The organism is Metapseudomonas resinovorans DSM 21078 (assembly GCF_000423545.1).
Classification (GTDB): Bacteria; Pseudomonadota; Gammaproteobacteria; order Pseudomonadales; family Pseudomonadaceae; genus Metapseudomonas; species Metapseudomonas resinovorans.
Map to the genome: position 1 here is coordinate 223,499 of NZ_AUIE01000005.1, position 57,106 is coordinate 280,604.

General features: G+C 64.6%; 47 protein-coding genes and 1 pseudogene (1 of these 48 only partly in view). 25 read left to right on the forward strand and 23 right to left on the reverse strand.

The window, feature by feature from the left end:
* Nucleotides 1-238 carry the final stretch of a bifunctional phosphoserine phosphatase/homoserine phosphotransferase ThrH gene (gene thrH / locus G559_RS0105725; protein ID WP_028627325.1) on the forward strand. The gene continues 380 nt to the left of window position 1, outside the view, so the window shows 238 of its 618 coding nt (coding positions 381-618); its start codon lies off the left edge, out of view; its stop codon occupies nucleotides 236-238.
* Between the two features lie 125 nt (nucleotides 239-363).
* On the opposite strand, the gene pabB is transcribed toward thrH, so the two are convergent.
* A complete protein-coding gene (pabB, locus tag G559_RS0105730; RefSeq protein WP_028627326.1) occupies nucleotides 364-1,713 on the reverse strand; it encodes an aminodeoxychorismate synthase component I in 1,350 nt (449 codons plus the stop codon).
* A gap of 164 nt (nucleotides 1,714-1,877) precedes the next feature.
* On the opposite strand from pabB, the gene G559_RS0105735 reads away from it, so the two are divergent.
* The 9 genes from G559_RS0105735 (at nucleotide 1,878) to G559_RS0105775 (ending at nucleotide 14,383) form a co-directional block, all read left to right on the forward strand.
* Nucleotides 1,878-4,592: a LuxR C-terminal-related transcriptional regulator gene (locus G559_RS0105735; protein WP_028627327.1), complete on the forward strand. Its 2,715-nt coding sequence runs from the start codon at nucleotides 1,878-1,880 to the stop codon at nucleotides 4,590-4,592.
* Nucleotides 4,589-7,300, forward strand: a complete 2,712-nt coding sequence (locus G559_RS0105740; RefSeq protein ID WP_028627328.1) for a helix-turn-helix transcriptional regulator — start codon at nucleotides 4,589-4,591, stop codon at nucleotides 7,298-7,300. The genes G559_RS0105735 and G559_RS0105740 overlap by 4 nt, the downstream gene beginning before the upstream one ends.
* Before the next feature lie 228 nt (nucleotides 7,301-7,528).
* Complete coding sequence (locus tag G559_RS0105745) at nucleotides 7,529-7,978, forward strand: DUF6160 family protein (RefSeq protein ID WP_028627329.1); 450 nt, start codon at nucleotides 7,529-7,531, stop codon at nucleotides 7,976-7,978.
* 86 nt (nucleotides 7,979-8,064) lie between these two features.
* Nucleotides 8,065-8,826, forward strand: a complete 762-nt coding sequence (locus G559_RS0105750) for a C39 family peptidase (protein ID WP_028627330.1) — start codon at nucleotides 8,065-8,067, stop codon at nucleotides 8,824-8,826.
* Between the two features lie 37 nt (nucleotides 8,827-8,863).
* A complete protein-coding gene (locus G559_RS0105755) occupies nucleotides 8,864-9,868 on the forward strand; it encodes a transporter family protein (RefSeq protein WP_028627331.1) in 1,005 nt (334 codons plus the stop codon).
* Between the two features lie 24 nt (nucleotides 9,869-9,892).
* Nucleotides 9,893-11,479 carry an outer membrane protein transport protein gene (locus tag G559_RS0105760; protein WP_036996965.1) on the forward strand — a complete coding sequence of 529 codons (1,587 nt, stop codon included), beginning with the start codon at nucleotides 9,893-9,895 and terminating at the stop codon, nucleotides 11,477-11,479.
* Entirely contained in the window at nucleotides 11,479-12,636 is a 1,158-nt protein-coding gene (locus tag G559_RS0105765; RefSeq protein ID WP_028627333.1) for a MalM family protein, read from the forward strand. Before G559_RS0105760 ends, G559_RS0105765 begins: the two co-directional genes overlap by 1 nt.
* 181 nt (nucleotides 12,637-12,817) lie before the next feature.
* The gene (locus G559_RS0105770; RefSeq protein WP_028627334.1) at nucleotides 12,818-13,567 is read left to right on the forward strand and encodes a class I SAM-dependent methyltransferase; all 750 of its coding nucleotides are present in this window, start codon (nucleotides 12,818-12,820) and stop codon (nucleotides 13,565-13,567) included.
* Between the two features lie 105 nt (nucleotides 13,568-13,672).
* On the forward strand, nucleotides 13,673-14,383 hold the full coding sequence (locus tag G559_RS0105775; protein ID WP_028627335.1) for a lipoate--protein ligase family protein: 711 nt from the start codon (nucleotides 13,673-13,675) through the stop codon (nucleotides 14,381-14,383).
* 468 nt (nucleotides 14,384-14,851) lie between these two features.
* On the opposite strand, the gene G559_RS0105780 is transcribed toward G559_RS0105775, so the two are convergent.
* The 12 genes from G559_RS0105780 to G559_RS0105835 form a co-directional block, all read right to left on the reverse strand.
* Nucleotides 14,852-16,081 (reverse strand): DUF3422 domain-containing protein, encoded by a 1,230-nt coding sequence (locus tag G559_RS0105780; protein WP_028627336.1) that lies wholly within the window; start codon nucleotides 16,079-16,081, stop codon nucleotides 14,852-14,854.
* Between the two features lie 181 nt (nucleotides 16,082-16,262).
* A complete protein-coding gene (locus G559_RS0105785; protein WP_028627337.1) occupies nucleotides 16,263-18,407 on the reverse strand; it encodes a methyl-accepting chemotaxis protein in 2,145 nt (714 codons plus the stop codon).
* Between the two features lie 47 nt (nucleotides 18,408-18,454).
* A complete protein-coding gene (locus G559_RS0105790) occupies nucleotides 18,455-19,780 on the reverse strand; it encodes an alginate export family protein (protein ID WP_028627338.1) in 1,326 nt (441 codons plus the stop codon).
* A 468-nt stretch (nucleotides 19,781-20,248) separates the two neighbouring features.
* Entirely contained in the window at nucleotides 20,249-22,300 is a 2,052-nt protein-coding gene (paaZ, locus tag G559_RS0105795; protein ID WP_028627339.1) for a phenylacetic acid degradation bifunctional protein PaaZ, read from the reverse strand.
* Between the two features lie 40 nt (nucleotides 22,301-22,340).
* Nucleotides 22,341-23,987, reverse strand: a complete 1,647-nt coding sequence (locus G559_RS0105800) for a cation acetate symporter (RefSeq protein ID WP_028627340.1) — start codon at nucleotides 23,985-23,987, stop codon at nucleotides 22,341-22,343.
* A complete protein-coding gene (locus G559_RS0105805; protein ID WP_028627341.1) occupies nucleotides 23,984-24,292 on the reverse strand; it encodes a DUF485 domain-containing protein in 309 nt (102 codons plus the stop codon). The genes G559_RS0105800 and G559_RS0105805 overlap by 4 nt, the downstream gene beginning before the upstream one ends.
* 191 nt (nucleotides 24,293-24,483) lie before the next feature.
* Nucleotides 24,484-25,560, reverse strand: coding sequence for a 1,2-phenylacetyl-CoA epoxidase subunit PaaE (gene paaE / locus G559_RS0105810; protein ID WP_028627342.1), 1,077 nt, complete (start codon nucleotides 25,558-25,560; stop codon nucleotides 24,484-24,486).
* 26 nt (nucleotides 25,561-25,586) lie between these two features.
* A complete protein-coding gene (gene paaD, locus G559_RS0105815; protein ID WP_028627343.1) occupies nucleotides 25,587-26,120 on the reverse strand; it encodes a 1,2-phenylacetyl-CoA epoxidase subunit PaaD in 534 nt (177 codons plus the stop codon).
* Nucleotides 26,107-26,868 (reverse strand): 1,2-phenylacetyl-CoA epoxidase subunit PaaC, encoded by a 762-nt coding sequence (paaC, locus tag G559_RS0105820; protein WP_028627344.1) that lies wholly within the window; start codon nucleotides 26,866-26,868, stop codon nucleotides 26,107-26,109. The genes paaD and paaC overlap by 14 nt, the downstream gene beginning before the upstream one ends.
* Before the next feature lie 10 nt (nucleotides 26,869-26,878).
* Entirely contained in the window at nucleotides 26,879-27,160 is a 282-nt protein-coding gene (paaB, locus tag G559_RS0105825) for a 1,2-phenylacetyl-CoA epoxidase subunit PaaB (protein ID WP_016493150.1), read from the reverse strand.
* 27 nt (nucleotides 27,161-27,187) lie between these two features.
* Nucleotides 27,188-28,180 carry a 1,2-phenylacetyl-CoA epoxidase subunit PaaA gene (paaA, locus tag G559_RS0105830; RefSeq protein ID WP_028627345.1) on the reverse strand — a complete coding sequence of 331 codons (993 nt, stop codon included), beginning with the start codon at nucleotides 28,178-28,180 and terminating at the stop codon, nucleotides 27,188-27,190.
* 1,075 nt (nucleotides 28,181-29,255) lie between these two features.
* Entirely contained in the window at nucleotides 29,256-29,609 is a 354-nt protein-coding gene (locus tag G559_RS0105835) for a DUF1428 domain-containing protein (RefSeq protein WP_028627346.1), read from the reverse strand.
* A 228-nt stretch (nucleotides 29,610-29,837) separates the two neighbouring features.
* Here G559_RS0105835 and G559_RS0105840 point away from each other — a divergent pair, with 228 nt between their 5' ends.
* Both G559_RS0105840 and G559_RS0105845 read left to right on the forward strand, forming a co-directional pair.
* Complete coding sequence (locus G559_RS0105840) at nucleotides 29,838-30,230, forward strand: VOC family protein (RefSeq protein ID WP_028627347.1); 393 nt, start codon at nucleotides 29,838-29,840, stop codon at nucleotides 30,228-30,230.
* An 87-nt stretch (nucleotides 30,231-30,317) separates the two neighbouring features.
* Nucleotides 30,318-30,827, forward strand: coding sequence for an AAA family ATPase (locus tag G559_RS0105845; protein WP_028627348.1), 510 nt, complete (start codon nucleotides 30,318-30,320; stop codon nucleotides 30,825-30,827).
* A 59-nt stretch (nucleotides 30,828-30,886) separates the two neighbouring features.
* Here the strand turns inward: G559_RS0105845 and paaK are convergent, their stop codons facing one another.
* The 6 genes from paaK to paaF all read right to left on the reverse strand — a co-directional run bounded on the left by paaK (nucleotide 30,887) and on the right by paaF (nucleotide 37,068).
* Nucleotides 30,887-32,197 (reverse strand): phenylacetate--CoA ligase PaaK, encoded by a 1,311-nt coding sequence (gene paaK / locus G559_RS0105850; RefSeq protein ID WP_028627349.1) that lies wholly within the window; start codon nucleotides 32,195-32,197, stop codon nucleotides 30,887-30,889.
* A gap of 100 nt (nucleotides 32,198-32,297) precedes the next feature.
* Nucleotides 32,298-33,503, reverse strand: coding sequence for a 3-oxoadipyl-CoA thiolase (gene pcaF, locus G559_RS0105855; RefSeq protein ID WP_028627350.1), 1,206 nt, complete (start codon nucleotides 33,501-33,503; stop codon nucleotides 32,298-32,300).
* Nucleotides 33,496-33,945, reverse strand: a complete 450-nt coding sequence (gene paaI, locus G559_RS0105860) for a hydroxyphenylacetyl-CoA thioesterase PaaI (RefSeq protein ID WP_028627351.1) — start codon at nucleotides 33,943-33,945, stop codon at nucleotides 33,496-33,498. The genes pcaF and paaI overlap by 8 nt, the downstream gene beginning before the upstream one ends.
* Complete coding sequence (paaH, locus tag G559_RS0105865; RefSeq protein WP_028627352.1) at nucleotides 33,938-35,455, reverse strand: 3-hydroxyacyl-CoA dehydrogenase PaaH; 1,518 nt, start codon at nucleotides 35,453-35,455, stop codon at nucleotides 33,938-33,940. The genes paaI and paaH overlap by 8 nt, the downstream gene beginning before the upstream one ends.
* A gap of 4 nt (nucleotides 35,456-35,459) precedes the next feature.
* Nucleotides 35,460-36,251, reverse strand: coding sequence for a 2-(1,2-epoxy-1,2-dihydrophenyl)acetyl-CoA isomerase PaaG (gene paaG / locus G559_RS0105870; protein ID WP_028627353.1), 792 nt, complete (start codon nucleotides 36,249-36,251; stop codon nucleotides 35,460-35,462).
* Between the two features lie 43 nt (nucleotides 36,252-36,294).
* Nucleotides 36,295-37,068, reverse strand: a complete 774-nt coding sequence (paaF, locus tag G559_RS0105875; RefSeq protein WP_028627354.1) for a 2,3-dehydroadipyl-CoA hydratase PaaF — start codon at nucleotides 37,066-37,068, stop codon at nucleotides 36,295-36,297.
* A gap of 406 nt (nucleotides 37,069-37,474) precedes the next feature.
* Between paaF and paaN the strand changes: the two genes are divergently transcribed.
* The 7 genes and pseudogenes from paaN (at nucleotide 37,475) to G559_RS0105920 (ending at nucleotide 45,412) form a co-directional block, all read left to right on the forward strand.
* Nucleotides 37,475-39,157: a phenylacetic acid degradation protein PaaN gene (gene paaN / locus G559_RS0105885; RefSeq protein WP_028627355.1), complete on the forward strand. Its 1,683-nt coding sequence runs from the start codon at nucleotides 37,475-37,477 to the stop codon at nucleotides 39,155-39,157.
* Nucleotides 39,158-39,173: 16 nt separating this feature from the next.
* Entirely contained in the window at nucleotides 39,174-39,773 is a 600-nt protein-coding gene (gene paaY / locus G559_RS0105890; RefSeq protein WP_028627356.1) for a phenylacetic acid degradation protein PaaY, read from the forward strand.
* Nucleotides 39,774-39,864: 91 nt separating this feature from the next.
* Entirely contained in the window at nucleotides 39,865-40,788 is a 924-nt protein-coding gene (paaX, locus tag G559_RS0105895) for a phenylacetic acid degradation operon negative regulatory protein PaaX (protein WP_028627357.1), read from the forward strand.
* A 94-nt stretch (nucleotides 40,789-40,882) separates the two neighbouring features.
* Nucleotides 40,883-41,803: a transcriptional regulator FeaR gene (gene feaR, locus G559_RS0105900; RefSeq protein ID WP_028627358.1), complete on the forward strand. Its 921-nt coding sequence runs from the start codon at nucleotides 40,883-40,885 to the stop codon at nucleotides 41,801-41,803.
* 381 nt (nucleotides 41,804-42,184) lie between these two features.
* Nucleotides 42,185-42,280, forward strand: a pseudogene (locus G559_RS31215) (c-type cytochrome); the annotation flags it as partial.
* Between the two features lie 44 nt (nucleotides 42,281-42,324).
* Complete coding sequence (locus G559_RS0105915) at nucleotides 42,325-43,815, forward strand: aldehyde dehydrogenase family protein (protein WP_028627361.1); 1,491 nt, start codon at nucleotides 42,325-42,327, stop codon at nucleotides 43,813-43,815.
* 223 nt (nucleotides 43,816-44,038) lie between these two features.
* A complete protein-coding gene (locus tag G559_RS0105920) occupies nucleotides 44,039-45,412 on the forward strand; it encodes a glutamine synthetase family protein (RefSeq protein WP_028627362.1) in 1,374 nt (457 codons plus the stop codon).
* A 33-nt stretch (nucleotides 45,413-45,445) separates the two neighbouring features.
* Here G559_RS0105920 and G559_RS0105925 read toward each other — a convergent pair whose 3' ends face one another.
* Both G559_RS0105925 and G559_RS0105930 read right to left on the reverse strand, forming a co-directional pair.
* A complete protein-coding gene (locus G559_RS0105925; protein WP_028627363.1) occupies nucleotides 45,446-45,793 on the reverse strand; it encodes a hypothetical protein in 348 nt (115 codons plus the stop codon).
* Nucleotides 45,794-46,115: 322 nt separating this feature from the next.
* Nucleotides 46,116-47,609 carry an aldehyde dehydrogenase family protein gene (locus G559_RS0105930; protein ID WP_028627364.1) on the reverse strand — a complete coding sequence of 498 codons (1,494 nt, stop codon included), beginning with the start codon at nucleotides 47,607-47,609 and terminating at the stop codon, nucleotides 46,116-46,118.
* A gap of 455 nt (nucleotides 47,610-48,064) precedes the next feature.
* Here G559_RS0105930 and peaA point away from each other — a divergent pair, with 455 nt between their 5' ends.
* From peaA to G559_RS0105965, 6 genes are all read left to right on the forward strand, one after another.
* Nucleotides 48,065-49,582 carry a quinohemoprotein amine dehydrogenase subunit alpha gene (gene peaA, locus G559_RS0105940; protein WP_245586473.1) on the forward strand — a complete coding sequence of 506 codons (1,518 nt, stop codon included), beginning with the start codon at nucleotides 48,065-48,067 and terminating at the stop codon, nucleotides 49,580-49,582.
* Nucleotides 49,583-49,655: 73 nt separating this feature from the next.
* The gene (gene peaB / locus G559_RS0105945) at nucleotides 49,656-51,086 is read left to right on the forward strand and encodes a quinohemoprotein amine dehydrogenase maturation protein (RefSeq protein ID WP_028627366.1); all 1,431 of its coding nucleotides are present in this window, start codon (nucleotides 49,656-49,658) and stop codon (nucleotides 51,084-51,086) included.
* A gap of 1 nt (nucleotide 51,087) precedes the next feature.
* Nucleotides 51,088-51,411 carry a quinohemoprotein amine dehydrogenase subunit gamma gene (qhpC, locus tag G559_RS0105950; RefSeq protein WP_028627367.1) on the forward strand — a complete coding sequence of 108 codons (324 nt, stop codon included), beginning with the start codon at nucleotides 51,088-51,090 and terminating at the stop codon, nucleotides 51,409-51,411.
* 29 nt (nucleotides 51,412-51,440) lie between these two features.
* Nucleotides 51,441-52,565 (forward strand): quinohemoprotein amine dehydrogenase subunit beta, encoded by a 1,125-nt coding sequence (gene peaD, locus G559_RS0105955; RefSeq protein ID WP_028627368.1) that lies wholly within the window; start codon nucleotides 51,441-51,443, stop codon nucleotides 52,563-52,565.
* Nucleotides 52,566-52,868: 303 nt separating this feature from the next.
* Nucleotides 52,869-54,569 (forward strand): AMP-binding protein, encoded by a 1,701-nt coding sequence (locus G559_RS0105960; protein WP_028627369.1) that lies wholly within the window; start codon nucleotides 52,869-52,871, stop codon nucleotides 54,567-54,569.
* A gap of 99 nt (nucleotides 54,570-54,668) precedes the next feature.
* Nucleotides 54,669-55,697: an AraC family transcriptional regulator gene (locus G559_RS0105965; RefSeq protein WP_028627370.1), complete on the forward strand. Its 1,029-nt coding sequence runs from the start codon at nucleotides 54,669-54,671 to the stop codon at nucleotides 55,695-55,697.
* A 114-nt stretch (nucleotides 55,698-55,811) separates the two neighbouring features.
* Here the strand turns inward: G559_RS0105965 and G559_RS0105970 are convergent, their stop codons facing one another.
* The gene (locus tag G559_RS0105970) at nucleotides 55,812-56,333 is read right to left on the reverse strand and encodes a gluconokinase (RefSeq protein WP_028627371.1); all 522 of its coding nucleotides are present in this window, start codon (nucleotides 56,331-56,333) and stop codon (nucleotides 55,812-55,814) included.
* Nucleotides 56,334-56,489: 156 nt separating this feature from the next.
* Nucleotides 56,490-56,834 (reverse strand): BRO-N domain-containing protein, encoded by a 345-nt coding sequence (locus G559_RS0105975; protein WP_028627372.1) that lies wholly within the window; start codon nucleotides 56,832-56,834, stop codon nucleotides 56,490-56,492.
* Between the last annotated feature and the right edge of the window lie 272 nt (nucleotides 56,835-57,106).

Here is a 57,106-nt window from a genome sequence, read left to right on the forward strand (position 1 = left end):
GCGCCAGAAAGACCCCAAGCGTCAGTCCGTACTCGCTTTCAAGAGCCTTTACTACCGTGTGATCGCCGCCGGCGACTCGTACAACGACACCACCATGCTCAGCGAAGCCCATGCCGGCATCCTGTTCCATGCCCCGGAAAACGTGATCCGCGAATTCCCGCAGTTCCCGGCGGTGCACACCTACGAAGACCTCAAGCGTGAGTTCATCAAGGCCTCCAGCCGCCAGCTGAGCCTCTGATTCCCCCGCCCATGAAAAAGCCCGCGAAAGCGGGCTTATTCGTTTTTGCTCCCCGCTCCCATTGGGAGAGGGGCCGGGGGTGAGGGGCTGTCTACTGGCTCGGTGTCGATCCGGCCCCCCAATTTTTACTCGCCCAACCCCTCCAGTGTCTGCATCAGCACCTTCACCTTGGTGATGGATTCCCGGTACTCCTCCTGCCAGTCGGAGTCGGCAACGATACCGCCGCCGCCCCAGCAACTGGCCTGGCCGTCCTTCACCAGCACGGTGCGGATGGCGATGGAACTGTCCAGTTCGCCGCGAACATCCAGGTAGAGCAAGGAGCCGCAGTAGATCGAGCGGCGGGTGGGCTCCAGCTCGTCGATGATCTGCATGGCGCGGATCTTCGGTGCGCCGGTGATGGAGCCGCCGGGGAAGCTGCCGGTGATCAGGTCCAGCGCATCCTTGCCTGCTGCCAGGCGGCCTGTGATGGCGCTGACCAGGTGATGCACGTTGGGATAGCTCTCCAGGGCGAACAGCTCTGGCACTCGCACCGAGCCGATGGCGCAGCTGCGCCCCAGGTCGTTGCGCAGCAGGTCGACGATCATCAGGTTCTCGGCGCGGTCCTTGTGGCTGGCCAGCAGTTCCGCTGCCTGGGCGCGGTCTTCTTCCGGCGTACGGCCGCGCGGCCGGGTGCCCTTGATCGGGCGGGTTTCCACCTGGCCCTGGCTGACCTTGATGAAGCGTTCCGGCGACAGGCTGAGGATCGCCCCGCCATCGTTCAGTGCCTGGTAGCCGGCGAAGGGGGTAGGGCAGGCGGCACGCAGGGCCTGGTACGCGGTCCAGGGATCCCCTTCACAGGGTGCCTGGAAGCGCTGGGTGAAGTTCACCTGGTAGCAGTCGCCGGCCTGGATGTAGGCCTGCACCCGTTCGATCGCGTTGTGGTACTGACCTTCCTCCAGGTTGGCGCGAAAAGGCGCGCGCAGGCGGAAGGGGCCGGAAGGTGCCTGGCAAGGCTCGCTGAACAGGGCGACCAGTCGTGCGCGCTCGGCCTCTGCCAGGCTCGGATGGAACACCAGTTGGCTGGTGCGCAGCTGGTGGTCGCTGATCAGTGCCCAGCCGTAGAGGCCGAGCTGGGCGTCCGGCAACTGGAGGTCGTCGATGGCCTGGTCCGGCAGTTGCTCCACGCGGCGGCCGAAGTCATAGGCCAGGTAGCCGATCAGTCCGCCGACGAACGGTAAGTCGATCCCCGCCGGCAGGCTGGCCTCACCCAGGCCGTCTAGAGCCCTCCGCAGGCGCCGGGCGAAGTCGTTGGCCGATTCGCCCGGTACCGCTGCAAATGCTGCCAATGGCCAAGCGCTGAATAGGTCATAGCGTCCACGCTCGGCGACTGGACGGCCAGCGTCCAGCAGCACGGCACCAGGCGCCTGACGGACCAGGGCGAAGCGTTCGCACGGAGATTCGTGATAGGGAAGAGCGTGTAATTGGCAGTCGGGCATAGGGCGACGCAGGCTAAGTGCAGGAGCGGATTCTAGTCTGCCTCTAGTGTCGATCCTAGAGCCTTTTCCGACGTTTACGTAGGAAAAGCATTCTGATACTTATGTACCAATCCCACGGGCATGTACGCCCGTTCCACAATGATAACGATACAGGGATTCAGGCAGTGGACGCAGTTCTCAACCCCGCAGCCGGTAGCCGCCAGCGCTCCAAGCTCGTCACACCCCAGGCATCCGCCGATTATCTGCCAAGACCCCAGGTCCAGGCGGCCTTGGCCGCTCATCCCCATGCTCGCCTCATGCTGTTCTCGGCGCCTGCCGGGTTCGGCAAGACCACCGCGCTTGCGGCCCTTGCCGAACAGCGCCGAGCCGCGGGCAGCGCCGTGGCCTGGTTCTCCCTGGAGGCCGAAGACGACGACCCCGCACGCTTCTTCCAGCAACTGATCAAGACCCTCGGCGAAGCCGTTCCCGGCATCGGGGACTACGCCCGGGGCTACCTGCAGAACACCATGCAGGTACCGGTAAACGCCGTGCTGGAAAGCCTGCTGGTCGATCTTGCCCGGCACACCGGGCCGCTCCTGCTGGTGCTGGATGATTTGCACCTGCTGAAAGACCCCGAACTCTTCTCCGCGCTCGGTCGTCTCGTGCGCCTGGCCCCTGCGAGCTTCACGCTGGCCGTAGGCAGTCGCTCCTTGCCACCGCTCAACCTGGCCACCTTGCGGGCCAAGGGCTGGCTGCTGGAGATCGGCCTCGACGAGCTGCGCCTGTCTGCCGACGAAACCCGCGACTACCTGGCCCGCTCCGGACTGCAAGTGGATGATGCCCTGGTGGCGGCGCTGCACAGCCATACCGAAGGGTGGGCGATAGGTGTCCAGCTGGCGAGCCTCTGGCTCCGTCACCAGCCCCAGGCGGCCGAGCAGATGGAGCGCCTGGGCAGTGACCAGGCCACCGTCGGCCAATACTTGCTGGCCAGCGTATTCGAACATCTGCCCGTCGAGCTGCAGGACGCCTTGCTGGCCTTGGGTGTTGCCAGCCAGCTCAGTGGCGACCTCGCCAACGCCCTGACCGGCCGCCACGATGGTCAGGCCCTGCTGGAACGGCTGGAGACCATGCAACTGTTCCTGCTGCCGCTGGACCGCGAGCGCCAGTGGTACCGCTTCCACCACCTGTTCGCCGACTTCCTGCGTAGCCGTCTCAAGGCCCGTGACCCCGAGCGCCTGAAGCAGCTGCATTTCAATGCCAGCCTCTGGTTCACCAACCACCACATGCAGAACCTCGCCATCGAGCACGCCAGCCTGGCCGAAGATCCGGAAATGCTCGCAGCCCTGGTGGATGGGTGCGGCCTGGAACTGATCAACCGGGGCCAACTGAACAAGATCTACCGCTGGCGGCAGAAGGTGCCGGACGACATCGCCGAGCGTTATCCGACCCTGGTGCTGGCGGACGTCTGGAATCGCGCCACCGAAATGGCGCTGCCGGAAGCCAACCAGATGCTCGACGAGCTGCTGGCTCGCTGGGGCGGCGCCCGCGCCGAAACCCAGCTCAGCGACAAGTACCTGGCGACCTTGGCCGTGAAGGCCGCTCTCGCCTTGCAGAAGGATGACCTCGAGCTCTGCGTGACCATCGCCCGCCGGGTCGAGGCCCAGCTCGGGCGCAACCAGGCCTTCCTTGAAGTGGCCATCCTGGTGATCGGCGCCATGGCCCTGGTGATCCTCGCCCAGCCGGAACAGGCGCGTCGTCTGCTGGCCCTGGCGCAGCAGCGCAATCACTTTCTCGAAGGCCGCTACCTGGACATGCAACTGGCCAACGTGGAAATCCTCCTCGCCCTGGAGCAGGGCCAGGTGAAGCAGGCGCAGATGCTCTTCGATCAGATGCGCGCCCAGGTCGTGCCGCATCTGGGCGAGAAGTCCCGCGCCATGGCCCTGCCGGTCATCGTCGAATCCCTGATCGCCTACCAGCAGGGGCGTATTGACGGTCTGGAGGAACGCCTCGGCGCCGCACTGACGCATATCGACGTCATTCGCCCGATCGACATCTACGCCCAGGGCATGCTCTTCCTGGCGCGCATCCAGCGCATGCAGGACAAGCCCAAGGAGGCCCAGGCCACCCTGGTGCTCATGCAGAACCTCGCCGCCCGCAACCAGTCCTGGCGTTTTTATGCGCGGGCGGTGGCCGACGAAATTTCGTTGATGCTGCAGGAGCCGGGTACCGATCGCATCAAGCGTGCCGAGCAACGCTTCAAGGGCGTGGACTGGAACAAGCTTGCCGGGGGGGGCAGCCAGCACGGCGCCAACTCGGCGCTCTGGGTGCAGGGGTTGATTCGTGTGCGCCTGCAGCAGGCTCGCGGTCACTTCAGCGAAGCCCTGCACGAAATCACCCAGTTGCGCGGCAAGCTCCAACCCAATTGGCATGGCTTGCAGCGCCTGCGCCTGGACCTGCTGGCCGCCCTCAGCTACCAGCGCCTGGGCTACCAGGAACGCTCCCAGAGCCTGCTGGTGCAATGCCTGCTGAGTGCCGAGCGCGAAGGCGTGCGCAGCCTGTTCATCGAAGAGGGCGAGGCCATTCGCCAGCTGCTGCAGCAGTTGGAGTCGGCGGAGCGTCAGCCCGCGCTGCAAGGCTTCATCCGCGACCTCCTGGCGTCCTGGCCTGGCAACGACGCTCGCAAGTCCCTGGATGTGCTCGAAGAGGGGCTCACCGACCGCGAGCGCGAAGTGGTCTGCCTCGCCGCCAAGGGCATGTCCAACGAAGAGATCGGTCAGCAACTGGCCCTGGCGCTGGGGACCGTCAAATGGCACCTGCACAACATCTACGAAAAGCTCAAGGTGCGTAACCGGACCCAGGCGATCCGGCGCGCCCGCGAGCTGGGGCTGCTCGAATCATGACCGACCTCTGCCTGTCACGCCCGCACCAGATCCCCTTGCTGCGCACCAAGCTGTTTCCCGCCGATGCCAGCGGTCGCCCGGTGCTGCCACGTCGTGCCCTGATCGAGCGCCTACAAGCGGCGCGCAGTCGTCGCGTGCTGGTGCTCAGCGCCCCGGCTGGCTTCGGCAAGAGCACCGTGCTCAGCCTGTTCCGCCAGCACCTGCAGGCTGACGGCGCGCACGTCGCCTGGCTGTCCTGCGATGAGGCCGACAGCGAACCCCAGCGTTTGCTGCAATACCTGGTTGCGGCGGTGGATGCGGCCTTGCCCGGCTTTGGCGGTAACACCGACGGGCTGCTGCAGGGTGATGTGAACTGGCCTATCGAAGCGGTGATCGACGCCTTCGTCGGCGATCTCAAACGCATCGACGGCGACCTCTACCTGATGCTCGATGACTTTCATCGCATCCGTCATGTCGCCCTGGACCAGGGCGCCCGCTACCTGATCGAGAACCTGCCGGCCAACGTCCACTTGGTCAGCAGTACCCGCTTTACGCCGCGCCTGTTGTTCAGCGAGGCAGAGTCCCTGTTGCTCAAGGCGGAAGACCTGCGCCTGACCTTCGAAGAGACCGAAGCCTACTTCCGCGAAGTGCGCCAGCTACCGTTGTCGAGTAATGAAGTGCGCCTGCTCCACACCCGTACCGAGGGCTGGATCACCGCGCTGCACCTGGCCAGCCTGGCGCTCGCCCGACATCCGGATCGCGCAGCGTTCCTTGCCAGCCTGAGCGGCACCGAGCGCAATATCGCCGACTACCTGGCCGAAGATGTGCTCGACAGCCTGCCGCAACCCTTGCAGCAGTTCCTCGATCAGACCTCCGTGCTGGATGAGTTCTGCGCCGACCTCTGCAACGCCCTGACCGGTCGCCGCGATGGGCTCGACATGCTGATGCGGCTGCAGCGCGAGCAGCTCTTCATCATCCCCCTGGACGAGCAGGGCGAGTGGTTCCGTTACCATCATCTGTTCGCCGAATTCCTCCAGGGACGGCTGGCGCGCCAGACCGATCCGGCGACCCTGCTGCACGCCGCGGCACGCTGGTGCGAAGGGCACGACCTGCCGGATCGCTCCATCAAGTACGCCTTGCGCGGCCGCGACTTCGCGTTCGCCGCTGAGCTGCTGGAGCGCCAGGGCGCGCGACTGATCGCCGGCAACCGGGTCTACGGGATTCTCTCCATGCTCAAGGGCGTGCCCGCCGAGGTCATCCGCGAACATCCGGTGTTCCAGATCTTCTACGCCTGGCAACTGGCCTTCGAGCAGCGCTTCGCCGAGTCCGAGGCGCTGATCGAGGAAGTCAGCACGCGCCTGCTTCAAGGGCGCGGCAAGGTCATTCACTTCGGCCTTGGCGAATTGCTGGCTGCGTCCCAGGTGCTCAAGGCCCTGGTCATGCTCTACCAGGACAAGCTGGAGGCCTGCCTCAAGGTTGCTCGCCAGTGGCTCGCCATGGTGCCGGACAACCAGCCGGTGTTCCGCGCCAGCCTGGCCTGCGTGCAGGCGGCGGCCTATGCGCTGATGGGTGAGTTCGGTGAGGCCGCGAAGGCCATCGCCGTTGCCCGCGACAACCTGAAGCTGGTGGACAGCGAATACCTGCACGTCATGACCAGCCTGATCGAAGCGCTGATCTGCAAGGAAAGCGGCGAACTGGAGCGCGGCCGCGCCATCGCCGAAACCGCGCGGGCACGTGTGGAGCGGGTGTTCGGTCGGCGCAGCCGGGTGGGTGGGCCGTTGGCCCTGGCCTATGCCGACCTGCTGTACGAACAGGACCGCCAGGCGGCGATACTCGCCGAGCTGCCGCTCGCCACCACCTGGCGCGACGTGGCGACACCGGTGGAACTGATCAGCCGGGGCCAGTTGGTGATGGCGCGGGCACGCTTCTTCGCCGGTGAGGCGGAGCAGGCCCTGGTCCAGCTCGACGAATGGCTGGCTGGGCTGCAGGGCGCGGGCTACGAACGGGTCTTTGCCCACGGCATGGCCTGCAAGGTCCAGTTCCTGCTCTGGCTGCGGCGGCCCAATGAAGCCGAGCGCATCTGCCTGCAATTGCAGCAGCACCTGGCGGTGTTGCCGCTGGCGCGCTACTCCGACGCCCATACGGCACTGGCCCTGACTGAAGCACGCCTGGCCCTGACCGAGCGTCGTCCCGAGCGGGCCCAGGCCAGCCTGGAAAATTGCCTGGCGCGGCAACAGGACGAGCACCAGCGGGACCGTCGTCTGCGACTGTCGCTGTTACTTTCTGTGGCGTATTGGCGCAAAGGTAACAGCGAAAAAGCCTTCGCCCTGTTCCAGAGCACCTTGGAAGAAGCCTGGAACCGCGGCTACCGCCGGCTGTTCCAGGATGACGCGCTCTGGCTGCTGCCGCTCTGGGATGCCTGGCGCGCCGCCGAGCCCAAGCGCGCCGGCGCCTGGCAGGGTGTGGCCGAGAGCTTGCGCGAGCAATGCCGCCGGCTCTCCGTCGACCCTGAAACTTTCGATGAAAATCAAGATGTTAGCCATCGCGAGCGGGAGATCCTGCGCTATGTCGCGGCCGGTCTTTCCAACCGCGACATCGCCCAGGCCGTGCATTTGTCGGAGGCCACCATCAAGTGGCACCTGCACAACCTGTTCGCCAAACTCGGGGTGCGTAGCCGCACCCAGGCGGTATTGAAAGGCAAGAGTCTGGGCCTCCTGAGCGAGGCCTGAGGTGGAAGCCCCGTCGCCCTCCATCCCTTGGATGGGCTGGCAGCGGGGGAGGGGCTCAGTAGTTTTGTTCCCAGGTCGAGAAGCACGGTGCTTCACGAATCCACGCCGGATGCGCCTAGGGAAGCAGTGTCCGGCCTGGAGATCGGCGTGAGCCGGTCCAACTGCCGATGACAGGAGTCGACGGCAGGCCCTGGGGCAACCCACCTGTGAACTTTGGAGATAAAAAGAATGAAAAGCTTCAAACAACTGGCTCTGGCCGCTGCTGTACTTGCTGCTCCGTTCATGGCCCAGGCCGACCTCAAGGCCATGGATGATTCCGCGCTGTCCGGTGTGACCGGTCAGGACGGCATCAGCATCTCCGGTAGCTTCAACGGCAGCATCGGCAGCATTGTCTACTCCGACTCCGAGACTGTCGGCAGCACCACCACCACCGGTTCGCTACGCCTGGAAACCGTGTCCTTCACCGGCTTCGACATCCTCGACAGCGACCCGCTGAAGATCGACGTCATTGACGGCGGCGCCAGCGGCGACAAGCTGCAGATCAGCCTGCCGTCCATCACGGGTCAGCTCGAAGTCGGTGCCATCCGTGTCGGCGACTCCAGCGCCGCCAGCATCGGCTCCCTGGCCGTCAACAACATGAACATGTCCGGCTCCACCATCAAGGTCTGGGGTCACTGATAGCGTTCAGCCGGTAATCCGGAGAGCCTCGCCGGCCTGGTCCGGCGGGGACTTTCCCCGAGAGAAGTCGAGTAGTCGGAACGGCAATGATCGAAATCCTGGTTGGCAGTTTGCTCGGTCTGTTTGGCTTCACCCAGTCGGTGGACACCAAGCCGCAACCACAAGGTTCGGTGAACATCAGTCAACCGCTGTCGCCCAACGGCCCCTACCGCGAGACGGCAGTGGTGGAGCCGATGAGCCAGTTGCAGTTCCGCAACGTCATCCGCCAGGCCTACGACTACAGCTGCGGTTCCGCCGCGCTGACCAGCCTGCTGGACTATTACCTGGGCCGGAACCTGGAAGAACGCCAGGTGATGGAAGGCCTGCTGCGCTACGGCGAAGCCGACAAGATCGTCGAGCGTCGTGGCTTTTCACTGCTGGACATGAAGCGCTTCGTCAGCGCCCTGGGCTACAAGAGTGGCGGCTTCCGTGCCGAGTTCGCCGACCTCGACGACCTGGAGCATCCGGCCATCGTTCCCATCCACTACGGTGGCTTCAAGCATTTCGTGGTGGTGCGCGACGTCTACAACGACCACGTGTTCGTCGCTGACCCCGCACTCGGCAACATCAGCTTCACCCGTGCCCGTTTCGAGGAAATCTGGGACCAGAACGTCCTCTTCGTGATCTTCCCCTCGGGCAATGAACCACAGAACGCCATGGCCCTCACCGAGCGTGACCTGCGCCTGGTGGACGACCGCATCGTCAGCCTGTTGGCGTTCCAGGAATTTCCGCAGATCACCAAGTTCACCCAGAACGAAATCGACGAACTGGGTTCGGGGGGCGATATCCGCTACATCCGCCGCAAGTGACACCCGCTCATAACAAGAAAGACCTGGGGATAGCACCATGGGACCAAGGGAATACGCATGGCTGGCCATGCTGGTGCTCTGTACCAGTCTGCCGCTGCACGCCGAGGAATCCTCGGTGGACGATGCGCGTGATGCGCTGAGCAAGAAGGACGACGACGCCGACAGCGCCAAGGCGCTGGAGGAGGTCTTCCAGGCGTCCGAGAAGAGCTACACGCTGCTGAAGAAAGGCGAGCGCACGCTCACCTACGGTTTCGACTATTCGCTGGTGCGCGATGTCCGGGTCGAAACCTTCCGTACCGGCGCCAACGTCTACAGCGTGCTCAGCGAGAGTGAGGCCCAGCACACCTTCACCAACGCCTTCACCTTCGACTACGGGGTGTGGGACAACCTGACCTTCAGCGTGCGCCTGCCCTTCGTCGCCAAGTACGACACCGAGCGCGACCTGAACGTCTACAGCCTCGGCGACATCTCCGCGTCCCTGCGCTGGCAACCCTGGGCGGCGACGCGCGGCCGGCCGGTCAGCACGCTTTTCGCCACCCTCGGCCTGCCGACGGGCGAGAGCCCCTACGACATCAACTCCGACAACGACCTGTCCACCGGCAATGGCTACTACAGCCTTGGCGTGGGCGCCAATATGTCCTACGTGATCGACCCGGTCGTGCTGTTCGGCTCGGTCGGGTACACCTACAACATGCCGGTGCACGACATCCACCAGATGCGCGGCGGGCGCATCCTGGAAGACGTGGAACCGGGCGACACCCTCAACTTCAGCATGGGCTTCGCCTATGCGCTGTCCTATGACGTGTCCCTGGCCACTTCCTACCAGATGGCCTACACGACAAAGCCGACCTACAAGTTCCAGACCGCCAACCTGGAGGGCACCGAACAGACCAGCTCGATCATGAACTTCTCCCTCGGCCTGCGAACGTCGCCGGACTACATCGTCAACGTCAACGCTGGCTTCGGCATGACCGAGGACTCACCGGACGTCCTCCTGGGGTTATCCGTTCCCCTCGACATCAAAGGCCTCAAGGCCCAGTAACCGGCGAGAGCGCACCTCATGAGCATGCATCTTTCGCCGCTTGCGCGGGCGATCGCCGGGGTCGGTCTGTGCTGGGCGGGCATCGCCCAGGCGCAACTGGCCAACGACCTGACCATCGGCAACCCCAAGGCGATGGCCATGGCCAACGCCGTTACCGCCGATTCGTCCGGTATCGACGCCGTGCACTACAACCCGGCCGCCCTGACCAAGCTCAAGGGCCGCCAGACCACGGTGAAGTTCCTCACCGGGGTGATGGACATCCGCGCCAAGTTCGAAGCGCCCGAGGACTACGGCTTCCTCGGCTACGACGACGACCCGGTCGCCAACTCCAGCAGCCGCACCCTGACCCCGGCCATGTACCTGCCCGGCATGGGCGGCATGACCGAAGTGCCCGTGCTGTTCGCGCCGCTGGCGGGCTTGTCGATCAACCCACCGGGTTCCAAGTTCACCTTCGCCACCAACGTCTACGCGCCCATGGCCCTGGGCTACTCGCGGGATTCCGACAGCGATCCGGCGCGTTACCAGGGCCGAGAGGTGGCCTTGCAACGCATCACCTACTTCTCGCCTTCGGTGGGCTACCAGGTGAATGACGAACTGGCGGTCGGACTGTCCGTCGGTTTCTCCCATCAGGCGATGGCCCTCAACCAGGACTTCCGCAACCCGGGCTTCCTTACCGGCCTGACCCGGCTGTTCAACGAGTTCCTCTGCCTGCCGGGAATGGGGGAGGTGGTGTCGGGGATCATCAACGTCTGTGGTGGCAAGATCGGGCCTTTCGATACCCTCGCCAACATGGACCTGGACCTGCAGCAGTCGCTGTCGCCCACCTGGAACATCGGCGTCCTCTGGGAGCCCACCGACTGGTTCGCCTGGGGGGCCACCTACCAGAGCGAGGCGCGCATGCACCTGCAGGGCAAGTACCGGGTCGACTACAGCAAGGACTGGCAAGGCTTCTGGTCCGGCATGCAGTCGTCGCTCTTCGGACAGGTACTGAGCCCGCTGTTCCCTTATGGCAACGTCGATGAGGAAATCGGCAACGCGTCGCTGGACATGACCTACCCGGACAACTTCTCCACCGGGATCAAGCTCGTGCCCTTCGACCGCTGGCAGTTCAACCTCGACCTGAAGTGGAGCGGCTACAGCGACTGGAACGAGTTCGAGATCGAGTTCGACCGCGAGCTGGACCTGCTACGCATCGCCAAGAACTTCGGCGGCGGCAACGCCACCAGCCACAGCATCATCCTCGACCGCGGCTACCGCGATACCTGGAGCTGGGCGCTCGGCGTGCAGTACCAGTGGACCGACAGGTTGGCCGTGCGCGCAGGCTACGAATGGCGCCCGTCGGCGATTCCCGACGACAAGGCGGATGTGCTCGCGCCCATCGGGGATGCCCATCTCTATGGCCTGGGCCTGGGGTACCGCTGGGACAAGGACACCAACATCGACATCGGCTTCAACTACTTCACCACCCAGCAAAGCACCAAAGCCAACACCAGTTGCAGCCTCAACTGCACCGGCATCGACAACCTGGTGTACAACCCCTATGCCGGGCAGAACGTCGAGACGTCCGTAAAGGCATACATCCTGGCCCTGACCTACCAGACGACCTTCTGATGAAAGCGCCCATCCTGTTTCTCGCCCTGACCCTCATCGGTACCGCACAGGCCAGCAGCGGCCGCTACCTGACCTGGATCGATGACCAGGGCCGGGTGCACAACACCTTCGTCGACAGCCGCTACAGCGACCAGCAGCGCCAGGCGGCCAAACGCATCGCCCAGAGTGATCAGGCGCGCCTCAAGGATGCCGATGGCACGGTCTGGCCCGGCAGTGCCAAGGCCGGCGAGAGCAAGCGGCGTTACTTCACCTGGGTGGATGCCAGCGGCAACCTGCAGAACAGCTTCTACGCAGCCGGGCAGGTGGAGGCGGGGGAACGCAACTTCGTCCTGCCCAACGGCCAGCGTTCGGAGGAGTACGTCGATTCCGACGTGCTCGAAGGCCGCGGCTACTCCCGACCGGAACAGGGGCCGGCCTATTTCACCTGGGTCGACGAACAGGGCCGCACCCACAACTCGCCGGTGCCGGCACGGGGCAGGGCGAGCGCGGATGACGAGGAACGGCCCGGCCCCATCGCCTACACCGAAGCACGCGAAATGGCGTTCAAGCGCAAGGCCGCGTTGCTGCCGTCCCTCGACGGTCAACCCACCGCCGCCATGAAAGCCTTGCTGGAAGGCAGCGAAGAGCAGGGCGAAGCGCTGTACCAGAGCCTGGTGGACCGCTGCTGCGGCCAACTGCCGGATGACGCCTTCACCGAAGTCTCGGTCGAAGAGCCGCGCTACGAAGAATTGAACAATCTCTCGCCCAGCTTCGAGTTCCCCATGGGGCGCAGCTACTACAGCGGCCACAAGCTGCCGCGCTCACAGCACAGCTATGGCCTGCGCATCCGCAGTTTCGCCAACCGCCAGGTCGTTTATCCGTCCCTGCTGTTCCTCGACGAAGCCAAGCGCCCGACCCGTCTGGTGAGCGACGCCGTCTACCAGCTCCACGGCGAAACCTGGTACCGCTACGCCTTCATCGAAGGCACCGTGCAAGTGCGCGCCAACCAGGGTGAGCGTTACGTGCTGCTGCTCACCACCGAGGAGGACCGCAGTCTGCAGACCCTGGACAACAAACCCTTCAAACGCCCCCTGCAGGACCTCGCCTTGAGCGAGTCGGGCATGCAGGTACACGAACACAGCGACCAGGGTTCGTTCGAGCTGGCCATCGTGAAGTAAGGACACGGACGGCCCCCTCTCCCTTTGGGAGAGGGCTGGGGTGAGGGCGGGTGGGAAATGCCAGGTGCCAAGGCCGATCTTCGGCCTCCTTGGCGAATGAATTGGCCCCTACAAGGCCAGCCCTACGGCTTCACCCGCGCTATGCTGGCAGCCCCCAGCGACCCGAACCGGATCTTCTGCCATGTCCGAAACCAGCGCGCTCTTCACCCGCAATTCCGACGCCTACCGCGCCAATCGTCCCACCTACGATCCCACCCTGATTGCCTGGCTCAGCCAACAGGCGCCCGACCTGTCCCTGGCCTGGGACTGCGGTTGCGGCACCGGCCAGGCCACGCAGGGCCTTGCCCGGCACTTCCAGCGTGTGGTGGGAACCGATATCAGCGCATCGCAACTGACCAGGGCCGAGCCGGCAGCCAATATCGACTACCGCTGCGAGCCGGCCGAGCAGACGTCGCTGGCCGACGCCAGTGTGTCGCTGACCCTGGTGGCCCAGGCGCTGCACTGGTTCGACCTGGAGCGCTTCTATGCGGAAGTACGACGCGTCAGCAAACCGAGTGGGCTGCTGGCGGTGATCTCCTACAACCTCACGCAGATCACCCCCGAGGTGGATGCGCTGGTCAGCCACCTCTACCACGATATTCTCGGCAGCTACTGGGCCGAGGAGCGCAAGCATGTGGAGCAGGGCTACCGCACCCTGCCATTCCCCTTCGAACGCATCGAAGTCCCGCCGTTTACCCTGGATGCCGAGTGGGACCTGACGCGTCTGCTGGGCTACCTGGAAAGCTGGTCGGCCCTGGCGACCTACCAGGCCGCCCACGGCAGCAACCCCCTCGACCCCTTGCGGGAACGCTTCCAGCAGGCCTGGGGCGACCCGGCCAGCACCCGCCGGGTGAGCTGGCCGTTGGTGGTGAATCTGGGACGGGTGAACTGAAGAGATCGTTGAGGTGAGTTCATCAACGGTAGCAACCCAAGAACGGAATATCGGTTTGGCGCTGCAAGACGTCGGCGGTGGCAAGCCGTTTGAGCAGGAGCACTCATGCACCAGGTTTCACGATTTGCGGTAACCGCAGGACTGGACGCCGAACGCCAGTTGCTGGAGCGCATCCAGCAAGGCGCGCAGCAATGCGGGCTGCTGCTCTGGCGGCCGAATGCAGCAGCACTGGTGATGCCGCAGCGGATGAGCCGGCTGGCCGGGTTCGCGGCTGCCGAGGCCGATTGCATGGCGCTCGGCTGGCCCGTCGCCCTGCGCGACAGCGGCGGCGAACCCGTGCCGCAATCGTCGGCGGTACTCAATGTGGCGCTGGCCTATGCCTTGCCACCGCGTGAGAGCGAGCTGACCCGCATCGAGAACGCCTACGTGCGCCTGTGCCAGCCCATGCTCGACTGGTTGTCCGGCATGGGCCTGGAAAGTGGGCTGGGCGAGGTGGACGGCGCTTTCTGCGACGGTCGTTACAACGTCACTGTCTCGGCACGCAAGCTGGTGGGTACCGCCCAGCGCTGGCGCCGTCGCCGCGACGACGGGCGCCATGTGGTCCTGGCCCACGCTGCAGTGCTGATGGAGAACCAGCGTGAGCCCATGGTCGAGGTGGTGAACGCTTTCTATCGTGGCTGCAATCTGGAAGACCGCGTTCGCGCCAGCAGCCACATCGCCCTCGAAGAATGCATAGGGCAGGTCTGGAGCCGGCTTGAGCCCTTGCGCGAGGGCTACCGCCGGACACTGGCCGAGGCCGGGCTGGCGCTGGAATGAGTGGGAGGGGAGAAGGGCCGCTGGTCAGTGAATAGCATTGATTCACATGTAGCAGTAAAAATCACTTGACTGAAAAATGAGAATCATTATTATTCCAACCACTGGCCTCGCGGCCAGCTGGATAAGCTGACAAGCCCAGATTTCGGACTCATCAGATTATCTCCTCATCAGGCTAATCACGGTTATTGACCCGGCAAATTGCCGGGTCTTTTTTTGGGTGCGATTTCTTGCCGGCGCCATTTGCAGAACGGGTGGCGCTCGTGGCCTGGATGCAATCCGGGGGCATTTCCTGGATTTCATCCAGGCTACTGTGCTGTGCAATCCCGTGGCATTGGCACTCATTTGAAGGGGCGAATTCATTCGCCATGCAGGCCGCAGGTCTGCCCATCGGACTTGCAGGGGGGCAGCTTCGCCGGCCTTGGCGATTGAAATCGCCCCTACAGCTCCCGGCGACTTCCGGTATTGGGATCAATGCCCCTTGGCCTTCCTGATCCGCAGGAATATCCCGCCCAGGATCAGCACCACCACCGGCGTCGTCACCAGGATTGCGGTCTTCGCCGAGATATCCAGCCCGAGGGTGTGCAGGCCGCCGTAGAACAGCTTGAACAGGCTCAGCAGGTAGTAGCTGATGGCGATGATGGACAGGCCTTCGACCGCCCTCTGGATCTTGATCTGCGTATCGGCGCGGGCGTTCAGGCTGCGCAGGATTTCCGAGTTCTGCTCTTCCACTTCCACCTGCACCCGCGCCTGCAGCAGGTCGCCCAGGTTGGCGACGCTTTGTCCCAGGCGTACCAGACGCTGGTCAGTGGCGACGCAGTAACGCACGGTGGGGCGGAAGCGGCGCTCGATGAACACGCCCAGACGCTGACAATCGCCGATGTGGGATTCGCGCAACTCGTTGATCCGCTCGAAGACGATCTGCGCGTAGGCTTCGGTGGCGCTGAAGCGCTGCCGGGTGCGTGCGGTGCTGCGCACGATGCGTGCGGAGAGGGCGGCGATATCGGCCGACAGCACCTTGGCGCTGCTCTTTCCCTCGGCGTTGCGGTCGGAAAGGCTGGTCAGCTCCTTGTCGTATTCCTTCAGCTGCAGGCTCACCGCCTGGGCTACCGGCAGGGTGAGGGAGGCCATCATGCGGTAGGTCTCGATCTCCAGCAGGCGGCGGATCATCCGGCCGAGGCGATACGCATTGAGCCGGCGGTTGACCAGCAGGATGCGGTTCACCCCGTCTTCAGTCAGGCGAAAGTCGGACCAGGCGATCGCATCGCCACCGCCCAGGGTGGAGCCTGAAGGGTCCTTGAAACCATAGGCTGACGTCTCGCCGGCCCAGTTCGTCTCGGACTCCACCAGCACCTGGTCGGCGTTGATCAGCAGGTGACGGTAGTCGGCCACCAGGCTTTCCAGTTCGGCAGGTAGCGGTGGCCAGAAGGCGTCGCCCGGTGTGCGCGGTACCACCAGCGTCAGGGTGAAGAACTCGGTGTGGCGTTCCCATTTCAGGGTGTTCTCGCCCATCCGCAGCAGACCCTGGGAGCCGTTGCTCGCCAGCGGTGCGTCGGTGACCTGGTTGAGCCTCTCTACCAGGGCGTCGCAGACGTCCTCGGCATCGGCGAAGGCGAAGTGATAGACGTGGGCCGGATCACGGAAGTAGATCGACGGACGCGAGTGCAGCTCGTTGTGCAGGGCTTTGCGTAGTGGATGCATGGAGACTTCTGCGGGCAGGGAGGTTTTCTTCGATGACGCGGCCCACCTGTGGGGCGGTCACACCCGAGAAGAAGTTGTGACGGGAGTGCCACCGACCCGTCAGGGCGGGTAGCCCTTCAGGCCGGTGGCGACGGGGAGTGGCAGCCGGGCTGCCTGACGACGCGCCGGGGTCTTGTGGACCTCAGGCACGAAACTGCTGCATCAGCCCTTGCTGATGATTGGCCAGTTCATTGAGTTGGCGACTGACCTGGGCCGACTGCTCGGCCTGGCCGGACAGCGACTCGGTCACGTCGCGGATGGCCTCGACGTTGCGATTGATTTCATCTGCGACGCTGCTTTGCTCCTCGGCGGCACTGGCGATCTGCAAATTCATTTCGGTGATCAGGTTTACGGCGTCGCTGATGCGCTCCAGGGCGGCTACAGCTTGCTGCACCTGGCTGACGTTCTCCTGCGCCAGGCCATGGCTGCCCTGCATGGCCTGGGTCACATCGCGGGTGCCGTTCTGCAGGTTGTCGATCACCTGGCGAATCTCTTCCACGGAGTCCTGGGTGCGCCGCGCCAGGCTGCGCACCTCATCGGCAACCACGGCGAAGCCGCGCCCGGCATCGCCCGCTCGGGCCGCCTCGATGGCGGCATTGAGGGCGAGCAGGTTGGTCTGTCCGGCAATGGAGAGAATGACCTCCAGCACCGAACCGATCTGCTCGCTGCTCTGCGCCAGCGTCTGCAGTTGAGCCATGGCCTCGCTCATGTCCCGCGCCTGGGCATGGATGGCGCGGGTGGTGAGGCTGATCACCTGCAAGCCTTCGCGGCTGGCCTGGTCAGCGTGGCGTGCGGCATCGGCGGCCTGGGCAGCGCTCTGGGCCGAGGCGTTGGCGGTGGCGGACATTTCGTGCAGCGCGGTGGCCACCTGATCGATCTCGCGAAACTGCTGCTGCATACCTTCACTGGTCTGGCGGGCGATCAGGGCCGACTGGTCGGCCGTCTCACGAGCATTGCGCACCGAACCCTGCACCTTGGCGATCACCGGCTGCAGCTTGTCGAGGAAGCGATTGAAGGCCAGCGCCAGGCGGCCCAGCTCGTCGTTTCGGGTGTAGGTCAGACGACGGGTGAGGTCGCCTTCGCCGTCGGCGATGCCTTCCAGCATGGCGGCCAGGCGCAGCAAGGGGCGGGTTACGCCACGGGCGGCCAGCCAGATCAGCGCGACACCGAGCAGAGCGGCGACCGAACCCAGGGCGAACTCCAGTGCTGAGCTTTGCAGGCGCTCGTCATCCATTTGCACTTTCAGGGCTTCGGCAGGGGCCAGCAGCACCGATTGCGGCACGCCCAGCAACACGCCCCAGGGCTTGGCGCCGGCAATGGGGGCGAGGGGTTCCAGCACGCTGATCTGCCCCTGGTCGATAAAGGCGTGGGGCTCGCTGCGGCCGAGAAAGTCGAGGACTTCGGCGGCCTGGTCTGGCAGCACCACCTGCAGGCGCTTGCCGAGCTGGCCGGCATCCTGGCTATGGCCGGCGACCACGCCGGATGGGCTGACGATGCTGACGCGGCCGTTTCCCTCATAGAGTTCGCGGCTGCCGGCCAGGGCGTCCTGTTGCAGGCTGTCGAGGCTGATGTCCAGGCCGATCACGGCCACTACCTTGCCGTTCTCCAACAGCGGGAAGGCGACGCTGGTGACCAGCTTGCGGCTGCCCGAAGACTCGTCGAAGTAGGGTTCCAGCAAGCACAGCTGCCCGCTGTCGCGCGGGCAGGTGAAGAAGGCGTTGAAGGGGGCGCCGCTGGGGCCGGGGGAGGTGTCCGACAGCAGTTTTTCGTCGCCCGGCACCGCCTGCAATTCACCGGGTTTCGCCTGCAGCCAATAGAGGGCGAAGCGTCCGGCATCGTTGCTGCCGAGGTCGCCGCGACCACGGAAGTCGCTATCGCGCCCATCGAGGGCATCAGGCTGGAAGATCAGGAACAGGCCAAGCAGATCAGCGCGCTGCTCCACGGCCTTGCGCAGTTCACCGGCCAGTTCGGCCCGCAGGGCTTCGGCGCTCATTTCGCCTCGGGCGGCGCGTTCGCGCAGGTAGAGCAGGTGCCGCGCCAGGCCCAGCCCGTATTCGTGGGTGCGGGTGAAGCTGCGCTGGATCTGCAGCGCCTGCACCTTGCCCTGCGCTTGCAGGTTGAGGCGCGCGGCTTCGGCCAGCATGCGCTCGCTGGAATCCTTGACTCGCTCGGTACTGGTGCGGGTCTGGTAGAGCGACAGGCCGACCAGCAGGCCCACCACCAGGATCAGGCAGAGGCTCGCCAGCAGGGTGATCTTGCTTTGGATGCTGAGGCTAGGGCTGGACATGGACGCGGTCGCTTGGAGAAGCCGGGGCGTTGCCGCCCCGGATGGATTCAGAAGACGGTGACGAACACCAGTTGGCTGTAGAGGTTGCTGTCGTCGCCACCGAGCTGGGTGCCGCCTTCGTCCGCACTGCGGTCAGGCTTGTAAAGGCCGACCACGGGCATGACGATCAGGTTTTCACTCACCGCCCATTCGGCGTAGAGGTCCACCTCGCTGCCATCGAAGTTGCCCAGGTCGCGATCCAGGGTGTTGAAGTCGAACCACAGCGCGCCAAGGCTCAGGTTCTCCAGCGGCGTCACCTTGAAGGCAACGTGGTGGACCTGGGTGTTGGAGTTGAACGGGCCGGCGTAGTTGCCCGCTACCTCGCCCTGGAACCAGGTGCCGTAGCCACGGCTGAAGCCGGTGAACAGCGGGTCGTAACCCTCCGAGAAGCGGCTGTAGCGGTAGTTCACGCTCGGGCTCCAGGCCACGTCGGAGAAGGTCCAGCCGGCTTCCAGGTACCAGGCGTTCTCGTCGTCGACGTTTTTCTTGTCCTGCCAGGCGTACTCGCCTGAGAGGAACAGGTTCTCCACCCCGGCATTGCCCTGGCCGCGCAGGCTGTAGGTCTTCATGCCGTCGCGTTCGGCCTGGAAGGGCGAGGCGAACTCTTCATCGATATCGCGGATATCGATGGCCGTCAGGCCCAGGGTGCCGGCCTCGGATACGTGCTCCAGGGTGCCCACCAGCAGCTCGGGCTTGGCTTGGGCGCGGTTGTCGGATTTCAGCCACATCAGGTCGCCGCGCAGGCCGTCCTTGCCGCCGAGGCGCAGGATGGCGGTCTGGTCGAACGCCTTGCGTGCCGCCAGCCAGTAGGCACCGCCACGGTTGAACTCGCCATCGGCAAGACCTTTGCCGAGGTTGAGGGCATCGCCATTGATGAGGAAGCCGTCGCCGACCATGACGTTCTGGCGGCCGAAGGAGAAGTCCACACCGTCTTCGCCCAGGGCCTCGAACAACTGGCCGGAGCGCCAGCCGAGGTAGGCGTCTTCGATCTTGGTGGTGCGCTCGGAGCCATCAGTGAAGCCAGCCGCGTCGCCGTCACCCCAGGTGCCGGAGCTGAGCAGGTTGAAGGCGCCATAGCTGGTGCCGGCCCCCGCCAGCCCCTGGTCGAAGCTGATGCCGTACTTGGCATAGCCCTCGCGCCAGGACGACGACCCTTCGCTCTTCGAGCCAGCGACGGCGTAGTTTTCCTGGCTGTGGAAGAAGCCGTACACGGCCTCCAGGGTGGCGTTCAGGCGGGTGTCTTCGTCGGCGTAAAGCTCATAGGCACCCGCGTGGGTAGCGGCACCCACCAGCAGCGCCAGGGTGGAAAGTCGGAACAGGTTCGACCGGGACATGGCAAGGCTTCCTTCTTCTTGGTATTGGCAGCGGAGCGTTTCTGCGACCGGATACTAAGGAGTTGCCGTGCACTGGCCTTGTGCCTGCTTGCCAAGGGCTTGATGCTGCGTGCCAGATTCGGGGGCTGTGCGTTGTAGGGGTGAATTCATTCGCTATGTCTGCGTTAGCAGTTGCGAGAGATTCACCATCGGGCCAAGAGCCTTGTAGGAGCTGGCTTGCCAGCGAAACGGAGCCATTCGCTGGCAAGCCAGCTCCTACGGGCAAAGCAGCTGCTTGCAACACGTTATGCAGACAGAACCAATTCATTCGCCAAGGGCGGCGCAGCTGCCCCGCTGTCTTGCACTGGCGGACCTGCGGTCCGCTTGGCGATTGAAATCGCCCCTACAGAACGCGAATCGTCCGAGCAGGCAAAAAAAACCGGCCCTAAGGCCGGTCGTAATCTCACGCAGCGACTCGGTTCACATGGCTCAAGGGCGTTTCAGCACCAGGGTGAGGATGTCGTAGCTGGCCACCAGCTCTCCGTTCTGGTTGGTGACCTCCACGTCCCAGGCCACGACACCTTGCGGCTCGCCCTTGGGGCTCTTCTTGCCCTGGTCGATCTTGCGCTTGCAGGTCAGGCGCGCCTGGATGGTGTCGCCGATGCCCACTGGGGTGATGAAGCGCAGGCTGTCCAAACCGTAGTTGGCCAGCACCGGGCCGGGGGCCGGGGAGACGAACAGGCCGGCGGCGGCGGAGAGCACGAAGTAGCCGTGGGCGATGCGCTTGCCGAACTGGGATTCCTTGGCGGCCAGTTCGTCGAAGTGCATGTAGAAGTGATCGCCCGACAGGCAGCCGAAGTTGACGATGTCGGCCTCGGTGACGGTACGGCGGTGGGTCAGCAGGGATTCGCCGATCTGCAGCTCGTCGAAGTAGCGGCGGAACGGGTGCACTTCGGTCTCGACCACCTTGGCACCACGCACGTATTCGCCGGTGACGGCGGCCAGCATGGTGGGCGAACCCTGGACGGCGGCGCGTTGCAGGTAGTGCTTCACCGCGCGCAGTCCGCCCAGTTCCTCACCGCCGCCAGCACGGCCGGGGCCGCCGTGCTTGAGCACCGGCAGCGGCGAGCCGTGGCCAGTGGATTCGGCGGCGGCTTCGCGGTCGAGGATGTGCAGGCGGCCGTGCAGGGCGGCGGCTTGCGGTACCACGTGGGCAGCGACGGTCGGGTCCTTGGTGACCAGGCTGGCCACCAGGCTGCCCTTGCCACGGGCGGCCAGGGCGATGGCCTCGTCGATGTCGTCGTAGGCCATCAGGGTGCTCACCGGGCCGAAGGCCTCGATGTCGTGGGCGCCGCCTTCGGCGTGCGGATCACGGGCGCGCAGCAGGGTGGGGGCGAAGAAGGCGCCTTCGTTCACGCCTTCACCGCGCGGGGCGAAGCCGTCACGCGCGCCGAACAGCAGCTCGCTGCTGGCCAGCAGGGCATCCAGGCGCTCGGCCACGTCGGCCTGCTGGGCATGGGACGCCAACGCGCCCATCTTCACGCCTTCCACGGCGGGGTCGCCGATCACGACTTTGGACAGACGCTCGCGCAGGCGCTCGGCCACGGCGTCGATGTGTTTGGCGGGCACGATGGCACGGCGAATCGCGGTGCACTTCTGCCCGGCCTTCACGGTCATCTCGCGGGCCACTTCCTTGACGAAGAGGTCGAACTCCGGATCGTCCGGGGTGATTTCCGGGGCGAGGATGGCGCAGTTCAGCGAGTCCGCTTCGGCGTTGAAGGGGATGGAGTTGCGAATCAGGTTGGCGTTCACGCGCAGCTTGGCGGCGGTGTCGGCCGAACCGGTGAAGGTCACCACGTCCTGGCCCTGCAGGCGGTCCAGCAGGTCGCCGGTGCTGCCGATGATCAGCTGCAGGCTGCCTTCCGGCAGCAGGCCGGATTCATGCATCAGGCGCACGGCGGCTTCGGTCAGGTAGCTGGTCGCGGTGGCGGGTTTGACGATGCACGGCATGCCGGCGAGGAAGCTCGGGGCGAACTTCTCCAGCATCCCCCAGATCGGGAAGTTGAACGCGTTGATGTGTACGGCCAGGCCGCCGCGCGGCACCAGGATGTGGGTGCCGGCAAAGGTGCCCTGCTTGCCCAGCGGCATGGCCGGGCCTTCATGCACGATGTTGCCCGATGGCAGCTCGCGGGCGCCGACGCCGGCGTAGCTGAACAGGGTGCTGGTGCCGCCTTCGATGTCGATCCAGCTGTCGGCACGGGTGGCGCCGCTGTGGCGGGACAGCGCGTAGAGCTGTTCCTTGCGCTCGTTGAGGTAAAGCGCCAGGGCCTTGAGGCGCGCCGCACGCTGCTGGAAGTCCAGGGCCATGAGGCTGGCGATGCCGCGTTTGCGACCGTGCTCGATGGCTTCGGAGAAGTCCAGGGCTTCCTCGTGGGCGCGGGCGATAGTGCTGCCGTCGATGGCACTGCGCAGTGCCTGGGCGCCGTGCTGGCCGATCCAGCGGCCGGCGATGAAGCTTTGCAGGGTAGTGGCTTGGGTCATCGGATGTTCTCTGCGGAGTAAGTAGGTGAAAGGGGCGCACTCAATGGCGCGCGGCGCCGGCTGCGCCGATTCCGGTCATGGAACGGATGAACTGCGCCAGGTAGCGGCCACGTTCTTCCCTGGCACGCTCGGAGGCATCGGTCACCGAGAGCAGCCAGGCACTGAAGAAGGCCATGCCCATGGAGAACAGCGCCGGGTTGGAGTACGGGAAAAGCGCCGTGTCGTGATGCAGCACGTTGACCCAGACGGCCGGGCTCAACACCAGCAGGACGATGGCGGACAGCAGGCCCATCACGCTGCCGGCCACGGCGCCACGGGTGGTGAGGCCCTTCCAGAACATGGAGAGGAACAGCACCGGGAAGTTGACCGATGCGGCGATGGCCAGCACCAGGCCGGAAAGGAAGGCAATGTTCTGCGACTCGAACAACAGGCCGAGGATTACCGCCAGCGCGCCGATGCAGAGGGTGGCGATGCGCGACACGCGCATTTCCTCGCGCTCGCTGGCGCGGCCCTTGCGGATCACACAGGCATACAGGTCGTGAGAGACGGCCGAGGCGCCGGACAGTGCCAGGCCAGCGACCACCGCTAGGATGGTGGCGAAGGCCACGGCGGAGATGAAACCGAGGAACAGGCTGCCGCCCACCGCGTGGGACAGGTGCACCGCGACCATGTTGCCGCCGCCGATGATGGCGCCGGCCGCGTCGCGGAATTCCGGGTTGGTGCCGACCATCACGATGGAGCCGAAGCCGACCACGATCAGCAGCAGGTAGAAGTAGCCGATGAAGCCGGTGGCGTAGAAGACCGACTTGCGGGCTTCCTTGGCATCGCTGACGGTGAAGAAGCGCATCAGGATGTGCGGCAGGCCGGCGGTGCCGAACATCATGCCCAGCCCCAGGGAAATGGCGTCGATGGGGTTCGACAGCAACCCGCCCGGCGCCATGATGGCGGTGCCCTTGGCGTGTACCGAGGTGGCGGCGGCGAACATGGACTCCACGCTGAAGCCGAAGTGCTTGAGCACCATGAACGCCATGAAGCTGGTGCCCGAAAGCAGCAGCACGGCCTTGATGATCTGCACCCAGGTGGTGGCCAGCATGCCGCCGAAGGTCACGTAGCAGACCATCAGCACGCCCACCAGCATCACGGCCTGGGTGTAGGAGAGGCCGAACAGCAGTTCGATCAGCTTGCCGGCGCCGACCATCTGCGCCACCAGGTACATCAGCGCCACGGTCAGGGTGCCGAAGGCGGCGGTGATGCGAATCGGGGTCTGCTCCAGGCGATAGGACACCACATCGGCGAAGGTGTACTTGCCGAGGTTGCGCAGGCGTTCGGCGATCAGGAACAGGATGATCGGCCAGCCGGCGAGCACGCCCAGGGCGTAGAGCAGGCCGTCGTAGCCGTTCATGAACATCATCGCGGAGATGCCGAGGAAGGACGCTGCGCTGATCATGTCGCCGGCAATCGCCAGGCCGTTCTGGAAGCCGGTGAGACCGCCGCCTGCGGTATAGAAGTCGGCGGTCGAACGGGTACGCAGGGCGGCCCAGCGGGTGATGCCGAGGGTGAAGAGCACGAACGCCAGGAACATGTAGATGGCGTTCCAGTTCAGCGGACGCGCGGCTGCATCGGCGGCGAAGGCGCTTTCCGTGACCAGCAGACCGCCGGTAAGCAGCAGGGAGGCGAGGGCTTTCATTGGCTGCACTCCTGCTTGAGCTTGTCGTTCAACGGATCGAGCTGGCTGTTGGTGCGCTTGACGTAGATGCCGGTCAGCGCAAAGGAAAGCAGGATGATGACCACGCCGACCAGCATGCCCACGCTGGTGACACCACCATTGAGCGATTGGCCGAGTACGCCAGGGGCGAAGGCCACCAGCAGCACGAAGCCGTAGTAGATGGCCAGCATGGCGGCGGTCAGGGACCAGGTCAGGCGCTGCTTGCGACGGACCAGCTGGATGAAATCCGGATGCTGCCGGATGCGATCGAGGTCGTGCGGGGTCATGGTTGCTCTCTCTTTTTGTGTTTGTCGAGGCGCCCGTTCAACGGCCGACGGCAAGGCTGCTTGTGTCGAACGGGGTACTGCGGGTGCTGCTTTTTTGTCTTTTTCGGTGGGCTGAAGCCCACCCTACGATTTGGCACGGTTGGCTGTAGGGTGGGCTTCAGCCCACCAAACAACGTTCCACCTACGCATCGTCAGAGCTGGTCGAAGTCCAGGACTACCTTCTCGCTGAGCGGGAAGGTCTGGCACGACAGCACGTAGCCGGCGGCCACTTCGTAGTCCTCCAGGGCGAAGTTGCTGTCCATCTCCACCTCGCCCTCGATCACCTTGCACTTGCAGGTGGAGCACACACCGGCCTTGCAGGAGTAGGGCAGTTCCAGACCCTGGGCGTTACCGGCGTCGAGCACGCTGGCGCTGTTGCGCGGCAGCTCGAAGGTCAGTTCGCGGCCATCGCTGATCACGGTGACCTGGCTCACGGCACTGTCCACACTGCGGGCGGCTTCGCGGGCTTCACGCTTGGCGCTGCTGCCGGCGGCGGCGAACAGCTCGAAGTGGATGCGTTCGGTGGACATACCGTTGGCCTTGAGCTGGTCGCGCACGGTCTCGGTCATCGCCTGCGGGCCGCAGATGAAGGCGGCGTCCAGGGCCTTGACGTCGATCCAGCGGGAGAACAGCTGGCCGCATTTGTCGGCGTCGATCCGGCCGTTGTAGAGGTCCACGTCCTGCTGCTCGCGGCTGAACACGAAGATCAGGTTGAGGCGCTGCAGATAGCGGTTCTTCAGGTCTTCCAGTTGCTCGCGGAACAGCGCCGAGGCACTGGAGCGATTGCCGTAGAGCAGGGTGAAGCGGCTGTGGGGCTCGCTTTCCAGGGTGGTCTTGATGATCGACAGGATCGGCGTGATGCCACTGCCGGCCGCCACCGCGAGGTAGTTGCCGTGGCGCGCGGCGTCCAGTTCCACGAAGAAGTGGCCGGACGGCGGCATCACGTCCAGGCTATGGCCGGCTTTCAGGCTGTCGTTGGCAAAGGCGGAGAAACGGCCGCCTGCCACGCGCTTGATCGCCACCCGCAGCTCGCCGTCGTTGACGCCGGTGCAGATGGAGTAGGAGCGGCGTACTTCCTCGCCATCCATCTGGGTGCGCATTACCAGATGCTGGCCCTGGGTGAAGTGGAAGGTTTCGGCCAGGCCTTCGGGAATGTCGAAGGCGATGGACACCGCGTCGCGGGTTTCCGGACGTACTTCTTTGATTGTCAGGCTGTGGAACTTGCTCATCTTGGTCGTCTCCGGTGGCAAGCCACTCAGATGCACTTGAAATAGTCGAACGGCTCTAGGCAGTCGCGGCAGCGGTACAACGCTTTGCACGCAGTGGAGCCAAACTGGCTGAGCAGTTCTGTATGGGCGCTGCCGCATTGCGGGCAGCACACTTCCGGGGACTCGCCCAGCAGGCTGCGCTTGCTGGTGCTGCCCGCCGGCGGGGCGATGCCGTAGGCGCGCAGGCGCTCGCGGCCCTCAAGGCTGATCCAGTCAGTGGTCCAGGCCGGGTTCAGGCGGCGTTCCAGCTTCGGCGCGGCGAAGCCGGCGCCTTCCAGGGCCTGCTCGATGTCCTGCTCGATCACCTCGGTGGCCGGGCAGCCCGAGTAGGTCGGGGTGACGACCACATGCAAGTGGCCGTCATGCCAGTCGAGGCCACGGACGATGCCGAGGTCGACCACGCTGACCACCGGCACTTCCGGGTCCATCACCTCGCCCAGTACCGACCAGGCGCGCGCCAGATCATCTGGCGCGCCGGCCCGGGCGCCACGGTCGCTGGCGATCAGCTCACCAGGACGCATCGGGGTGGGCCCGCTGGAGAAACTGCATTTCGGCCAGCAGCAGGCCGAGGTGCTCGGTATGCAGGCCGCGCTTGCCGGACAGGTAGAAGTAGCTGGCCGGCTCCGGCATCGGCAGGGTGGCGCTGGCGAAAATGTCGGCGACCTTGGATTTCCAGGCGGCAGCGATCTCTGCCGGGTTCGGAGCAATGCCGGCCTCGAATAGGTGCTGCTCAACCTCATCGCCATTCACCAGTTCGACGGTGAAGCGCCATACATCGCGAATGGCCGCCAGCATGCGTCGGTGGCTTTCCTCAGTGCCGTCGCCCAGGCGCTCGACCCATTCGCTGGAGCGGCGCAGGTGGTAGGTGACTTCCTTCAGGGCCTTGGCGGCGATGCCGGCAATGCGCTCGTCGCTGGACTGGCTCAGGCCGTGCAGGACCTGGAAGTGCCAGGCGTCGTAGAAGAACTGCTTGGTAATGGTCACGGCGTAGTCGCCGTTGGGTTGCTCCACCAGCAGCAGGTTGCGGTAGGCGCGCTCGTCACGGCGGAAGGCCAGGTGGTCGGCGTCACGGCCGTCGGCAATCAGCTCGGCGGCGTAGTCCAGCCAGTTGCGGGCCTGGCCCACCAGGTCGAGGCCGACGTTCATCAGTGCCAGTTCTTCTTCCAGCGCTGGGGCATGGCCGCACCATTCGCACAGGCGCTGGCCCTGGATCAGGGCGCTGTCGCCGAGGCGCAGCAGGTATTGGATGAGGTCTTCGCGTTGAGTCATGGCAGCGGCCTCACATGTGGCCGACTTCAGCCGGCAGCTCGTAAAAGCTGGCGTGGCGATAGACCTTGTCCTGGGACGGGTCGAACAGCGGCTCTTTCTCGTCCGGCGAGGAAGCGGTGATCAGCGCGGACGGCACCACCCAGAGGCTCACACCTTCGTTGCGGCGGGTGTACAGCTCGCGGGCGTTCTCGATGGCCATGCGCGCGTCGGCGGCATGCACGCTGCCGACGTGTTTGTGGTTCAGGCCGTGCTTGCTGCGCACGAAGACTTCAAAAAGGGTCCATTCAGACATGGCAGGAATCTCCAGCTCAGGGGCAGGTCAAGCGACGTTCGCTTTGCGTTGTTGTTTGCGGGCGTGGGCTACCGCGGCTTCGCGGACCCAGGCGCCGTCTTCGATGGCTTTGCGGCGGGTGGCGACGCGCTCGACGTTGCACGGGCCGTTGCCCTTGAGCACTTCGTAGAACTCTTCCCACTGGATTTCGCCGAAATCGTAGTGGCCGCGTTCCTCGTTCCACTTCAGGTGCGGGTCCGGGGCGGTGCAGCCGAGTAGCTCCAGCTGCGGCACGGTCTGGTCGATGAAGCGCTGGCGCAGTTCGTCGTTGCTCTGGCGCTTGATCTTCCAGGCCATGGACTGGGCGCTGTTGGGGGAGTCGGCGTCGCTCGGGCCGAACATCATCAGCGACGGCCACCAGAGGCGGTTGATAGCGTCCTGGACCATGTCCTTCTGGGCCTGGGTGCCGTGACGCATCATGTGCAGGAGGATTTCGTAGCCCTGGCGCTGGTGGAAGGACTCTTCCTTGCAGATGCGGATCATGGCGCGGGAGTAGGGGCCATAGGAGGTGCGCTGCAGCACCACCTGGTTGACGATGGCCGCGCCATCCACCAGCCAGCCTACGGCGCCCATGTCGGCCCAGCTCAGGGTCGGGTAGTTGAAGATGCTCGAGTACTTGGCGCGGCCCGAGTGCAGCTTGGCGATCTCTGCGTCACGGTCCGCGCCCAGGGTTTCCATGGCGCTGTAGAGGTAGAGGCCGTGACCCGCTTCGTCCTGGATCTTGGCCATCAGCTGCAGCTTGCGCTTCAGGGTCGGTGCACGGGTCACCCAGTTGCCCTCCGGCAGCATGCCGACGATCTCGGAGTGGGCGTGCTGGGAAATCTGGCGGATCAAGGTCTGCCGGTAAGCATCCGGCATCCAGTTCTTCGCCTCGATCTTGATTTCCGCGTCGATCTTTTCCTGGAAGGCGCGTTCCTCGGGGGACATCTCCTCCAGCGCCTTGATGCGCTTCACGCCGGTCTCAACCAATTGTGCGTACATGCCGTTCTCCAGCCATGCAGGGTTCGTGGGGTGGCTTGGCCATGGCGCTATTTTTAAATGATACGAAATCAAATATCAAACACTAAAACGTGTATCGAATATGATTTTTGTATCGCTTGCGGGGGCGGCCGAAACAAGTTGCGGGCATAAGGCGTCAGGCCGCACGGCTTCCGGGTGGAAGCAGATCTGGTCTGGACTGGGTAGGGAAGGCTGGGGAATGACTGTGGTAGACGCGGTGCGGCTGACTCTTGCACCTGAATCTGCTTTGGCAGAAGGCGGTTGGGGACGTATCGGGTTATCTGATACAGAAAGCGATGTTATGCATCGCTGTGTGATTACATTGTGTCGGGTTGCTCATCGAACTACAGCTGGATTTCGAGCTTCCGGGGTGGCGGGGCGCGCTGCTTGCTGCAGCGTTTTGTCGGGGGCGAACCTTCGGCCCGCTTGGCGATTGAAATCGCCCCTACAGGGTTTGTGCCCGGAATCGCCCCCACAGGGTTCGTTCCCGGAATCGGATTGTTCCTTGTAGGGGCGAATTCATTGGCTATGTCTGCGTTAGCTGTTGCAAAGTTGATTTAAGCGCTCTAGCGCAGGCATTCCAGGCTTTCGGGCCAGCCTGACGCAGCCCTCACCCCCAGCCCCTCTCCCAGAGGGAGAGGGGTGACTCGCGCCGGAGAGGCACGAACCATTCTGAAGCCCACACGGGCCTGATATCGGGCAGACGAGGTGGGGCAGCGACTGCGCCCCTTCAGGAGGCCGAGCAGAATCGTTGTGTAGGGGGGCGAGCGGCATGGATGCCGCGAGAGGCGTGTGGGGCCATGGATGGCCCCTCGCGCCGTGCCCCCGGAGCAACGATGGAGCGAGGGTACCCCGGCGAAGCCGGGGCCGGATGCAGGGGCAAGACTTTTGCTTCCTTTGGGTCGACTGCCAAAGGGAGGCGCCTGGGAAGGCGAAACCAGAAACATCAGCAGAACTCGGCAAGCAGCCTGGCTCCGGACGTTCTAGCAACACTTAACGCAGACATAGCCAATTCATTCGCCAAGGGCAGCGCAGCTGCCCCCCTTCTTGCGGTCGATCACGCACTCACCAACACTTCGAACCCGCCAAAGATCATCCGCTGGCCATCGAAGGGCATGGTGCTCGGGTCGGGTTTCATGCGCGGGTCTTCCATCACTTTCGCCATGCCTTCATCGCGAACCTGCTTCGAGGGCCAGGTGATCCACGAGAAGACCACGGTTTCGCCTTCCTGCAATTTCACCGACATGGGGAAGGAGGTCACCTTGCCCTCGGGCACGTCGTTACCCCAGCACTCGACGACGCTGAGCGCGCCGTACTCCTTGAAGACCCCGGCGGCCATCTCGGCCACCTTGCGGTAGGCCTCACGGCTGGCGGTGGGAACGGGCACTACGAAGCCATCTACATAGGTCATGATCGATCTCCTGTCTGGATTCCGTTTTGTCGATTGGAACCGGCCTTGACTGGCCGATCTAACCAAGAGTCGAAAGAGCTCGTTGGCGTTCGACAGGATTGTCGCCGTAATCGGATGGATCCGACCGGCGGTGAGGATTTTCTGATGGCCGCCGCCCTTGCTTTGGCCGGGCAGGGCCACCGATGATGCCTGGCTCTCACAACTGTGGCTGACAAGGAAGTACTGATCATGAAGTTCGGATACACGATCGCCTATGTGTCGGATGTGCGAAGCACCCTGGAGTTCTTCGGATTGGCATTCGGCTTACCTGCCCGCTTTCTGCATGAGTCCGGCGACTACGGCGAACTGGAGACCGGGGCCACGACTCTGGCTTTCGCTTCCCATGAGCTTGGGGATATGAATCTTCCGGGCGGCCATGTCCGCGCCAATGAATCGTCGCAGCCATTGGGCATTGAAATCGCCTTGGTGACGTGCGATGTCCCTGCCGCCCACCAACGTGCACTGGCGGCCGGAGCGCAGGAGCTGGCAGCTCCGCAGGAACGACCCTGGGGGCAGGTGGTCTCCTATCTGCGTTGCCCTGACGGACTGCTGGTTGAGCTCTGTTCACCCATGGGAGAGTAGAACCTGCAATGGGTATCGCGGGGCACTGATACTCGTCGGCGGCGAGGTTCTATGGACCCCCTCACAACCGGCATTCAGGGAGTTGAAATGCTCATTGTCTTCAGCGGATTGCCAGGTACTGGAAAAACGACGATCTCACGTCGATTGGCGCGCCGCCTGGGCGCGACCTACCTGAGGGTGGATGCCATGGAGCAGGCGATTCGGGACGCCGCAGTTCTTGCCGATGATGTGGGGCGCAGCGGCTACCGGGTCGCTATCGCCCTGGCCCAGTCGAATCTGGAAATGGGGCGTCTGGTGATCGTCGACTGCGTCAATCCGGTGGCTGAAAGTCGCGTTGCGTGGCGCGAGGTTGCGATGCAAGCCGGCGTGGCCTTGCTTGATATCGAGGTGGTGTGCTCTGACCCGCAGGTGCATCGACTCAGGGTGGAAACCCGCACGGTCGATGTGCCAGGCCTGACGCCGCCAACCTGGCAATCGGTTCTGGAGCATGACTATGAGCCGTGGGACGAGCGGCCTTTGCGGCTGGACTCTGCCGTGATCTCTCCAGATGAAGCAGTGGAGGTCGTCATCGAGCATGTTGCTCGCACTGCCTCCTAGCCCTTTGATCCGCCCAAGAAGAAGCCCCGCATGAACGGGGCTTCTTTTTGGCGCCAGCCTTACTTATTTCGATTGTCGTACACGTGGCAGGCCTTGCCCTCGGAGCGCTTCAGCGAGTAGCTGGGGCGCAGGATGATGCGCGAGCTGATGCCGATGTAGGTCTTGATGTACTTGCCCAGCTCGTTGCAGACAGCTTGCTGCTGGGACTCACCGAGGTTCTCGTGCTCGTGCTTGAGCTCGACGTGGACCTCGATGCTGTCCAGGTTGCCGTTGCGGAACAGGTGGATCTCGTAGTTCTCGGAGAGTTGCTTGACCTTCAGCACCTGTTCTTCGATCTGGGTCGGGAATACGTTCACGCCGCGGATGATCAGCATGTCGTCGCTGCGGCCGGTGATCTTGTCCATGCGCCGCATGGGGCGCGCGGTGCCCGGCAGCAGGCGGGTCAGGTCGCGGGTGCGGTAGCGGATCATCGGCAGCGCTTCCTTGGACAGCGAGGTGAACACCAGCTCACCCATCTGGCCGTCCGGCAGTACTTCGCCGGTCACCGGGTCGATGATCTCGGGGTAGAAGTGGTCTTCCCAGATGGTCGGGCCGTCCTTGGTTTCGGCGCACTCCATGGCCACGCCCGGGCCCATGATTTCCGAGAGGCCGTAGATGTCGAGGGCGGTGATCCCCAGGCGCTCTTCGATGGCGCGGCGCAGCTCGGCGGTCCAGGGCTCGGCGCCGAAGATGCCGAGACGCAGCGCCAGTTTGTGCGGGTCGATGCCCTGGCGCTCGATCTCGTCGGCCAGGTTCAGCATGTAGGACGGGGTGACCATGATGATGTCCGGCTGGAAGTCGCGGATCAGTTGGACCTGCTTCTCGGTCTGGCCGCCGGACATCGGGATCACGGTGCAGCCCAGGCGCTCGGCGCCGTAGTGGGCGCCGAGGCCGCCGGTGAACAGGCCGTAGCCGTAGGAGATGTGCACCTTGTCGCCCTTGCGGCCGCCGGCGGCGCGGATCGAGCGCGCCACCACGTTGGCCCAGGTGTCGATGTCGTTCTGGGTGTAGCCGACCACGGTGGGTTTGCCGGTGGTGCCGCTGGAGGCGTGGATGCGCACGATCTCGCTTTGCGGCACGGCGAACATGCCGTAGGGGTAGTTGTCGCGCAGGTCGCTCTTGCCGGTGAAGGGGAACTTCGCCAGGTCTTCGAGGGATTTCAGGTCATCCGGGTGCACGCCCTGTTCATCGAAGCGCTGGCGGTACAGCGGGACGTTTTCGTAGGCGTGCTTCAGGCTCCAGCGCAGGCGTTCCAGCTGGTGCTGGCGTAACTGGTCGACGCTGGCGGTTTCCATCGGGTCAAGCAAGGCGGTATTGGCAATCATGTTCATGGTTTCACTCAAATTATTTTTATGCCGAAGCCATGTAGGCTCCTGAGTGCTGAGGAAGAGGATACTCCTCACCCGTTTTTCAGATCTCGGTTGTTGCGTTTCAGAGCCTTTCAATGATCAGGGCGATGCCCTGTCCCACGCCGATGCACATGGTGCAGAGGGCGTAGCGGCCCTGGCGTTCTTCCAGTTCGTGCAGGGCGGTGGTGACCAGGCGTGCGCCGCTCATGCCCAGCGGGTGGCCGAGGGCGATGGCGCCGCCGTTAGGGTTCACACGCGGATCGTTGTCGGCCAGGCCCAGTTCGCGCAGCACGGCGAGGCCCTGGGCGGCGAAGGCTTCGTTCAGCTCGATCACGTCCATGTCGGCCAGCGACAGGCCAGTCAGTTCCAGCACCTTGCGGGTCGCCGGTACCGGGCCGATGCCCATGATGCGTGGCTCGACGCCGGCGGTAGCCATGCCCACCACGCGGGCGCGCGCCTTGAGGCCGTGGAGTTTGGCTGCGGCACTGCTGGCCAGCAGCAGGGCGCAGGCGCCGTCGTTCACACCCGAGGCATTGCCGGCGGTGACGCTGCCGCCCTGGCGGAACGGCGTGCCCAGCTTGGCCAGCTGTTCCAGGGTGGTGTCACCGCGCGGATGCTCATCCTGTTCGACGATCTTCGGCGGGCCTTTGCGCTGGGGAATTTCTACCGGGACGATTTCCTTCGCCAGTCGCCCTTTGGCCTGGGCGGCGGCGGCGCGTTGCTGGCTGCGCAGCGCGAAAGCGTCCTGGTCCTCGCGGGAGACGTTGAATTGCTCGGCGACGTTCTCGGCGGTTTCCGGCATGGAGTCGATGCCGAACTGGCGCTTCATCAGCGGGTTGACGAAGCGCCAGCCGATGGTGGTGTCGAAGATGTCCGCCTGGCGGGAGAAGGCGCTTTCCGCCTTGCCCATCACGAACGGCGCGCGGGACATGGATTCCACGCCACCGGCGATCATCAGGCCGGCTTCGCCACAGCGCAGGGCGCGGGCGGCGTTGCCAATGGCGTCCAGGCCGGAGCCGCAGAGGCGGTTCAGGGTGGTGCCGGGTACGGTCACCGGCAGGCCGGCGAGCAGGGCGGACATGCGCGCAACGTTGCGGTTGTCTTCGCCGGCCTGGTTGGCGCAGCCGTAGATCACGTCGTCGATGGCGCTCCAGTCCAGTTCGGGATGGCGCTGCATCAGTGCGCGCATGGGCACGGCGCCGAGGTCATCGGCACGCACCGCGGACAGGGCGCCGGCGTAGCGGCCGATGGGCGTGCGCACGGCGTCGATAATCAGGGCGTCATTCATCAGGGGTCTCCTGCGCGAGTACCGAGCCGCGCACTTTGTAGGACTTGCCGTGGAAGAGGGCGATCAGTTGCCCGTTCTGGTTTTCGATGCGCACGTCGTAGTTGCCGGTGCGGCCGCTGCGGCTTTGCTCGATGGCCTGGGCGGTGAGGGTGTCGCCGAGGCGCGCCGGGGCCACGTAGTCGATGCTGCAGCCGATGGCCACGGTGGCCTCGTTGTAGGTGTTGCAGGCGAATGCAAAGGCCGAGTCGGCCAGGGCGAACAGGTAGCCGCCATGGCAGGTGCCGTGGCCCTGGACCATGTCGTCGCGCACGCTCATGCCGACGCGGGCCTGGCCCGGTGCGACCGAGAGCAGGCGCATGCCCATGGCCTGGCTGGCGTTATCGCGCTCGAACAGTTCGCTGGCGCAGGCTTCTGCGAGGGAGAGGGCTTCGTGGTTAGTCACGGAAGTTCCTCCCTTCGGCAACCTGGCGGCGCAGCAGCAGGGAAGGGCGGTAGCGCTCTTCGCCATAGGCGGCCTGGAGGTTTTCCAGGGTGCGCAGGACTTCCTTCAGGCCGATGGCGTCGGCCCAGGCCAGCGGCCCTTGCGGATAGTTCACGCCGGCACGCATGGCCAGATCGATATCGCCAGCTGAGCCCACGCCCTGCAGCACGGCATCGGCACCTTCGTTGGCGAGCATCGCGACGGTGCGCAGCACGGCGAGGCCGGGGATGTCGCTGAGTTGGCTGACCTTCAGGGCGGCGCGTTGCAGTAGCGCCACCGCCTGGTCGCGGGCTTGCCCGGACGTGTTGGTGGCGCAAGCGATGCCAAGTCGGCTGGCCTTGGCGTAATCCAGTGCGAGGTCGATCAGCACCAGGTTGGCGATGCCGTCCTCGCGGGAACGCTGGCTGGCGAGGCGGCCGTCGGACAGGGCGATTACCGCGTCACCTACCCGCAGCAGGCCCTTGCCGTCACGGCGGACCACGTTCACGCCGGCGTCCACCAAACGCTGTACCAGGGGTTTGGCAACGCCCAGGCTGCCTTCCACCACACAGGATTTCACGCTTGCATCGCTGGTCAGCTCGGCCGGTTGTGGGCGCTCAGCGCCTTCGGCATAGCTGTAGAAACCGTGACCGCTCTTGCGGCCCAGACGGCCGGCGTCCACCAGTTCCTTCTGGATCAGCGAGGGCTGGAAGCGGAAGTCGCCGTAGTAGGCGTCGAATACCGAGCAGGTGACGGCGTAGTTGACGTCATGGCCGATCAGGTCGGTCAGTTCGAAGGCGCCCATGCGGAAGCCGCCCGCGTCACGCATCAATGCGTCGAGGGTGGCGCAGTCGGCGGCGCCTTCCTGCAGCAGGCGCAGGCTTTCGGCATAGAAGGGACGCGCCACGCGGTTGACGATGAAACCGGGGGTGGAGCGGGTATGCACCGGCTGCTTGCCCCAGGCCCTGGCGGTTTCGTACAGGCCTTCGGCGAGGTCGCGGTCGCTCGCCAGGCCAGAGACGATCTCCACCAGGGCCATCAGCGGCGCCGGGTTGAAGAAGTGCATGCCGATGACCCGGCCCGGATGCTGGAGGCCGGCAGCCAGGCTGGTGATGGACAGGGAAGAGGTGTTGCTGGCCAGGATGCAGTCGGCGCTGCACAGCGCTTCGAGCTGGCGCAGCAGGCCACGCTTGACCTCCAGGTTCTCGACGATCGCCTCGATCACCAGGCTGGCGTCGGCCAGGGTTTCGATGGCCTCCACCGGTTGCAGGCGGGCAATCGTGGCGGCGCGGGCCTCGGCGGAGAGTTTGTTCTTCTCCACCAAACGGCCGAGTTGGCGGTCGATGCCGTCGATAGCCTGGGCAGCGGCGCCGGGGCGATTGTCATAGAGCTTGACCGGATGACCCGCCTGGGCGGCGACCTGGGCGATACCGGCACCCATGGCGCCGGCACCGATCACGGCGACGGTGGCAGATGTGTGGAGGGCGGGCATGGGCTCAGCGTCCTTTGAAGGCTGGGGTGCGCTTTTCCATGAAGGCGCTGACGCCTTCGCGGTAGTCCTCGCTGCGGCCAGCAAGGCGCTGCAGGTCGCGCTCGAGGTCCAGCTGCTCGTCGAAGCTGTTGTTCAGGCTCGCGTTGAGGCTGCGTTTGATCAGGGCCAGGCCGTAGGTCGGCTGGGTGGCCAGGTGGCGGGCGAGCTTCTGGGCTTCCTCGCGCAGGGCGGCGTCGTCCACCACGCGGTAGATCAGGCCCCATTGCTCGGCCTGCTCGGCAGTCAGACGGTCGCCCAGCAACGTGAGGGCCTTGGCGCGTGCCATGCCGACCAGGCGCGGGAGGGTCCAGGTGCCGCCGGAGTCCGGGATCAAGCCGATCTTGCAGAAGGCCTGGATGAAGCTGGCCGAACGGGCGGCCAGCACCAGATCGCAGGCCAGCGGGATATTGGCACCGGCACCGGCGGCCACGCCGTTCACTGCGCAGATCACCGGCATGGGCAGGTCGCGCAGGGTGCGGATCAGCGGGTTGTAGAACTTCTCGATGGATTCGCCCAGGTCCGGCGCGGCGGTGCCGGGTGCCACGTTGCGGTCGCCCAGGTCCTGGCCGGCGCAGAAGCCGCGACCTTCACCCGTCAGCAGGAGGACGCGCACCTCGGGGTTCTGGCGAACCTGCTTGAGCGCTTCGCGGACTTCGCCATGCATGGTGGCGTTGAAGCTGTTCAGTTGCTCAGGGCGGTTGAGGCTGAGGGTGGCGACACCCGCCTCGATGGAAAACAGGATGTGTTCGAAGTTCATGGCTTTGGGCGCTCTACGGAGTTCGAAGGGGCAGGGGCCGGGGTTACTGGCCGGTGAATTCGGGGCGACGCTTTTCCTGGAAGGCACGGATGCCTTCGTCACGGTCGCGAGTGCCGGCCAGCAAGGTGAAGGCGTGGCGCTCGAAGCGCAGGCCGCTGGCGAGGTCGGTGTCTTCGGCCTTCAGCAGCGCTTCCTTGGCCAGGCGCACCGCCAGCGGCGCCTTCTGGGCGATGACGCGGGCGATGGCGATGGCGCGTTCGACGGTGAATTCCGGCTGGGTCACTTCGCTGACCAGGCCGGCGCGCTGGGCATGCCCGGCGTCGATGGATTCGCCGGTGAGCACCATCTGCATGGCCAGGGATTTGCCGACCGCACGCAGCAGGCGCTGGGTGCCACCGGCGCCGGGCATGATCCCGAGGTTGATTTCCGGCTGGCCGAAGCGCGCGTCTTCGCCGGCAATAAGGATGTCCGCATGCATGGCCAGCTCGCAGCCGCCGCCCAGGCAGAAGCCATTGATGGCGGCGATCAGCGGCTTGCTGAAACGGGTGATGCGCTGCCAGTGGGCCAGGCGTGGATCATTGAGGATGCCCACCAGGTCGCGCTCGGCCATTTCCTTGATGTCGGCCCCTGCGGCAAAGGCCTTGCGGCTGCCAGTGATGACCACGACACGGGTCTCGGCATCCTGTTCGGCGGCATCCAGTTCAGCGGCCAGCTCACCCAGCAACTCTGTATTGAGCGCGTTGAGCGCTTCCGGGCGCTGCAGGGTGATCAGGCGGACACCCTGCTCGGGCGGCAGGACAGCAAGGGTACGAGGCATGTCGACTCTTCCTCAGGTGCACGCACGGCCGTTGTCAGCCGCTCTTATTAGTGGGTTCGGGGTGGACCCCTTCCTGTATCGACCCCGCTGAGGGCAGGGCGACTTTGGCCGGAGTATAACCACAAAGCGATACAAAACAATAAGTGTAGATATGATTTATGTGTCTCATATCGAATGTCTTTACTACCAAAGGCCAGATAGCCAGGGGCAGGAATTATCTCTGTATCGCCGGATTTTCGGGCTTGCGTGGATGTTTATGGACTTGCCGAGCATGCCGATGACCGGTCGTCATCTGATACAGATGGCTGCGCTTTTATGTTTGTGATTGATGTGATACAAAATTCGGCATCGAGCGAATCACTTTGCGCCACCTTGTGGCTTCACCCGTTTGTTGAGGAGTTCTCTCATGTCGACCACCGCCCGTGCCGCCGCTCTCGAGTTGTTCGAGCACCACCGTGGCACCCTCGAGCGTGCCATCCAGGCAATCAGCGAGCGCGGCTACTGGTCGCCCTTCCCGGAAAGCCTCAAGCAATACCCGGAAGAGGCGGTGAAGGGCGCCCAGGCGGCCTTCGAGGCACTGCTCGGCCAGCACTTCACCCTGGCCGGCCCGCAGCGGGTGGGTCGAGCCGGCGCCGAGCGTTCGCCCTATGGTTTCGACCTGGGTGTGACTTACGACCAGTACGACGCGGACGCGCTGCTGGCGCGTATGCAGGCGGCGCTGCCGGCCTGGCGCGATGCAGGCCCGAACGCGCGGGTGGGCGCCTGCCTGGAGATCCTCCAGCGCCTCAACGCGCTGAGCCCGACCCTGGCCCATGCGGTGATGCACACCAGCGGCCAGGCCTACATGATGGCTTTCCAGGCTGGCGGCCCCCACGCGCAGGACCGTGGCCTGGAGGTGCTGGCCTACGCCTGGCGCGCCATGGCCGAGGTGCCGCAAGCGGCGCGCTGGACCAAGCCCCAGGGCAAGCAGGATCCGCTGGTGCTGGACAAGCGCTGGCACATCGTTCCGCGTGGCCTGTCGCTGGTGATCGCCTGCTCGACATTCCCTACCTGGAACACCTACCCCGGTCTGTTCGCCAGCCTGGCCACCGGCAACCCGGTGCTGGTCAAGGCGCACCCCGGCGCGATCCTGCCGGTGGCCATGAGCGTCAAGGTCGCCCAGGACGTGCTGGCTGAACTGGGCTACGACCCCGCGCTGGTCAGCCTGGTGGTGGATACCCCGCAAGCCCCGGTAAGCCAGCGCCTGGCCCTGGACCCGCGCGTGAAACTGGTGGACTTCACCGGCTCCAATGCCTTCGGCAACTGGCTGGAAGACAATGCCCGCCAGGCCCAGGTGTTCACCGAGAAGGCCGGCATCAACAGCGTGATCATCGACAGCGTGCGCGACATCAAGGCCGTGGCGCGCAACCTGGCCTTTTCCCTGAGCCTCTATTCCGGCCAGATGTGCACCACCACCCAGGCCATCTACGTACCGCGCGGAGGCATCCGCAACGGTGAAGAGCAATTGAGCTTCGATGAGGTCGCTCAGACCCTGGTCGGCGCCGTTCGCAGTTTCCTCGCTGACAACGAGCGTGCCTGTGCGGTGATCGGCGCCATCCAGTCCGAGGCCACCGCCCAGCGTATCCAGGCCTGCCGCGAGCTGGGCGAGGTGCTGCTGGACAGCGAAGCCCGCGAACATCCGCAGTTCCCCGGCGCGCGCATCCATACGCCGCTGCTGCTGAAGGTGGACGCCGCCGACCGCGATGCCTATTCCGAAGAACGCTTCGGCCCTATCGCCTTCGTCATTGCCACCGACGACACTGCGCACAGCCTGCGCCTGGCGGGGGAGGTTATCGCCGAGAAGGGCGCCCTGACCCTGGGCGTGTATTCCACTGACGAGGCCGTTCTTGACCAGGCCGAGCAGCTGTCCCAGGAGGTCGCGGTGGCCCTGTCGGTCAACTTCGATGGCGGCGTTTTCGTCAACCAGTCCGCGGCCTTCAGTGACTTCCACGCCAGCGGCGGCAATCCGGCGGCCAACGCCTCTATCACCGATGGCGCCTTCGTTTCCCGTCGTTTCGTCACCGTGCAGAGCCGTCGCCACGGCGTATAAGAAGAAGGAGCGTCCGATGACTTGCTACAGCCTTGATGGATTGACCCCGGTGGTGCATCCCACCGCCTACGTGCATCCCAGCGCCGTGCTGATCGGTGACGTGATCATCGGCCCGGGCTGCTACGTCGGCCCCCTGGCCAGCCTGCGTGGCGACTTCGGCCGGATCGTCCTGGAGGAGGGCGCCAACATCCAGGACACCTGCGTAATGCACGGCTTTCCCGACAGCGACACGGTGGTCGAGCGCAATGGCCACATCGGCCACGGTGCTGTGCTGCACGGGTGTCGCATCGGCGAAGACGCCCTGGTGGGCATGAATGCAGTGGTGATGGACGGCGCGCAGATCGGCGCGCGCTCCTTCGTTTCGGCTACCGCCTTCGTCAAGGCCGGCTTCAGCTGCGAGGCGCAGTCCCTGGTGATGGGCGCACCGGCGCAGGTCAAGCGCCGCCTCAGCGATGAGGAAGTGGCCTGGAAACAGGCGGGTACCCGTGAATACCAGCTGTTGGCCCAGCGCTGCCTGACGAGCCTGGAAGTCTGCGCGCCTCTGGCGGAGGTGGAGGCCGACCGACCGCGTATCGCCGACCGTGGCCTGCGCCCAAAGGGTACTTCGTCGCAATGAGTGCGGTCTTCGCACACCGGGGGTGTTCCCCGATGGTCATGCCGATGAGCCTGCGGGTATATTCGGCATCTTTTCCGTTTCCAGAATGCCCATGACTTCGCTCGTGCCCTTGGATCAACTCGTCACCCGCTTCCAGCAGCAGACGCCCATTCGTGCCAGCTCGCTGATCATCACCCTCTACGGCGATGCCATCGAGCCCCACGGCGGGACTGTCTGGCTGGGCAGCCTGATCCAGTTGCTGGAGCCCATGGGCATCAATGAACGGCTGATCCGCACGTCCATCTTTCGCCTGACCAAGGAAGGCTGGCTGAGTGCCGAAAAGGTTGGTCGGCGCAGCTACTACAGCCTGACCGGCACAGGCCGGCGGCGGTTCGAGAAGGCCTTCAAGCGGGTCTACAGCTCCAATGTGCCGGCCTGGGACGGCGCCTGGTCGCTGGTGGTGCTCTCGCAATTGCCCCAGGACAAGCGCAAGCAGGTGCGCGAAGAGCTGGAATGGCAAGGTTTTGGTGCGATTTCGCCCACCGTGCTGGCCAACCCGCGCTGCGACCGCGTGGACCTGACCGCGACCCTGCAGGAGTTGGATGCGGTTGAAGACAGCATCATTTTCGAAACCCGCTCCCAGGACGTGCTGGCCTCCAAGGCCCTGCGCATGCAGGTTCGCGAGAGCTGGAACATCGACGAGCTGGGCACGCACTACAGCGAATTCATCCAGCTGTTCCGCCCGCTCTGGCAGGCCCTGCGCGAGCAGGAGAACCTGCAACCGGCCGACTGCTTTGTGGCCCGAACCTTGCTGATCCACGAATACCGCAAATTGCTGCTGCGTGACCCACAACTGCCCGATGAACTCCTTCCGGGCGATTGGGAAGGCCGCGCGGCGCGTCAGCTGTGCCGCAATATCTACCGACTCATCTTTGCCAAGGCAGAGGAATGGCTGAACGCGGCGCTGGAAACCGCGGATGGTCCGTTGCCTGACGCCGGAGAGAGCTTCTATCAGCGATTCGGTGGATTGAGGTAAAGCAGCCGCCCAGGGGGCGGCAGTCACGGACGAGGTGAACCCGGCCTGGCCGGATAATGACAAGAACAACGCCTAGCGTGAGGCTGAGAAAGCCATGATGAGTGCACAAGCATTGAGGGCAGACCACTTCGACGAGTGGCTGCAAGGTATCAACCAGGTCTGCGGGCGCTTCGGCGCCAAGCTGCTGGGTTCGGAGTTTTCCGGTGCCATCCGCGAGCACAAGGCCGGCGCCATCAAGCTGAGCTTCGTGGACGTGGCCCAGGCGCGCCTGTTCCGCACCCCTAAGGAAGTGGCCCAGAGCGACGGCAAGCACTTCTACCTGGCGTTCCAGCTGGCGGGCCGCGCCGGCATGGAGCAGGGCGGTAACAGCATCGAACTCGCACCCGGCGACATCACCCTGATCGACTCCACCCAGCCCAGCGACTTCGTCTACCACGAGAATTCCCGCCAGCTGTCGCTGATCGTGCCGCGCCACGTGGTCGAGCAGGGGCTGCGCTTCTCCGGCGTGCGTTGCGCCCAGCGCATCCCCGCCAGTTCGCCGGTGGCGGTGCTGGCGAACCGGCTGATTATCGAATCCACCCACCAAGGCAGCCTCAGCCTGCCCGAGAGTGAAGCCACCCTGGAGGCGATGGTCAGCTTGCTGCGTCCGGCCCTGACCTGCGCCGAGGTCGAACCGGACTCCCACGAGCGCCTGTTCCGCAAGACCCTGCGCTTCATCGACGAGAACATCTGCGCCGAAGAACTCTGCCCGGAAACCATCGCCCGTGAAGTGGGCGTGTCGGTGCGTGGCCTCTACCGAATGTTCGCCAAGAAAGGCCTGGTGGTGGCGCAGTACATCAAGAACCGCCGCCTGGATTTCTGCGCCGAAAGCCTGCGCCACTCCAGCGGCGAGCAGAAGCTCTCGGCGCTTGGCTACGCCTGGGGCTTCACCGATTCCAGCTACTTCTCCACCGCCTTCAAGGCGCGTTTCGGCGTATCGCCCAGCGAGTACCGCAAGCAGTACAGCCAGGGCTGAGCGTTCTTGTAGGGGCGCTAACCCTGTAGGGGCGATTTCAATCGCCAAGGGCGGCGCAGCCGCCCCCGGAGAGGTCCCAGAGCAGGACTGCGTCCTGCTTGGCGAATGAATTCGCCCCCACAAGTGCGCCCCTGCCGCCAACACCTGGCAGCCCAGCCAACACGACTGGCACAGACAAAAAAACCTCGAATCCCGTCTGCGCCGAGAATCCGGACATCGGCCCTGTTTCCGTGCGCGTCCTTGCGACCCTGCGGGGCAGGCCTGTGAACGATCGAGGTGGTGATGTTGATGCACAAACGCAAGACGGGGCTGCTTTCCGTTGTTCTGCTGCTGGCGACGCAATCGGCGCTGGCAATGGACTGCGCGCCCGCCCACGTGCAGAAGGGCTTCGTCGCCAGTACCTACATGCCCTATGCCGGAATGGCCAGCGCCGACGATCGTCGCGCGGTCGGCTGCTTCCTGGGCGCACAGAAATGATGGCGCCGGGCAGGCGCCCGGCCCACGGATGAAGAGGATCGAGCATGAGCAAGGTTGAAATCCTGCCGCAGGTGGCGGCATTCCTGGAGCGCCGCCACGGCTGCTTCATCGACGGCCAGTGGGTGCTGCCGGAAGGCCCGACCACGCCGGTCTTGAACCCGGCTACCGGCGAGACCATTGCCGCCGTGCCGGACGTGCCGCTGGAGTACCTGGATCGTGCCGTGCAGTCCGCCCACAAGGCGTTCAAATCCCGCGTCTGGTCCGGCCTGCGTCCGGCCGACCGCGAGCGCATCCTCCTGCGCTTTACTGCCCTGGTGGAAGAGCACGCCGAGGAACTGGCCCAGCTGGAAACCCTGAGCCAGGGCAAGTCCATCAACATCTCGCGCATGCTGGATGTCGGCGCCACCGTCGAGTTCATGCGCTACATGTCCGGCTGGGCGACCAAGATCGAAGGCCAGACCATGGACGTGTCCATCCCGATCCCGCCGGGCTCGCGTTTCACTGCCTTCGCTCGTCGTGAGCCGGTGGGCGTGGTCGCCGGCATCGTGCCGTGGAACTTCCCGCTGATGATCACCACCTGGAAGGCGATGCCGGCGCTCGCCACCGGCTGCACCGTGGTCATCAAGCCCGCCAGCGAAACCCCGCTGACCGCCCTGCGCCTGGCCGAACTGGCCTTCGAGGCGGGCATCCCGGCTGGCGTGTTCAACGTCGTCACTGGCGGCGGCAGCACCGTGGGCAACGCCCTGGCTTCGCACCCGCTGATCAGCAAGGTGTCCTTCACCGGTTCCACCGCCGTGGGCAAGAGCGTCGGTGTGGCCTGCATGGAGAACATGACCCGCTTCGCCCTGGAGCTGGGCGGCAAGAACCCGATGATCCTGCTGGCAGATGCCGACGTGGAGACGGCGGTGCAGGGCGCGCTGCTCGGGGGCCTGCTGAACAACGGCCAGGTGTGCGCCGCAGCCTCGCGCTTCTACGTGCACCAGTCCATCTACGAGGAGTTCGTCCAGGGTCTCTCCGCTGCGGTGAAGGGCCTGTCCATCGGCCCGGGCATGGACCAGAACGCGGCGATCAACCCACTGGTGTCGTTCAAGCAGCAGCAGAATGTGCTCAAACACATCGACCTGGCCCGCCAGGAAGGCGCCCGTGTGGTGGCCGGTGGCGAGCGCCTGGAAGGCGAGGGTTTCTTCGTCCAGCCCACCGTATTGGCCGACGTGAACCACGAGATGACCGTGGCCCGCGAGGAAGTCTTCGGCCCGGTGCTGTCGGTGATCCCCTTCACCGATGAGGACGCCATGATCGAGCTGGCCAACGACAGCCCCTACGGCCTGGCAGCCAGCCTCTGGACCAACGACCTGTCCAAGGCGATGAACCTGGTACCGCGCATCGAAGCCGGCACCGTCTGGGTCAACGCCCACGTGCTGCTGGACCCGAACATGCCCTTCGGCGGCGTGAAGCAGTCCGGCATGGGCCGCGAATTCGGCCGCGCCGTGATCGAGGCGTACACCGAACTGAAATCGGTCTGCATCTCGCACTGATCCAAACCCTCGATTTCCGGCAGGCGCCTTCACGCCTGCCGGTTTTTTTTTGCATTGTTTTCGTCGGCCCCGAGCGCGTCCTTCTCGTAGGATGGGTAGAGGTACGAAACCCATCGAGGCGGGGGCGCTGGTAAAGAAGTCGCACCGCGTCGGTGCGCCAATGGCTTGCGGTTTTCATCGCTGGGCTAAGCTTTCGGCAGTCCCCCAATCGAAGGACAGCCAGATGAGCGAACCACTCCTCAGCTTCGACGAACTCAAGCAAGCCGTTGCCAGCGGCGAGATCGACACGGTGCTGGCCTGCATGGTGGACATGCAGGGACGATTGGTAGGCAAGCGCTTCCAGGCTGAATTCTTCGTCGACAGTGCCTATGAAGAAACCCACTGCTGCAATTACCTGCTGGCCGACGACATCGACATGGAGCCGGTGCCGGGCTATGCCGCGGCGAGCTGGAGCAAGGGTTATGGCGACTTCGTGCTCAAGCCCGACATGAGCACCCTGCGCCGGGTGCCCTGGCTGGAAGGCACGGCGCTGGTGCTCTGCGACGTGCTCGACCACCACCATCGCGAAGACCTGCCCCACAGTCCGCGGGCCATCCTGAAGAAGCAGGTGGCGCGACTGGCTGAGCGCGGCTACGTCGGCATGTTCGCCTCGGAGCTGGAGTTCTACCTCTTCGACGAGAGCTACGACGCGATCCACAAACGCAACTACAGCCATCCGAAGACGGCCGCGCACTACATCGAGGACTACAACATCCTCCAGACCACGCGTGAGGAACCGGTGTTGCGCGCCATCCGCAAACACCTGCAGGCGTGCGGCGTGCCGGTGGAGAACTCGAAAGGGGAGTGGGGGCCGGGCCAGGAAGAGATCAACGTCCGCTATGCCGACGCCCTGACCATGGCCGACCGCCACGTCATCATCAAGCACGCCTGCAAGGAGATCGCCTACCAGCAGGGCAAGTCGATCACCTTCATGTCCAAATGGCGCTATGACCTGGCTGGCTCCAGTTGCCACATCCACAGCTCGCTCTGGGACAAGAAGGGCAAGAAGGCACTGTTCTTCGATGCCAAGGACGAGTTCGGCATGTCGAAGCTGATGCGCGGCTGGGTGGCGGGACAGCTCAAGTACGCCAGCGAGTTCACCTATTTTCTCGCGCCGTACATCAACTCCTACAAGCGCTTCCAGGCCGGCACCTTCGCGCCGACCCGCGCGGCGTGGAGCCGCGACAACCGTACCGCCGGCTTCCGCCTCTGTGCCGAGGGCAGCAAGTCGGTGCGCATCGAATGCCGCATCGGCGGCGCCGACCTCAATCCCTACCTCGCCTTTGCTGCGCTGATCGCCGCGGGCCTGGCGGGCATCGATGAACAGCTCGAACTGGGTGCGCCATTCGAGGGCGACGCCTACATGAACGACAGGCTGCCGGAGGTCGACAAGACCCTGCGTGAAGCCACGGCCGCACTGGAGGGTTCGGCCATGCTGCGCAAGGCCTTTGGCGACGAGGTGGTCGACCACTACGTGCACACCGCCGAGTGGGAGCAGAAGGAATACGACCGGCGCATCACCGACTGGGAATTGCAGCGCGGATTCGAGCGCTACTGATCCCGGCCGGCCCCGAAGGGCCGGCCGGGCCTATCAGCTCTCCTGGCGCCGCAGGCGAATGCCGTCCACTTCAACCTTGTCGCCAGGCTGGAAGCGCTGGCCGGGCGTGCGGAAGCGCCGCACCGAGCCGTCATCCATCTTCACCAGATAGGCCGGTTCGGCGAGGCCGCCGGATTCCTGGGCGGTGCCGCCACCGAAATAACCCACGGCCGCACCGGCCACCGCGCCCAGCGGGCCGCCAATGGCGCCAAGCATTAAGCCAGTCATGCCGCCGGTGGCTTTGCCGACGGTGGTGTCAGGGACTTGCGAAACAACCTCCGCGGCGAACGCGGCGGGGGAGCAGAGCAGGGCAAGGCACAGGGTGACGCTGGGGATTTTCATTTGAGGTTCCCTTCGTTGGGTGGAGAGCGAAGGGAGCGAATCATTTTCTGTGCCAGGATTTAAGTCATTGATAATCAATGGCTTAATCGATATGTAGTCATTGTGACTGTGGTTCTAATGACAGCAATTGTTGTCTGAATGACGCGCGTGCACCGAACCCCATCAACCCCGCAATGGGTTCCTACATAAAGCACGTGCGTGGCTCGGTTTTAGAGCTTGATCAGAAAGTAGCCCGGATGCAATCCGGGAGCGGCGTTGGGCCATTCCCCGGATTTCATCCGGGCTACAGAGCGGCGTGCGCATGGCGCACCGGCTTTCACGTTTACAGCTTGATCAGCACCGACTTCAGTTCGGTGTAGTGTTCGATGGCTGCTGCACCCATCTCGCGGCCGACGCCGGAGAGCTTGTAGCCGCCGAAGGGCAGGGCCGGGTCCAGGGCGCTGTGGCAGTTGACCCAGACCGAGCCGGATTTGATGCGCGGAATCATCTTGTGTACTGCCGACAGGTCGTTGGACCAGATGCTCGCGCCCAGGCCGTAGGGGTTGTCGTTGGCCATGCGCACGGCGTCGTCGATGTCGTCGAAGGGCATGGCGACCAGCACCGGGCCGAAGATCTCTTCCTGCACCAGGCGGTGCTGCTGGTCGACGTCGACGATCACGGTCGGCTTGACGAAGTAGCCGGGGCCGAAGCCTTCGCCGCCGCAGGCGATGGTGGCGCCCAGTTCACGGCCGAGGTTGATGTAGCCGGTGACGCGGTCCTGCTGCTTGGCGGAGATCAGCGGGCCCATCTGCACGCTCGGGTCCAGGCCATTGCCCAGCTTCATGCCATTGGCGATGCCGGCGATGTCGGCCACCACGTTGTCGAAGTGTTTGCGATGCACATAGAGACGTGAGCCGGCGCAGCACACCTGGCCCTGGTTGAAGAAGATCGCGGTGGCAGCGCCGGCGGCGGCCTCCTGCAGGTTGGCGTCGGGCATGACGATGGTCGGGGACTTGCCGCCCAGCTCCAGGGTCACGCGGGTCATGTTTTCCATGGCCGCCTTGCCGATCTGCTTGCCCACTTCGGTGGAGCCGGTGAAGGTCAGCTTGTCCACGCCCGGGTGGCGGGTGAGGGCGACGCCGGCATTCAGGCCGGTGCCGGTGATGACATTGAACACCCCGGCCGGGTAGCCGGCTTCCAGCACGAGTTCGGCCAGCTTGAGGGCGGTGAGCGGGGTCTCGTCGGCGGGTTTCAGGATCACGGTGCAGCCGGTGGCCAGCGCCGGGCCGAGTTTCCAGCAGGCCAGCAGCAGTGGGAAGTTCCAGGCGACGATGGCGCCGACCACGCCCACGGCCTCGCGGCGGATGAAACCGTGGAACTGGTCGTCCGGCATCAGCGGCATGGACACATCGACGGTGGCGCCTTCGATCTTGGTGGCCCAGCCGGCCATGTAGCGGAGGAAGTCGATGGCCAGCTGCACGTCCATGACCTTGGCCACGACGGCGCTCTTGCCGTTGTTCAGGCACTCCAGCTCGGCCAGTTCCTGGGCGTCGCGCTCCATCAGGTCGGCCAGGCGCCACAGCAGGTTCTGGCGCTCGCGGGGGCGCATGCGGCTCCAGGCGGAATCATCGAAGGCCTGGCGGGCGGCCTGTACGGCACGGTCGACGTCCTCGGCGGTGGCGGAGGGCACGTCACCCAGGACTTCCCCGGTGGCCGGATTGCGGAAGCTCATGGTGTTGCCGCTGGCGGCGTCCTGCCACTCTGCGCCGATCAGCATCTTCAGCTTGCGGTTGAGGAAGGCTTGGGTCTGGGGAAGGACGGGCAGGTCGACAAGCATGGAGGTAAGCCTCTGTTCATTGAAGTTGTACCCGGCTTTCGCAACCCCCATGCCAATGCCGTTGATCGTGCATAACGCAATGATTCATAAGGATTTATTCAAGAGGTGCAGTTTCCCGTCGGATTGCGCCCTGTTGCAGTTTGAGACGGGCTGAGACAGGCCTGGAACAGTCGCAGCGTCTACCTTTAGAAGGCGCTGCGCGGCCCCGTCTCAGGCTGGAACAGTCTGTCGCGAAATTAGACGCCGGGGCCCATGGCCAGCATCCCCGTCAAGCCTGTGTTTTACGGCTAAATCGTTGTTATAAAAGGATTTTCATTGGCATGGCACACATTATGTATTTGCCGTGACAGATGCACCTGCGGCCCAAGGGGTGCAAACCATAAGAACAACACCGTGGAGGTCTGACCTTGAAGACGACTCGACTCCGGCAACACGCGGGCTCCCTGGCATTGGCCATGGCGTCCCTGATGTTCGCCCAGGCCCATGCAGCGGAGGGCGGCGAAGCCATCCTCAAGTCCAAGTGCGTGGGTTGCCATATCCCCGAAGGCAACGACTCTTTCAGCCGTATCAGTCACCAGCGCAAGACCCCCGAGGGCTGGCTGATGAGCATCGCGCGCATGCAGGTGATGCACGGCCTCAAGATCAGCGACGATGACCGCCGCACCCTGGTCAAGTACCTGGCCGACAAGCAAGGCCTGGCACCGAGCGAAACCGAAGGCGTGCGCTACGCCATGGAGCGCAGGCTGAACACGGTCGAGACCTTCGACGACCACCTCAGCCAGATGTGCGGCCGTTGCCACTCCGGCGCCCGGGTCGCCCTGCAGCGTCGCCCCGCCAAAGAGTGGGAGCACCTGGTCAACTTCCACCTAGGCCAGTGGCCGTCCCTCGAATACCAGGCCCAGTCCCGCGACCGCGACTGGCTGGAAATCGCCCTCAAGGAAACCGTGCCGGACCTGGCCAAGCGCTTCCCGCTGGAGAACAAGGCCTGGGCCGATTGGCAGAAGGCCAAGCCCAAGGCGGACAGCCTGCCAGGGCAGTGGAGCTTCAGCGGCCACATGCTGACCAAGGGCGATGTGCGCGGCGTGATGACCGTGACCGCCGATGAAGGCGACACCTTCAAGGTCGAGGTGAAAGGCCAGTACGCCGACGGCACGCCGTTCAACGGCAGTGGCTCGGCCATCCTCTACAACGGCTACGAGTGGCGCGGCAACGTGAAGGTTGGCGAGACCAACCTGCGCCAGGTATTCGCTGCCCTGAACGGCGAGATGAAAGGTCGCATGTTCGAGGCCGAGCATGACGAGCGTGGCCTGGACTTCAGCGCCGCCAAGGAAGGCAGTGCCAAGCTGCTGGCCGTGCAGCCCGCCTTCATCAAGGCTGGCAGCGAAGCGGAACTGACCCTGGTGGGCAGTGGCCTCTCCGGTACTCCAGACCTGGGTGCCGGCGTCGAGGTGGTGAAGGTGCTGGAAGTCACCCCGAAACAGCTTCGCGTCAAGGTCAAGGCCGCAGCCGATGCGGCACCGGGCGTGCGCAGCGTGGCACTGGGTAAGCTCAATGGCGTCGAGCTGGCCGTCTACAAGGACATCGCCGAAGTGAAGGTGGTGCCCGAGTTCTCCATCGCCCGCGTGGGTGAGAACGGCGGCTCCACGCCCAAGGTGCAGGGCCGCTTCGAGGCCGAGGCCTGGGGCAAGGGCGCCGACGGCAAGCCTTACCGCATCGGCTACCTGCCGGCGAAATGGTCGGTGGAGCCCTTCGACGAGCGCGCCAAGGAAGACGAGGACGTGAAGTTCGCCGGCGTGATGCAGAAGGACGGCGTATTCATCCCTGGCGGTGCCGGCCCGAACCCGGAACGCAAGATGATGACCAACAACGCCGGCAACCTGAAGGTGATCGCCGAGCTGGAAGAGGGCGGCCAGAAGGGCGAAGGCCACCTGATCGTCACCGTACAGCGCTGGAACAACCCGCCGTTGCCGTAGCCGGCAGTGGCTCGGGCGGGTTCGTCCCGCCCGGATTCGCAACGACGATTGGGCAAATTTCCGGGAGGTCGCCATGGGCGCAATCTTGAATCTGGTCGAACGCAACCTGCACGAAGTGCGGGTGGATGCCGACCGCATGCTGTTCCACATCCCGAGCAGTTCGCTGTTCGCCACCGACGAAATCACCGGCGGCATCATCGACGCGCTGCGCCAGCAGAGCTGCTCGTCCGAGGATCTGGTGCAACGCCTGGCCGGGCGTTTCGCCGGGCAGGACATCGATGAAACCCTGCGCGAGCTGATCGCGCTGGAAGTGGTCAGCGACGGCTCGCCGCTGACGCCGGAAATCGGCATCAGCAAGGTGGAGCGCACCGCGCTCAATACCGTGGTGCTGAACGTCAACACTGGCTGCAACCTGAGCTGCACCTATTGCTACAAGGAAGACCTGGACAAGCCGTCGGCCGGCAAGAAGATGGGCGCGGAAACCGCCGAGGCTTCGGTGGAAATGCTGCTCAAGGAGTCACCCGACGAGGAGCGCTACAGCGTGGTCTTCTTCGGCGGTGAGCCGCTGTCCAACCGGCCGCTGATCGAGCACATGGTGGACTACTGCGAGCGACGTTTTGCTGAGGCGGGCAAGCAGGTGGAGTTCATCATGACCACCAACGCCACGCTGCTCACCGAAGAGATCATCGACTACCTCAACGCCCACCGCTTCGGGCTGTCGGTGAGCATCGACGGGCCGAAGACCGTGCACGACCGCAACCGCATCACCGTGGGCGGGCAGGGCACCTACGACGTGGTCCGGCGCAAGGTGGACCTGCTGCTGTCGCGCTACCGCAGCCGTCCGGTGGGCGCGCGGGTCACCCTGACCCGTGGCATCACCGACGTCGAAACCATCTGGAACCACCTGTTCAACGAGCTGGGTTTCGCCGAAGTCGGCTTTGCGCCAGTCACCTCCGGCGACATGGCGAACTTCAACCTGACCAGCGAAGAGCTGGTGGAAGTCTTCGCCAACATGAAGGCCCTGGGCCGTCGCTACCTGGAGGCGGCGCTGGAGCACCGCAACATCGGCTTCTCCAACCTGCACCAGCTGATCACCGACATCCACGAAGGCCACAAGAAGGCGCTGCCCTGCGGTGCCGGCCTGAAGATGCTGGCGGTGGACCACAAGGGCGAGCTGAACCTCTGCCACCGCTTCACCGGCTCCAGCCTGCCGACCTTCGGCAACGTGCACAGTGGAGTGAAGCAGGCCGAGCTCAACGACTTCCTCTCCCAGCGCCTGGACCGCACCGGCACCGGCTGCGACACCTGCCGCATCCGCAACCTGTGCTCCGGCGGCTGCTATCACGAGAGCTACGCCCGCTACGGCGACCCCACTCACCCGACCTATCACTACTGCGAGCTGATGCGCGACTGGGTGGACTTCGGCATCGAAGTCTACAGCCGCATCATGGCCGTCAATCCGGCCTTCATCAGCAGCTACATCTCCCCGCGGAAGGCGCACTGACATGAAACATCTGAAGCCGCTCAACAACAAAGCGCAAATGCTCGAAAAAGCCGCAGCCGAAGATCGCATCGAAGAAGTCATGGCCATGAGTGCGGTGGCCGGTTGTACCGCCACCACCGATCCGGGCTGGGAAGTGGACGCCTTCGGTGGCGTCGCCTCGCTCTGCCAGCCGATGGAAGCGGACCTTTATGGCTGCTCCGACCCATGCTGGTGGCCGGCCCAGGTGCCCGACATGATGAGCACCTACCAGGACTGGAACGCCCAGGCGACGAACTCGCAAGAGGATTGGCGCAACCTCGGCACCGTATTCCCGAAAGACAAATGACCGGCGACAAGAACAAGAGGGGAAACCGTATGAAACTCAAAGCCATCGCCAGCCTGGCGACCGCTGTCGCCGGACTCGCACTGGGCACCAGTGCCTGGGCCGCAGATGAGGCGGGTCCTGCGCTGAAGGCCGGTCATGAATACATGATCGCCACCAACTACCCGAACAACCTGCATGTGGTGGATCTCGCCACCGATAGCCTCTACAAGACCTGCCGCCTGCCAGACGCTTTCGGGCCTGGCACCGCGATGATGGCGCCGGACAACAAGACCGCGTTCATCCTCAACAACCACTTCGGTGACCTGTACGGCATCGACCTGGACGGCTGCAAGACCGTGTTCCACGCCAAGCTGTCGCGCAATCCGGGCGAGAAGGTGCGCTCGATGTTCTCCTTCGCGCTCAGCCCCGATGGCAAGGAGCTCTACACCACGGTCAACCCGACCCAGATGATGAACGACCATTACGTGGTCAAGCAGCCGCGCCTGGAGGTCTTCCGCACCAGCGACGGCCTGGACGCCAAGCCCGTGCGCAGCTTCCCGATGCCGCGCCAGGTCTACCTGATGCGCGCCGCCGATGACGGCTCGCTGTTCGTTGCCGGGCCGGACATCTACAAGATGGATGTGAACACCGGCAAGTACGAAGTGGCGGTGCCCGGCCGCAACTGGCAGCGCCCGAACTACAGTGCACCGGACGTGCTGTATTTCTGGCCGCACCAGAGCGCGTACCACGAGTTCTCGATGCTCTACACCACGGCCAAGTTCAAGGACGAAAAGCAGGACCTGGCCACCGCCGACTTCATCTACGGCTACGTCAGCATCGACCTGAAGACCGGCAAGGCCACCGTGCAGGACTTCGCACCGCTGACCGAGCTGTACTTCACCGGCCTGCGCTCGCCGAAGGACCCGAACCAGATGTTCGGCGTGCTCAACCGCCTGGCCAAGTACGACATCAAGGAGCAGAAGCTGATCAAGGCGGCCAACCTGGATCACTCCTACTACTGCGTCGCCTTCAACACCAAGGGCAGCAAGCTTTACCTGGCCGGCACCTTCAACGACATCGCGGTGTTCGATCCGGACAGCCTGGAGAAGATCAAGAACATCAAGTTGCCGGGTGGGGACATGTCGATCACCACGACCCAGGTGTTCGTGAGGTAAGGGCAGGGCGGCTTGCAGGCTCTCCTTGTGGGGGCGACTTCAGTCGCTAAGGGCAGCGCAGCTGCCCCATCGACCTTGATGGCAGGACTGCGTCCTGCATAGCGAATGAATTCGTCCCCACAGGCCGTTCAACCAGGACAGGGAGGCCGACCACCGGCCACCTGACAACCGAACCCACATCCGACCAATGGGTCACTAGACAGGAAAACAGGCTTTATTTACCTTTCCGTTTACGTAAAGGTAAATAAAGCCGACTACGTCATTCACAGCTGTATCCCAGTACAAAGACAAGAAGGGAAAGCCATGAATCACCAGAGCTATACCCGGGGGCGGCAGGACAAGGACCTGCTCGCCATGACCATAGGCGCGGCATTCGATGCCACGGTTGCCAAGTTCCCCGAGCGCGAGGCGCTGGTGGTCAGGCATCAGGGCCTGCGCTACAGCTGGCAGGAACTGGCCGAGGCGGTGGACCGCCATGCCCGCGCCTTGCTCGCCCTGGGCCTGAACAGCGGCGACCGCCTGGGGATCTGGGCGCCCAACTGCGCCGAGTGGTGCATCACCCAGTTCGCCAGCGCCAAGATCGGCGCCATCCTGGTCAACATCAACCCGGCCTACCGCAGCAGTGAACTGGAATATGCCCTCAAGCAATCCGGCTGCCGCTGGGTGATCTGCGCCGATGCCTTCAAGACCTCCGACTACCACGCCATGCTCCTCGGCCTGGTGCCCGAGCTGGCCGCCGCCGAGCCGGGCAGCCTGAACTGCGAGCGCCTGCCGGAACTGCGCGGCGTGGTCAGCCTGGCCGCCAACCCACCGTCTGCATTCCTGCCCTGGGCCGCCCTTCAGCAGAAGGCGGGCGAGGTGAGTGACCAGGCCCTGGCCGAGCGCCAGGCCAGCCTGCAGTTCGATGACCCGATCAACATCCAGTACACCTCCGGCACCACCGGCTTCCCCAAGGGCGCCACCCTCAGCCACTACAACATCCTCAACAACGGCTACATGGTCGGCGAGAGCCTCGGCCTCACCGAGCAGGATCGCCTGGTGATCCCGGTGCCGCTGTACCACTGCTTCGGCATGGTGATGGGCAACCTGGGCTGCGTGACCCACGGCTCCACCATGATCTACCCGGGTGACGCCTTCGACCCGCTGACCACCCTGCGCGCCGTGGCCGAGGAAAAGGCCACCGCCCTCTATGGCGTGCCCACGATGTTCATCGCCGAGCTGGATCACCCGCAGCGCGGGGAGTTCGATCTATCGAGCCTGCGCACTGGCATCATGGCCGGCGCTACCTGCCCGATCGAGGTGATGCGCCGGGTCATCAACGAGATGCACATGAGCGAAGTGCAGATTGCCTACGGCATGACCGAGACCAGCCCGGTGTCCCTGCAGACCGGCCCGGACGACGAACTGGAACTGCGCGTGACCACCGTCGGCCGCACCCAGCCGCACCTGGAGAGCAAGATCGTCGATGCCGAGGGCAAGATCGTCCCGCGCGGCACTATCGGCGAGCTGTGCACCCGTGGCTACAGCGTGATGCTGGGCTACTGGAACAACCCCCAGGCCACCGCCGATTCCATCGACCCAGGTCGCTGGATGCACACCGGTGACCTCGCCTCCATGGATGAGAACGGCTACGTCTGCATCGTCGGGCGCAGCAAGGACATGATCATTCGCGGCGGCGAGAACGTTTACCCGCGTGAGCTGGAAGAGTTCTTCTTCACCCACCCGGCGGTGGCGGATGTGCAGGTGATCGGCATTCCCTGCAGCAAGTACGGCGAGGAAATCGTCGCCTGGATCAAGTTCCACCCCGGCCACACGGCCACCGAGGACGAGTTGCGCGCCTGGGCCAAGGAACGCATCGCCCACTTCAAGGTGCCGCGCTTCTTCCGCTTCGTGGATGCCTTCCCGATGACCGTGACCGGCAAGATCCAGAAGTTCCGCATGCGCGAGATCAGCATCGAGGAACTGACCCCGCCGAAGGACGACAAAGTGACGGCGATACGGTAGGGCACAGCTCTTCGCTCTTTTGAGGGGGCGAATGAATTCGCCCCCTCAGGTAAAGCCCCTACAATGCCGCATCGCCGGAAATCAGTACCAAGGGAGACCATGACAGGCACGTCCGCCGAAAAAGGCACCATCTCCGTCCGCCTGGTTCACGAAGCCCTGCTGGAATTGCGCCAGCGGGGCTTCGACGATTCGGGGCTGCTGGGCCAGGTCGGCATCCCCGCCGAGCTGCTGGCCAAGCCCTATGGTCGCGTGTCGTCGCAGCTCTACGGGCAACTCTGGCTGCTGATCGCGCGGACCATGGACGACGAGTTCTTCGGTATGAACCCGCGCCGCATGAAGTCCGGCAGCTTTGCCTACATGACCCGCGCCGCCGTGAAGGAGCCCACCGTGGGCGCGGCCCTGGAACTGTCGCTGCGCTTTCTCGAACTCATCTTCGACGGCCTTTCTCCGCGCCTGGAGCGTCGTGGCGGCCTGGCGGAAATCACCCTGGACGAGCCCGAAGGCCAGCGAGGCCGGGCCTTCAGCTACTTCACCCTGTGGCTGATGATCCACGGGTTGCTGTGCTGGCTGGCCGGGCGGCGCATTCCCATCCTCGGTGTCGACCTGCGCTGCGCAGTGCCGGACTACATCGAAGACTACCGGGTGATGTTCAGCACCAACCTGCGCTTCTCCCGTCCCCAGAGCCGCCTGCTGTTCAATGCCGATTGCCTGGAGCTGCCGGTGCGTCGCAGCAACCGCGACCTCAAGCGCTTCCTTGGTGGCCTGCCGGCGAACATCCTGGTGCGCTACCGCGACCCGCAGAGCCTGGCGGCGCGGATTCGCGCCTACCTGCGCAGCATCAAACCCGAGCGCTGGCCCGATGTGGAGGCGCTGTCCAGCCACTTCTACATGGCGCCGTCCACCCTGCGCCGCAAGCTGGCCCTGGAGGGGCAGTCCTACCAGGGGCTGAAGGACCAGGTGCGGCGCGACCTGGCCATCGCCCGGCTGGACAACGGTGAGGGCAATTTCACCGAGCTGGCCTTCGAGCTGGGGTTTGCCGACACCAGCGCCTTCTACAAGGCCTTCAAGAAATGGACCGGTTCCACGCCGGGGCAGTACCGCTCATTGATCCACCCCGACTCAGGTTGAAGCGGTTTTCCGCCGCCCTATAAGAAATGGCACCGACCACGCCACGCACCGGCCGTTTTTCTGTGGGGGCGAATTCATTCGCGATTGAAATCTCTCCCACAAACGGGGATGGCGTCAGGCCGGCGCGTGCTGCTGCCACCACTGGTGGATGGCGCTGGCCAGTTCACCTACTGACAGGGTGCCGTCGAGGACCAGGGTAAGGGGTTCGTCCAGCGGCTCTTCCAGGTCGGCGAACTGGCTGTCCAGCAGGCTCACCGGCATGAAATGTCCGCGGCGCTGCGCCATGCGCTCGGCCGCGGCGGTGGGGGAGAGTTGCAGGTAGGCAAAACCCAGCGCTGGTATGGCATGGCGCAGGCTATCGCGGTAGCTGCGCTTGAGCGCCGAGCACGTGAGGATGGGATGTTCGCCTGCGCGGTAGGTCTGGCGCAGCTGTTTCTCGAGCGCATGCAGCCAACTGGCGCGATCCTTGTCGGTCAAGGGTTGGCCAATGCTCATCTTCTGGATGTTGCGGTCGGGGTGGAAGGCATCCCCCTCGATCAGCCGCGCCCCGCTGCGCACCTCCAGCGCCCGGGCCACGGCGGACTTCCCGCTACCGGCAACACCCATGATCACTACTGCGTTGATGGGCTCGTACATCGCGATATCTCTGCTGCTGGTACTTAAACAGTAGGCAATGTGAGCGAAAAGTGGGTTTCAGCCGCAGATTCGATGACCGCGAAGAGGTATTTGCCGGGACCCGCAGGATGGGTAGAGCGGAGCGCCGTCCGGCCCCGCCTACGATGGAGCGAGGCGCTAGCCGGCGAGTGCAGTTTGGCCCCACAACCCCCGCACCACCTCTTGACTCACCCACCTGCGCAGCAGGCGGTTTTCCGGGTGGTAGCAGTACATCCAGAGCAGGGCGTGCAGGCCGGACTCGCTGATCACCGTTTCTTCATTGAAGAGACTGCTGCCGTTTTTCAGCAATACGCGCCGGTGCTGGTCGGGGCAGAGTCTGCCGATGAGGCGGTCGTTGATGTCGGTGTTGAGCAAACGGCGCAGGTCGCGGGCGGAGAACCAGGCTTCGTGGCCGATGAGGAAGGCGCGCAGCGGGCGGCGGTGGCGGCGGAAGACCTGCGGGGTGATTTCGGGAAGGGTCATGGCAAAGCTCCATCCATTGAGTTGTGGAGCCGCCACCAAATCCTTGAAGGGTGGCGGACCGTGCGAGTGTGGAAGTACCGGAGGAGCATAAGGAGACCGGTCGGGCCGAAGCCCCCTCGCACGATCCGCCATAGACAGCCGACGCTCAAGGCGTCGCTATGGCGCTTATGCTCCTGAATACGGGCTTCCACACCCGGCTGTGACCAGAAGGTCACAGCGCCGCAAACCCTATCCAAACGCCTTGTAAGCCAGCAACGCAGTTCCTGCGTAGG

Excerpts from the sequence above, each read along its gene's own strand:
- G559_RS0105785 (WP_028627337.1), bottom strand. The coding sequence starts at position 18,407 with ATGTCCAGCCCTAGCCTCAGCATCCAAAGCAAGATCACCCTGCTGGCG.
- G559_RS0105925 (WP_028627363.1), bottom strand. The coding sequence starts at position 45,793 with ATGAAAATCCCCAGCGTCACCCTGTGCCTTGCCCTGCTCTGCTCCCCC.
- paaC (WP_028627344.1), bottom strand. The coding sequence starts at position 26,868 with ATGACTCAACGCGAAGACCTCATCCAATACCTGCTGCGCCTCGGCGAC.
- G559_RS0105805 (WP_028627341.1), bottom strand. The coding sequence starts at position 24,292 with ATGACCCCGCACGACCTCGATCGCATCCGGCAGCATCCGGATTTCATC.
- paaY (WP_028627356.1), top strand. The coding sequence starts at position 39,174 with ATGACTTGCTACAGCCTTGATGGATTGACCCCGGTGGTGCATCCCACC.
- G559_RS0105920 (WP_028627362.1), top strand. The coding sequence starts at position 44,039 with ATGAGCGAACCACTCCTCAGCTTCGACGAACTCAAGCAAGCCGTTGCC.
- G559_RS0105770 (WP_028627334.1), top strand. The coding sequence starts at position 12,818 with ATGTCCGAAACCAGCGCGCTCTTCACCCGCAATTCCGACGCCTACCGC.
- paaF (WP_028627354.1), bottom strand. The coding sequence starts at position 37,068 with ATGCCTCGTACCCTTGCTGTCCTGCCGCCCGAGCAGGGTGTCCGCCTG.
- G559_RS0105960 (WP_028627369.1), top strand. The coding sequence starts at position 52,869 with ATGAATCACCAGAGCTATACCCGGGGGCGGCAGGACAAGGACCTGCTC.
- G559_RS0105740 (WP_028627328.1), top strand. The coding sequence starts at position 4,589 with ATGACCGACCTCTGCCTGTCACGCCCGCACCAGATCCCCTTGCTGCGC.
- G559_RS0105780 (WP_028627336.1), bottom strand. The coding sequence starts at position 16,081 with ATGCATCCACTACGCAAAGCCCTGCACAACGAGCTGCACTCGCGTCCG.
- paaG (WP_028627353.1), bottom strand. The coding sequence starts at position 36,251 with ATGAACTTCGAACACATCCTGTTTTCCATCGAGGCGGGTGTCGCCACC.
- qhpC (WP_028627367.1), top strand. The coding sequence starts at position 51,088 with ATGAAACATCTGAAGCCGCTCAACAACAAAGCGCAAATGCTCGAAAAA.
- feaR (WP_028627358.1), top strand. The coding sequence starts at position 40,883 with ATGATGAGTGCACAAGCATTGAGGGCAGACCACTTCGACGAGTGGCTG.
- paaD (WP_028627343.1), bottom strand. The coding sequence starts at position 26,120 with ATGCGTCCTGGTGAGCTGATCGCCAGCGACCGTGGCGCCCGGGCCGGC.
- G559_RS0105760 (WP_036996965.1), top strand. The coding sequence starts at position 9,893 with ATGCATCTTTCGCCGCTTGCGCGGGCGATCGCCGGGGTCGGTCTGTGC.
- paaA (WP_028627345.1), bottom strand. The coding sequence starts at position 28,180 with ATGTACGCACAATTGGTTGAGACCGGCGTGAAGCGCATCAAGGCGCTG.
- paaH (WP_028627352.1), bottom strand. The coding sequence starts at position 35,455 with ATGCCCGCCCTCCACACATCTGCCACCGTCGCCGTGATCGGTGCCGGC.
- G559_RS0105755 (WP_028627331.1), top strand. The coding sequence starts at position 8,864 with ATGGGACCAAGGGAATACGCATGGCTGGCCATGCTGGTGCTCTGTACC.
- G559_RS0105745 (WP_028627329.1), top strand. The coding sequence starts at position 7,529 with ATGAAAAGCTTCAAACAACTGGCTCTGGCCGCTGCTGTACTTGCTGCT.
- G559_RS0105840 (WP_028627347.1), top strand. The coding sequence starts at position 29,838 with ATGAAGTTCGGATACACGATCGCCTATGTGTCGGATGTGCGAAGCACC.
- G559_RS0105845 (WP_028627348.1), top strand. The coding sequence starts at position 30,318 with ATGCTCATTGTCTTCAGCGGATTGCCAGGTACTGGAAAAACGACGATC.
- G559_RS0105800 (WP_028627340.1), bottom strand. The coding sequence starts at position 23,987 with ATGAAAGCCCTCGCCTCCCTGCTGCTTACCGGCGGTCTGCTGGTCACG.
- G559_RS0105790 (WP_028627338.1), bottom strand. The coding sequence starts at position 19,780 with ATGTCCCGGTCGAACCTGTTCCGACTTTCCACCCTGGCGCTGCTGGTG.
- peaA (WP_245586473.1), top strand. The coding sequence starts at position 48,065 with ATGGCGTCCCTGATGTTCGCCCAGGCCCATGCAGCGGAGGGCGGCGAA.
- G559_RS0105975 (WP_028627372.1), bottom strand. The coding sequence starts at position 56,834 with ATGACCCTTCCCGAAATCACCCCGCAGGTCTTCCGCCGCCACCGCCGC.
- G559_RS0105765 (WP_028627333.1), top strand. The coding sequence starts at position 11,479 with ATGAAAGCGCCCATCCTGTTTCTCGCCCTGACCCTCATCGGTACCGCA.
- peaB (WP_028627366.1), top strand. The coding sequence starts at position 49,656 with ATGGGCGCAATCTTGAATCTGGTCGAACGCAACCTGCACGAAGTGCGG.
- paaN (WP_028627355.1), top strand. The coding sequence starts at position 37,475 with ATGTCGACCACCGCCCGTGCCGCCGCTCTCGAGTTGTTCGAGCACCAC.
- G559_RS0105835 (WP_028627346.1), bottom strand. The coding sequence starts at position 29,609 with ATGACCTATGTAGATGGCTTCGTAGTGCCCGTTCCCACCGCCAGCCGT.
- paaZ (WP_028627339.1), bottom strand. The coding sequence starts at position 22,300 with ATGACCCAAGCCACTACCCTGCAAAGCTTCATCGCCGGCCGCTGGATC.
- pabB (WP_028627326.1), bottom strand. The coding sequence starts at position 1,713 with ATGCCCGACTGCCAATTACACGCTCTTCCCTATCACGAATCTCCGTGC.
- paaE (WP_028627342.1), bottom strand. The coding sequence starts at position 25,560 with ATGAGCAAGTTCCACAGCCTGACAATCAAAGAAGTACGTCCGGAAACC.
- paaB (WP_016493150.1), bottom strand. The coding sequence starts at position 27,160 with ATGTCTGAATGGACCCTTTTTGAAGTCTTCGTGCGCAGCAAGCACGGC.
- paaX (WP_028627357.1), top strand. The coding sequence starts at position 39,865 with ATGACTTCGCTCGTGCCCTTGGATCAACTCGTCACCCGCTTCCAGCAG.
- G559_RS0105930 (WP_028627364.1), bottom strand. The coding sequence starts at position 47,609 with ATGCTTGTCGACCTGCCCGTCCTTCCCCAGACCCAAGCCTTCCTCAAC.
- G559_RS0105750 (WP_028627330.1), top strand. The coding sequence starts at position 8,065 with ATGATCGAAATCCTGGTTGGCAGTTTGCTCGGTCTGTTTGGCTTCACC.
- peaD (WP_028627368.1), top strand. The coding sequence starts at position 51,441 with ATGAAACTCAAAGCCATCGCCAGCCTGGCGACCGCTGTCGCCGGACTC.
- G559_RS0105970 (WP_028627371.1), bottom strand. The coding sequence starts at position 56,333 with ATGTACGAGCCCATCAACGCAGTAGTGATCATGGGTGTTGCCGGTAGC.
- G559_RS0105775 (WP_028627335.1), top strand. The coding sequence starts at position 13,673 with ATGCACCAGGTTTCACGATTTGCGGTAACCGCAGGACTGGACGCCGAA.
- paaK (WP_028627349.1), bottom strand. The coding sequence starts at position 32,197 with ATGAACATGATTGCCAATACCGCCTTGCTTGACCCGATGGAAACCGCC.
- G559_RS0105965 (WP_028627370.1), top strand. The coding sequence starts at position 54,669 with ATGACAGGCACGTCCGCCGAAAAAGGCACCATCTCCGTCCGCCTGGTT.
- pcaF (WP_028627350.1), bottom strand. The coding sequence starts at position 33,503 with ATGAATGACGCCCTGATTATCGACGCCGTGCGCACGCCCATCGGCCGC.
- G559_RS0105915 (WP_028627361.1), top strand. The coding sequence starts at position 42,325 with ATGAGCAAGGTTGAAATCCTGCCGCAGGTGGCGGCATTCCTGGAGCGC.